This is a genomic window from Neoroseomonas terrae, assembly GCF_018129025.1.
Taxonomy (GTDB): Bacteria; Pseudomonadota; Alphaproteobacteria; order Acetobacterales; family Acetobacteraceae; genus Neoroseomonas; species Neoroseomonas terrae.
The window spans coordinates 1-51692 of sequence record NZ_JAAEDI010000038.1; the positions used below are offsets into that span (position 1 = coordinate 1).

Here is a 51692-nt window from a genome sequence, read left to right on the forward strand (position 1 = left end):
TTCCTCAGCGGGGCGACTAACCTAAGGCCTCAACCCCAGTCCGTCAACCCCGCCCCACCAGCGGCGTGAGCGGGCTTTTACGGGGGATGCTGGGGCATGCAAAGGGGTTTCTTGCAGTTTTGTGCAATGCGCTAGACGCATAGCTTTCCCTCTTGATCTCTGGAAGGACTCGAAGATCACGCATTAACGTCTTGTCGTCACTGCTCGTTCGTGGCCCTAACAGCCAAGACTCGTCATCCAGGAGGTCTTCCCGACGATGCGGCTCCGCCCAGCCATCGCCATCCTGACGCTCATTGCTCTCTATCCCGCGGCCAAACTCACTCCGCTCTTATCCTCTGAAACCTCCGCGACCCACGCAGATGCTCCCGGCGACATCGGAACCGCGGCGCGCCCTATGGCGGAGTTCGCCATCCACAGCGCCGCGGCCGCACAGACGGAAGCGGCCGCCGAAGAGGTCGTACCGGTGGTTCAGACCGCCGCTCTCACCGACCCGCCCTCGGCGGAGGACGGTCCGGCGCCGACGGCCGAAGCGCTCCTTCCAATGGTAACGGCGGAGATCGACCCCGGCCCCCAGCAGCGCGTGCTCGTCGTCAGCCGTGGGGATACGCTGGCAGGCCTGTTGAGCGATGCCGGTATAGACGACGGCCAGGCTCAGATGGCCATCGCAAGCCTCAGCCGCCGGTTCCGCCCCAACACGCTACGTCCGGGCCACGAGATCGCCATTCGCGTCTCCTCTGACGAATCCCCTTCCCTGCTGGAGGTCGAGATAGAGCCCGAAGCCGGTCGCACGATCCGCGCGACCCGGCAGCCAGACGGGGGGTGGACGGACGAAGAGACGCTCGCGGACCGTGACCGCTTCCTCGTGCGTGCCGAAGGGGCCGTCGATGGCGGTCTGTTTCCCGCCATGACACGGGCCGGCGTCCCAGCGGGCATGGCGCTGTCACTGATCCGCATCCTCGGCCACCAGGTCGATTTCCAGCGCGACCTCCAGCCTGGCGATCGCTTCTCGATCCTCTTCGATCGCTTTCGTGAAAGCGATGGAGGAGACGTCCTCGGTCACGGTCAGATCCTCAAAGCGTCACTGACCCTGTCGGACCGGACGCTCGAGATCTGGCGGCACAGGAACCGCGACGGAGATGTCGATTGGTATGACGCGCAAGGTCGAAGCCTGCGTCGTTCTTTCCTCCGCACACCGCTTGACGGTGCAAGGATCTCATCCGGCTTTGGCCGTCGCAGCCATCCGGTGCTCGGCTACACCCGGATGCACCAGGGCATCGATTTCGCGGCGCCGACCGGCACGCCGGTGTATGCGGCGGGGGACGGCACTATAGTCTCAGCAAAGCGCGAAGGCGGCTATGGTCTGCTCGTCCGCATCCGCCACGCCAATGGCGTCCAGACGCGCTATGCGCATCTATCGCGCTTCGCCCGCGGTATTGCGGCGGGCCGCACGGTTCGGCAGGGCAGCGTGATCGGCCACGTCGGATCGACCGGGATGTCCACTGGACCCCACCTCCATTACGAGGTCGTGGTCAACAATCGTGCTGTGAACCCCGCCCAGCATGTGCAGCCGCCGGTACGTCTCGCGGGCGCCGAACTGACGGCCTTCCGTACGCGGCAGCGCCAGCTGACCGGCCTCGCGGCCGGCTTCGCCACGGCGAACGAAGTGGCGCTGGCGCCGAACTGAACGAGAAGGGCCGGCGGGGTTCATTCCGCCGGCCATTCGTCACGCTGCGGCGGCGAGAGCCGGCCGCACTTCCAGCCCATCGGCGGAGGCCGTTACCGTAACACGGTCTCCGTCCTTGATGCTGCCTTCCAACAAAAGCCCCGCCAGCCGGTCCTGCAGGTTCCGCTGGATCACGCGCTTGAGCGGCCGAGCGCCGTAGACCGGATCATATCCGGCTTCGGCCAGCCACTCCCGCGCCTTGTCGTCGAGTTCCAGCATCACCTTCCGGTCTTCCAGCAGTTTGAGCAGCCGCTGAAGCTGGATTTCGACGATCGACGACATATCGCCGCGCGCCAAACGCCGGAACAGCACGATCTCGTCCAGCCGGTTCAGGAACTCGGGCCGGAAGCGCTCGCGTACCGCGCGCATCACCGCCGGGCGCACCGTGTCGACGTCGGCGTTCTCGGGGAGTTCCGCGATCGCCTGGCTGCCGAGGTTGCTCGTCAGAACGATGATCGCGTTGCGGAAGTCGACGGTGCGCCCCTGGCCGTCCGTCAGCCGACCGTCGTCGAGCACCTGCAGCAAGACGTTGAAGACGTCGTCATGGGCCTTTTCGACCTCGTCGAACAGGATCACCTGGTACGGGCGGCGGCGCACGGCCTCGGTCAGCGTGCCACCTTCCTCATAGCCGACATAGCCCGGCGGCGCGCCGATCAGCCGCGAGACGGCATGCTTCTCCATGAACTCGGACATGTCGATCCGGGTCATGGCGCGCTCGTCGTCGAACAGGAACTGCGCAAGCGACTTCACCAGCTCGGTCTTGCCGACGCCGGTCGGGCCGAGGAACAGGAACGAACCAATCGGGCGGTTCGGATCCTGCAGCCCGGCACGCGCGCGCCGCACGGCTTTGGAGACAGCTTCAAGGGCCTCCTCCTGACCGACGACACGCTTGCGCAGCTCATCTTCCATTCGCAGCAGCTTCGCGCGTTCGCCTTCCAGCATCTTCTCAACCGGCACGCCGGTCCAGCGCGATACCACAGCCGCGATGCCTTCCTCGGTGACCGCCTCATTCACCAGCCGGGCATCGCCATCGCCGGCATCCGCGATTTTCTTCTCAAGGCCGGGAATGACGCCGTACTTGATCTCACCGGCCCTGGCGTAATCGCCGCCACGCTCAGCCAGTTCCAGTTCGGTCCGCGCCTTGTCGAGCGCCTCCTTCGCCTTCTGGGTCTCGATGACCTTGCCCTTCTCGGACTCCCAGCGCTGCGTCATCTCACGCGAGCGTTCCTCGAGATCGGCAAGCTCCTTCTCAAGCTTCGTCAGGCGGTCACGGGAAGCGACGTCGGTCTCCTTCTTCAGCGCCTCGCGCTCGATCTTCAGCCGCATCAGGTCGCGGTCGATCGCGTCCAGTTCCTCCGGCTTCGAATCCACCTGCATGCGCAGGCGGGATGACGCCTCGTCCACCAGGTCAATCGCCTTGTCTGGCAGGAAGCGGTCCGCGATGTAGCGGTTCGACAGCGTCGCGGCCGCCACCAGCGCACCGTCCGTGATCCGGACGCCGTGATGCAGCTCGTACTTCTCCTTGATGCCGCGCAGGATCGAGATCGTGTCCTCGACGCTCGGCTCGCCAACGAAAACCGGCTGGAAGCGCCGGGCGAGTGCCGCATCCTTCTCGACATGCTTCCGGTACTCGTCGAGCGTCGTGGCGCCGATACAGTGCAGCTCGCCACGCGCCAGCGCCGGCTTCAGCAGGTTGGACGCATCCATCGCGCCATCCGCCTTGCCTGCGCCAACCAGCGTGTGCATCTCGTCAATGAACAGGATGATCTCGCCTTCGGCCTGCTGCGTCTCCTGTAGGACGCCCTTCAGCCGTTCCTCGAACTCACCGCGATACTTGGCACCCGCGACCATCGCGCCGAGGTCGAGCGCCATCACCTTCTTCGTCTTCAGCGCTTCGGGCACGTCGCCCTTGATGATGCGGAGCGCCAAGCCCTCGACGATAGCCGTCTTGCCGACGCCGGGCTCGCCTATCAGCACCGGATTGTTCTTGGTCCGTCGGGCAAGCACCTGGATCGAGCGGCGGATCTCCTCGTCGCGGCCGATCACCGGGTCCAGCTTGCCTTCACGCGCGGCCGCCGTGATGTCGCGCGCGTACTTCTTCAGCGCGTCGAAGCTCTCCTCGGCATTCTGGCTGTTAACGGTGCGGCCCTTGCGCAGGTCTGCGACCGCCTCTTCCAGCCGCTGCGGATTTGCGCCGGCGTCGCGGAAGGCGCGACCGGTGTCGCCGTCGCTCGCCGCCAGCGCCACGACGAGGCGGTCCTGCGCGGCGAATTGGTCGCCGGCTCGCGTCGCCTGCTGCTGCGCCGCGTCCAACACGCGCACGATGTCCGGGGTAAACTGCGGATTGCCGGCGCCGCCGCCGGAAACCTTCGGCAGCTTCGCGAGGTTCGCCTCCAGCGTCTGCTTCACGCGGGCCGGATCGCCGCCCGACGCGCGGATCAGCCCGCTGGCGGCTCCTTCGGCATCATCCAGCAGCGCCTTGGCGAGGTGCGCCGGCGTGACCTGCTGGTGGTACTCGCGGATCGCGATGGTCTGGGCCGCCTGCAGGAAGCCCTTGGCCCGGTCGGTAAACTTCTCGATGTCCATCCTTGTCCCTCTCCTGAGCGGACGAGCGCACCCGCCCCCAAACGGGCAGTGGGCGCGCCCCTGTCGCACGTCATGTGGTAAGCCTCCTTGATCTGCTTCAAGGGGCCGCCATGCGCATCGAGACCATCTACCGATACCCGGTGAAGGGCCTGACGGCCGAGGCGCTCGAAGACGTCGCCCTGATCCCCGGCCAGACCCTGCCGGAGGATCGCCGCTTCGCCCTGGCTCAGGGAGACGCGCCTTTCGACCCGGCCGCACCCGCTTGGCTGACAAAGCGCCATTTCGGCTGCCTCATGGTGAACGCGCGCTTGGCGCTGGTCCATTCGGCGTTCGATGCCCGTAGCGGCGACCTGCTGCTCCGCATCCCCGGCGCCGCGCCGCTCCATGCCAGCACACGCACCGCGGATGGCCGCACCGCGATCGCCGCTGCCCTGACGGCCTATCTCGGCGACGAAGCGCGCGGCACGCCACGCTTCGTCGAAGCGCCGGGGCACTCCTTCTCCGATGTGCCGGGGAAGCTCGTCTCCATCATCGGGCTTTCCAGCCTCCGGGCGCTGGAGCAGGCCGCCGGCATGACGCTGGACCCTCTGCGCTTCCGTGCCAACGTCTACGTCTCGGGCGGCAGGCCATGGGCAGAGTTCGGCTGGATCGGGCAGGAAATCCAACTCGGCCAAACGAAGCTGCGGGTGGTGAAGCGGATCGTCCGTTGCCCAGCGACGGAAGTGAATCCGGCAAGCGGCCTGCGCGACGCGAAACCGCCCCGCTGGCTGCGCGAGCACTTCGGCCACATGGACCTCGGCGTGTACGCCGAGGTGATCGAAGGCGGCCGTATCGCCGTGGGCGATGCGCTAGAGGCCCTGGCGCCGGCCGATTGACGTTCTGCCGCGGGCGACTCTGGATGGCGTCGCCCGTCGTGAATGGCCTCATACCGACAGCCGCTGAGGGCGACTGCCGGCATTCAGCTTTCCCAGCCCTGAAGCGGTGAGCGCAGGCTGTGGGTTCGCCTGGCTCGTCGGAGCCCGCGATGTGCCGCTGGTCTCAGGCCGGCTCGCGCGCCTCGCCGGCGGTCTCGTCGGCTTCAGGCATTTCGGCTGGGGCCGGGGCGCTCATCTCGACGGCCTCGCCCTGCGGCTCCGCCTCGCTTCCCTCGCCCTGGCCCTGGAACCGGCGCTGCTGCGACTGCTGGTGCTGTGCCGCTGCCTGGTTCATGGCGTTGAGAATGCGGAAATAATGCTCCGCATGCTGAAAGTACGATTCCGCCATCACCCGGTCGCCGCCGCTGGTCGCGTCGCGACCGAGCTGCAGGTACTTCTCGAACAGCTGCTGCGCCGTGCCTCGGAGCCGCATGTCGGGCCCGCTCGAGTCGAAGACATGGTTGCGGTTCAGTGGCTGGCGGTCACTGTTGCCGCCGCCCCCGCCCCCGCCGCCATGCCGGAAGTGCCCGCCACCTCCACCGTGGCGGTTGCCGCCGCGGCCGCGCATGCGCTTGATGTTCATCGTGTCGTGTTTCGCTGTCCTGCATCCGATCCGCCCCTGCGCATCGCTGCCCGGACTGGGCAGCCAAGCGAACCGGCGTTCGGCATCGTTGCATCCAGGCGGTCCCGACCAAGACGCGTGCTGAATGTGCCCACTGTCTGGTCCGGTTCGGATGCGGCATTCGCCGGATCCAGACCGCCACCACGAGAATAGCGGCGGGGCGCCGCATCGCCAAACTGTTTTCTGGGGGCCTCCCGCCCCGATTAATCCGCGCGGAGCACCAGGGCCCGGTCGATTCCGCCGAGATCCTGGCGCGCTGAAACCGGCTTCAGCCCCGCCGCCCGCGCCAGAGCCTCGACGGACGGGCGCTGTCCCTGCCCGATCTCCAGGACCGCCCGTCCGCCGGGCGTCAGGAGCATGGGTAAGACCCGGGTCAGCCTGCGATAGGCATCGAGGCCGTCGGAGCCGCCGTCCAAGGCCAACGCAGGCTCGAAGCGCGCGACCTCCGGCATCAGCAACGGCACCGCCGCCGTCTCTATATAGGGTGGGTTTGACAGCACGAGGTCGAAGCGACCGGCAATCGCCTCCGCCCAGTCCCCACATAGGAAGGCGGCACGCCCGGCCAACCCGTTGGTCGCGGCATTCCGCGCGGCCAACGCCGCCGCGGCCGGGTTGAGGTCGATCCCCACGCCCGTCGCCTCGGGGCATTCCGCCAGCACCGCCAGCAGCAGCGCGCCGGTGCCGGTGCCGAGATCGAGCACCCGTCCTATCCGCCCGGATGCATCGAAAGCCGACAGCGCCGCCTCAACAACCGCTTCCGAGTCGCCTCGCGGAACAAGAGTGACCGGGGAGGTTTCGAGCGTCAGCGTCCAGAACCCGGCGCGACCGAGCAGATGCGCCATCGGCTCCCGTGCCGCACGGCGCCGTAGCAGGCTGGCGAAGGCTGTGACGGCGGGCTGCGGAACGAGCACCCGGGGGTCGCGCAGCAGATCCTCCTCCCGACAGGCCATCGCGTGCGCCAGCAGCATCCGTGCCTCCTGCCGCGGCCCCTCGACGCCGGCGGCACGTAACACCTGGCCCGCCTGGCAAAGGAAGGCGCCAACCGACCCACCAGGATCGGCGCAGGCGGTCATGCCGCGTCGGCGGCCAGTCGCGCCGCCTGGTCCTCAGCGGTCAGCGCATCGACGATCTCGTCGAACTCGCCCAGCATCACGCGGTCGATCTTGTGCAGGGTCAGCCCGATGCGATGATCCGTCACCCGCCCCTGCGGAAAATTGTAGGTGCGGATGCGTTCGGAACGGTCACCCGTGCCCACCTGGGACCGACGATCCGCCGCCCGCGCGGAGTCCTTGGCACTCCGTTGCGCCTCGTAGAGCCTGGCCCTCAGCACCTTCATCGCCTTGGCGCGATTCTTGTGCTGGGATTTCTCCTCCTGCATCGCCACCACGATACCGGTCGGCAGGTGGGTGATACGAACGGCCGAGTCCGTCTTGTTCACGTGCTGCCCGCCGGCGCCAGAGGCACGGTAGGTGTCGATGCGCAGATCGGCATCGTTGACTTGGACGTCGACCTCCTCGGCCTCCGGCAACACGGCGACAGTCACCGTCGAAGTGTGGATGCGCCCCTGCGTCTCGGTTGCCGGCACGCGCTGGACGCGGTGTACGCCGCTTTCGTACTTCAGCCGGGCGAAGACGCTGCGGCCGTTGATCTCGGCTGTCGCGCCCTTGATCCCGCCGAGGTCGCTCTCGTCGTACTCCAGCAGCTCGAACCGCCAGCCGCGGGATTCGGCATAGCGTTGATAGGTGCGGAACAGCTCGGCGGCGAATAGCCCCGCCTCGTCGCCGCCGGCCGCCGGACGGACTTCAAGGATCGCGCTGCGCTCATCCGCGACGTCGCGCGGCAGCAGCAGGATGCGGATCTCTCGTTCCAGGGCCGGGACACGCTCCTTCTGCTCCAGCCATTCGGTCTCGGCGAGATCCTTCATCTCCGGGTCGGCCATCATTGCCTGAGCGTCATCTCGAGCACGCTCGGCGGCCCGCAACTCGCTGACCTTCTCGACCAGCGGCTCCAGTTCCGACAGTTCCTTCGACAAAGCCCCGATATCGGCACCCGGCGCAGTCGAGAGGACGTGCCGCAGTTCCTCCGCGCGGGTAAGCAGCCGGTCGAGGCGCGCGGGAAGGCTCATGCCAACCGACCCGGCACCTCCGCGAGCGGCACCGATTCCTGAGTACCGGCATCAAGGTCACGCAGCTGCGCAACGCCGGCCGCGATCTCGTCATCGCCCAGGATCAGCGCGGCGCGGGCGCCGATGCGGTTGGCGCGCTCCATACGGCGCTTGAGATTGCCACGATAGGCGACTTCGGCGACGACGCCGGCCTGGCGCAATGCCTGGAGCAGGTCCAGCGCGGCCCCCTCGGCCCCGTCCCCCACCGGGATGACCGCGACCGGTCTCGGAGCGGCCGGCGTCCGGCCGCCATCCTCGAGCAGCAGCGAGAGACGCTCCATGCCCGCGGCCCAGCCGACGCAGGGCGTCGCGGGACCGCCCATCTCCTCGACCAGGCCGTTGTAGCGCCCGCCGCCCATCACGGTGCCCTGCGCGCCCAGCCGGTCGGTGACGAACTCGAAGGCCGTGTGGCTGTAGTAGTCGAGCCCGCGCACGATCCGCGGATTGCGGCGGAACGGCACGCCGAAGCGGGCCAGGTGCTTCTCGACGCTGCCATAGAAGGCGGCGGCATCAGGCGTCAGATATGGATCGATGGTCGGCGCGCCAGCCACGATCGCGCGGTCGCCGTCATCCTTGGAATCGAGGATGCGCTGCGGGTTCTTCTCCAGTCGCAGGCGGCTGTCCTGACTCAGCGCATCGCGGTGCGACGTGAAATACGCCACCAGCGCCGCGCGATAGGCCTCACGCGACGCGGCATCGCCAAGCGTGTTCACTTCCAGCACCGTGCCGTCGGAGATGCCGAGTTCCTGCAGCACATGCCAGCCGCAGGCGATCACCTCGGCATCGGCAAGTGGTTCGGCCGCGCCCATCACCTCGATGTCGATCTGGTGGAACTGCCGGTAACGGCCCTTCTGCGGCCGCTCGTAGCGGAACATCGGGCCCGTATAGAAAATCTTTCGCGGCAGGTTCGTCTGGGTCAGCCCGTTGCTGACCAGCGCCCGGCATAGCCCCGCCGTCGCCTCCGGCCGCAACGTCACGGAGTCACCGCCACGGTCCTCGAAGGTGTACATTTCCTTCGACACGACATCCGACGTGTCACCGAGGCCGCGGCTGAACACCCGGGTATCCTCGAAGATCGGCGTCGACCATTCCTCGAAGCCGTAGAGCGCCGACACGCGGCGCGCCGTCTCGGCGACATGGTGCATCCGCCGGAAATCGTCGCCGATGAGGTCGCGTGTCCCGCGGACGGGCTGGAAGGCTGTCATGCCGGTGATTCCGTAGTCAGTAGGTCGGTTAGCGACGGCGCGGCGCCTGGGCGGCGGCAGGCGTCCGGAGCAGTTCGTCCCGTGCGGTATTGGCCACGCGCCCGGCCGTCGCAAGGGCCCGGCGATAGGTTTCGCGGTCCCCGTCGTCGAAACAGGGAACGAACTCCGCCAGCTCAACGATGCCGCGCAGCCGCCCGGTCCACTGGTCGAGCCAGGCCAGCACGACGATCCCCTCGGCCCTCGCATCGGACGTGATGCCGGCCGACAGGGTGCTCGCATGCTGTCGGATGACCATGGTCGCCTCCATGGCACGGCTGCCCAGGTCCAAGCATGAGACCGAACCGCCCCCGCCACCCTCGCCCGGATCATCCGGCTGGGTACCGGTCTGCGCCTGCGCCGCCGTCGCCGCGACGAGTCCCGCAAGGAATAGGAGCGGCAGGAGCCTCATTCGGCGGCCTGGGGCCGCGCCTCGGCCGCGGCACGCTTCTCAGCCGCCAGCGCCTCGGCCTTTGCGGTCACCAGGGCGACTATATGGTCCACCATCTCCTCGGTGCGCGTCGTATGGTCGGTCTTGCCGGCGGCGTAGACCATATGGGTACCGGCCCCGCCCCCGGTGAGGCCGATGTCGGTCATCAGCGCCTCGCCGGGCCCGTTCACCACGCAGCCGATGATGGAGAGGCTGATGGGCTGGTCGATATGCGCCAGCCGCTCCTCCAGCTTCTCGACAGTTCGGATCACATCGAAGCCCTGCCGCGCGCAGGAGGGGCAGGAGATGATCTTCACCCCGCGATGGCGCAGATGCAAAGATTTCAGCATCTCCCAACCGACCGAGACCTCCTCCTCCGGCTCGGCCGAGAGCGAGACGCGCAGCGTGTCCCCTATGCCGGCCCAAAGCAGGGAACCGAGGCCAATCGCGCTTTTCACCGTGCCGGCGCGACGCCCGCCCGCTTCAGTGATGCCGATATGCAACGGGTGATCGCAGGCTTCCGCAAGTTGCTGATACGCCGCGACGGCGAGGAAGACATCGGATGCCTTCACGCTGATCTTGAACTCGTCGAAGCCTTCCTGGAGCAGGTGATCGGCGTGCCAAAGGGCGCTCTCGACCAGCGCCTCGGGGTTCGGCTCGCCGTACTTCTCCAGCAGGTGCTTCTCCAGGCTGCCGGCATTCACCCCGATGCGGATCGAACAGCCATGGTCGCGGGCGGCCTTCACGACCTCCTTGACCCGCTCCTTCGATCCGATGTTGCCCGGGTTGATCCGCAGGCAGGCCGCACCGGCCTGCGCGGCCTCGATCGCACGGCGATAGTGGAAATGGATGTCGGCGACGATCGGGACGTTCACCTCGCGCACGATCTCATGCAGGGCGGCGGTGGATTCCGGCGTCGGGCAGGACACACGAACGATGTCGACGCCGGCGACCTCGCAGCGGCGGATCTGCTCGATCGTCGCCTGCGCGTCCTCGGTCGGCGTGTTCGTCATGGTCTGCACGGTGATCGGCGCGTCGCCGCCCACCCGCACCTTGCCGACGCCGATCTGCCGCGAGGTACGACGCATGATCTGCTGGTAGGGGCGATAGGACATGAGGGTTCCTGATCCCGTGGCTCGGCAGCGGCCTCAATATGACGATCCGCGGCGCGCTTCGGAAGGCTTGCCGCCGAAACGTCTCAGGGCCGTGGCGCGGTGGCGGGCTGGGTAGCCGGCGCAGCGGGCTCCGCCGCCACGCGCAGCCGATCGACCTCGAGCGGAATGCCGCGGCGCACCCCAACCACTCCGGTCAGCGTGGTGGTCGCAAGCTCGCCATCCACGACAAACTCCAGGTTCTCGGCCTTGCCGGTGGTCAGGACGATGCCTTCGCGGTTTGGCACCGACCAGGTCTCTCCGCCGCGCAGCACGCGATCCAGCAATACTCGGTTCTCGCGGGTATCACGCACCTGGATCCAGGATTCGCCCCGCGCCCGCAATACGATGCGCGGTTCGTTCGGGTCCCGAGGCGGTGCGGCGGCCTGGGCGGGTGCCGCCGGCGCGGGCGCCGGCGTCGGCGCGACGGTCAGGGGCGATGGTGACACCTGCGGTGGCGTGCCCTGCAGCCGCGCGCCTTCCTGCGCCGTCTGCTCCAGGCGGGGGGGCAATGGCGGCACAGAATCGACCACTCGGTTGCCAGACCCGGTCCAATTGTACCAAGCCACATAGGCGCCGATGGCAATCACGACGCCAACCGCCACCAGCGCACCGGCCGGTACGCCGCGCGACGGAACCGGCTCGGGGAACACGAGTTCCCCGGACTTCGCGGCGCTGCCGCCAGTGACATCGCGGAACCGGCGCACCGCCTCATCCGGGTCAAGGCCGAGCGCCGCCGCATAGGACCGCACGAAACCAACCGCGTAGGCAGAACCGGGCAGGTCCCGCACCCGACCTTCCTCGAGCGCGTGGATATAGCGCCGGTTGATGCGCAGGTGGTCCGCCATGTCCTCGACGGTCGCGCCAAGCGTCAGCCGAGCCTCGCGCAGGTCTTCCCCTACGCGGGCGGCTTCGGCGGCAGCGATATCGGGGCGTGGAGAGCGCTTCATGGGCGGCATGAGATCGACCGGCGGCTTCTAGCCCGCGCGGCCGGCCCCGGAAAGGCCAATCCCGCCGCGCCCCTGCTCAGGCAGCATCAGGTCGCCGTGCGGCGATTGCGGCCGTGGCTTGGTCGATCAACTCCCGGATGATCTCCGCGGCAGGCTGTTCCTTCGTCACCATGCCGACCGACTGCCCCGCCATCAGCGACCCGTTCTCGACATCGCCGTCGATGACCGCGCGGCGCAGCGCGCCCGCCCAGTAATGCTCGATATCGAGCTGTGCGACATCCTTCTCGACCTCGCCAGCGCGGAAGCGGCGAACTGTCTCGGCCTGGAATTCCAGGAAGCGCTTCGTGCCGGTATTCTGCAAGGCGCGGACGGGAATGACCGGGAAGGCATCGTCCAGCTGGACGGTTGGCATCGCATCGCGCGCGTTGCCGCGAATGAAGGCCTGCTTGAAGGCGGGATGCGCGATGCACTCGGTGGCACAGACGAAGCGCGTGCCGAGCTGCGCGCCGGCCGCACCCATCTCCAAATAGGACAGGATCGCCTCGCCCCGCCCGATGCCGCCGGCGACGAACACCGGCACGTCGGTGATGTGCGGCAGGATCTCCTGCGCCAGGACGTTGAGCGAGACCGGGCCGATATGGCCGCCGGCCTCGGAGCCCTCGATCACCAGCGCATCGGCGCCGCTGCGGACCAGCCGTTTCGCCAGCACCAGCGCCGGCGCGAAGCAGACCACCTTCGCCCCGCCATCCTTCGCCTTCTTGATCGCCGCACCGGGCGGGATGCCGCCAGCGAAGACGATGTGGCCGACCTTCGCCTCCAGGCAGGCATCGACCAGCTGGTCGAGCCGCGGATGCATGGTGATCAGGTTCACGCCGAACGGCTTATCGGTCAGCGCCTGGGTGCCGGCGATCTCCTCCGCCAGCCGCGGCGGTTCCATCGCCCCGCAGGCGATCACACCGAAGGCCCCGGCATTGGACAGGGCGGCGACGAGATGCCGCTCGCTGACCCAGGACATCGCCCCGCCCATCAGCGCGTAGCGGGTGCCGAAAAAGGCGGCGCCCCGCGCCATCAGTCGGTCAAAGGTCGCGGCCGCTTCGCTCACGCGGGTGCGTCCAGCCCGTACGCGGTGTGCAGCGCGCGCACGGCGAGTTCCGTGTAGTCCGCGGCGACCAGCACGCTGACCTTGATCTCGGAGGTGGAGATCACCTGGATATTGATCCCCTTCTCGGCCAGCGCCTTGAACATGGTGTTGGCAACGCCCGCATGGCTGCGCATGCCGATGCCGACCACGCTGATCTTCGCGACGTCCGGATCGGCGATCAGCGCCTCGAAGCCGAGATCGCCCTGCGCCTTGCCCAGCACGTCCTGCGCACGGGCCAGGTCGGCCTTGCCGACCGTGAAGGTCATGTCCGTCGTGCCGTCGGCGCCGATGTTCTGGACGATCATGTCCACATTCACATTGGCCTTCGCCATCAGGCCGAACACGTTCGCCGCCACGCCCGGCCGGTCCGGCACGCGACGCAGCGTCACCTTGGCATCGTCGCGCGAATACGCGATGCCGGAAACCACGGGCTGTTCCACGATCTCGTCCTCATCCACCACGAGCGAGCCGGGCTTGTCCTCGAAGGACGAAACCACCTGCACGCGCACGCCTAATTTCATCGCCAGTTCGACCGAGCGCGTCTGCAGCACCTTGGCACCCACGGAGGCCAGTTCCAGCATTTCCTCGAAGGAGATGCGCTCCAGCTTGCGGGCGCGCGGCACGATGCGCGGGTCGGTCGTGTAGATACCATCGACATCCGTATAGATGTCGCAGCGATCCGCCTTCACCGCCGCCGCGATGGCCACGGCCGAGAGATCCGACCCGCCGCGCCCCAGCGTCGTGATGCGGTGGCGGGTGTTCTCGATACCCTGGAAGCCCGCGATGACCGGCACCTGCCCCGCTTCCATGCGCTCGATCAGCGCGGCGCCGTCGATCTTCTCGACCCGCGCCTTGCCATGCGCCTGGTCGGTGACGATCGGCACCTGCCAGCCCTGCCAGGACCGCGCATCGACGCCGATCGTCTGCAGCGCGATGGCCGTCAGGCCGGTCGTGACCTGCTCGCCGGTCGCGACGACCGTGTCGTATTCGCGCGCGTCATGCAGCGGCGACAGGTCCTGGCACCATTTGACGAGCTGGTTCGTCACCCCGGACATGGCGGAGACGACGACGGCAACCTGGTTGCCGGCATCGACCTCCCGCTTCACGCGGTTGGCGACATTGCGGATTCGGTCGAGATCGGCGACGGAGGTGCCGCCGAACTTCATGACGATACGAGCCATCGGCGGCGGTCTGGTCCCTGGGGCCGGGCGGGGAATCCCGGCGCCGACGGTTGCGCCGGGCGGCGGGGCGCGACAGATACCCATCGGGCGGGTCACGCGCAACCCGCCGTGAACGGGTCCCCGGGGCCCTGGAAGGACTACGATGCCGCAGGCCGGTACCATGCTCGGGGCAGAGATCGCCAAGTTCGACGCCCTGGCCGGCCGGTGGTGGGACCCGGACGGCCCGATGAAGCCCCTACACCGGATGAACCCGCTGCGCACCGGCTGGATCGCGGAACGCCTCGCCCGGCAGCATGGCCGGGACCCGGAAGCGCCCGCTTTGACCGGACTATCCGTGCTTGATGTCGGCTGCGGCGCCGGCCTGGCGTCGGAGGCGCTGGCCCGCCGCGGCGCCGCGGTGACGGGGCTCGACGCCGCCGGGGAAGCGCTGAACGCCGCCCGCGCCCATGCCACGGCGGCTGGCCTCGTCATCGACTATCGCGAGGGCCTGCCCGAGGACCTACCGCCCGATACCGAATTCGACGCGGTCATCGCCCTGGAGGTGATCGAGCACGTCGCCGACCACGCCGCCTTCCTGGGGGCACTGGCGCGGGCGACGAAACCCGGCGGCCTCGTCTTCCTCTCGACGCTGAATCGCACGCCCAGATCCTTCCTGATGGCGAAGCTCGGCGCAGAGTACCTGCTGAGGATGCTGCCCGTTGGCACCCATGACTGGAAGATGTTCGTCACCCCATCGGAACTGGGTGCGGGGCTCCGCGGCGCGGGCCTCGCCGTGGCCGATATCGCCGGCATGGCCATGAACCGGCTGACCGGCCGCTGGCATGCCAGCCGCGACGTCGGGGTGAACTACATCATCATGGCGCGGAAGCCGTAGCGGCGGGTCAGCCGTCCGCCGGCGGTACCCAGGGGATGCGGCCAACCTCGATCCCCTCGTCCCGCAAGGCCTCCGCCTCGCTGTCGGACGCCTCGCCGAAGATGCCGCGGCGTTCCGAATCGCCCCGGTGCATGCGGCGGGCCTCCTCGGCGAAGTCCGTGCCGACGTAGTCGCAGTTTTTCTCCACCTCGGCGCGTAGCCGCTGGAGCACGGCGCGCACCTGGGCCGGCATCGGCCCGGCGGCGGCGGGCGCCTGTGGCGCGATCGGTTGCGGCTCGGTGGCCGCCGGGGGGGCGGCGGGGACGGCGTTACGGGCAGGGCGGCCCTTCTTCGGAATCGCCGGGGCCATCAGCGCGCGCTCCACGCGCGTGCCGCCGCAAACCGGGCAGTCGACCAGCCCGGCCTTGACCAGCGTCTCGAAGGCAGCGCTGTCCTTGTACCAGCCGTCGAACTCGTGCTCCTCGGCCGTGCTGGTGCAGCGCAACTGGTAGTGGATCATCGCTCCGTCATCCCCGGGCGGTCAGGTCCTGCCGCCGCTCTGCGCCCCTCATGTGGCACTCCGATGACGAGAGTGCCAGACGCCATGCGGCCCGAACAGGCCGCCGCGCGCCCTCATCCCGCCAGCAGGGCGTCGAGCTTGCCGGCACGGTCGAGCGCCATAAGGTCGTCCGACCCGCCGATCGCCTGGCCGTCGATGAAGATCTGCGGCACCGTCGTCCGGCCGCCCGAGCGCTGGGTCGCTTCCGTCCGTGCTGCCGAACCGTTCGGAGCGTGGATTTCATCATAAGTCGCGCCCTTGCGATCCAGCAGCGCCTTGGCGCGCGCGCAATAGCCGCAGAAGTCCTGGGTGTAGATCTCGATCTTGGCCATGATCCAAGAATGGCGCGGGCACGGCCAAGATCAAGCCGCACCTTGGCGCGGGTCCGGGACACGCGCCACGGCGAGCACATCGACCGCCGCCGCCCCGCCGGCCAGCAGCGCTGCGGCGCAGGCGTTCACCGTCGCGCCGGAGGTCATCACATCGTCCACCAGCAGTATCTGGCGCCCGGGCAATGCCAAAGCGCCACGGCGGGAAAGGGCGAAGGCCTCGGCCACGGTCAAAGCCCGTTCCATTGCCCGTCTGTCGCCCAAGGGCGGCGTGGCGCGGCGCCGGCACAAAAGATCCAGCACGACGCGGCGGCCGGTGATCGCTCCGAGCGCCCGCGCCAGTAGCGCCGCCTGGTCGTAGCGCCGGCCGATCAGGCGGCGCCAGTGGGCAGGCACCGGGACAATGATCTCCGCCCGGTCGAGCAATGCGACCCCGGCACGCGCCATCTGCCGGGCGAGAGGCCGGGCGAGGTCCGTCCGGTCCCCGTGCTTGAAAGGCAGGATCAGGCGCTTGGCCCCTTCGTCATACCGAAAGGCCGCGCGGGCGGTGCGGAAGACCCGGGTGCCGCTCTCGCAGGTCGTGCAGAGCAGTGTGCCGGCCTGCGCCTGGCCGGTATGCGCGAAAGGCACGCCACAGCGTTCGCAAAAGGGCAAGGTGACAGGCAGCAGGGTGGCGAAGCAGGTGGCACAGAGGGTCCCCTGCCCGGTCACGTCCGCATCGCAGGCGAGGCATCGCGGCGGCAGCAGCGCGTCGAGCAACACCTCCGACGCTCGGCGAGCACCGGAAGCGAGGCGTTGCAGACCAAGCGTCACCTCAGCGCCAAGCGCCGAACGGGGCGTCGCCGTCCTTCTTCACCTCGTGCACCAGGTCGATCTCCCAGGAGAGGTAGGCGTGCATCGCCTCCTCGACGCCCTCGTTCCGGTCATAGGGGCGCAGGTAGAAATCGACGCAGTCGGCATCCGCCGGGTCGCGGCGGTCAGCCGCGAGCGGAAAGCCGGCCGCCGCCCAGGCCCTGGTACCCCCGGCAAGAATCTTCACCGGAGCCTTCGCAAAGCCCTTGAGCTCGGCGGCGGCGAGCCGAGCCTGCGCCTCCTCCGGCGCTGCGACGACGATCTGCCGGTCGCCGGCCAGCCGGTCGGCTAGCTGCGATAGCCGGGTCCGGATACCCCAGATGGCGCCTGGCACATGCCCGTCCCGGAAATCAATGGATCGGGCAAGATCGACGACCTGGACCGAGCCCTCCGCGGCCAGCACGGCCAGTTCGGGTGGCGTCACGCGAGGCACCCGGACCGCGTCGGCCTCCGGGCAGGTCGGCGCCCAGATGCCCTCCTCGATGCGGCCTTCCAGCCCATCGGTGAGCACGCAGACTTCCCACCCGCCGAGCTGGCGCAGCCATCCGCCCGTCATCCTCGCTCGCACGCCGGCGTCGTCCACCAGCACGATGCGGGCGCCGCGCACGGCTACCCACTGGTCGGTTGCCTGCACGAGCTGCCCGCCCGGCGCGGAGCGGCTATCGATCAGATGCCCTGCGGCGAACTCCGATGGATCACGGACATCCAGCAGGTAGGTGGTCCGGTCCGCTTCGCCGCGCATGCGGTCGAAGTCGGCGCGGGTGATGAACCTCACCCCGTGCCGGCGCGCGAAGGCGTCCGCGCGGGCGAAGGCCGTCTCTACACCGGTCGGGGTCCGCTCTGGATACCGGTCGGCACGGCCCCGGTCGCAGGTGAAGCCCGCCAGCTCCCAGCCCATCGTGCCGTTGCGCAGCGCCACCACCCTGTTCGGCACGCCCGCGCTGCGCAGCGATTCCGCCCCCAGGATCGACCGCGTCCGGCCAGCGCAATTCACGACGATCGTGGTGTCAGGCCGGGTCACGAGCTCCCCGATCCGATAGACCAGCTCCCCGCCCGGCACGTTCACCGCGGTGGGGATCGTCATGCGCCGGAATTCGTCGATCGGCCGGCTGTCGAGCACCACCATGTCGGTGCCCCCATCCATCATGGCCTTCAGCTCGCCGGGATCAACCGACGGGGTCTCATAGTGATGCTCTATCCACTCGCCGAAGGCCTTGGACGGAACGTTGACGCCGGAGAAGGCGGTGTAGCCCGCCGCGATCCACGCCGGCGTACCGCCCGCGAGGACAGAAACGTCGGTGCCGCCAATGTCCTCCAGATAGGCCGCCAGCCGCGCCGCGTACCCTTCCCCGCCATCCACGCAGACGATGCGCGTGCCGATCCGCGGCAGCAGCGCCCGGGCTCGGAACTCCATCTTCGATAGCGGGCATGGCACCGCCCAGAACAGGTGGGACCGGCCGAATTCCCCTTCTTCCCGCGCGTCGAGGATGGCGAGTTCCTGACCATCCGCGATCCAGCCCTTCAGAGCGGCGGCCTCGATCTGCTTCGGCATGCGTCACCATTCCCCCTTGGTCCTTGCCCCGAACGCTAGGGCGGATCGGTCGCCGAGCAAACCTCCCCGCCTTGCGGGGACCTGTGGGCGGGGGCATGTCTGCGCCATGGCCGACCCGATCGAGATCTTCGACCGCCGTCTCGTGCGACGCCGGCGCGACCGCGCGGCCGGCAGCCAGCAGCGCGTCGAACCCATCCTGTCCGAAGCGGCTGACCGGCTGCTCGATCGGCTCGACGACACCACGCGCCGCTTCGACCGGGCGCTGGAGATCGGCGGTCGTGGCCAGATTGCTCCCCGGTTGGCAGCGCGCGGCGTCGGGCAGGTGGTCTCGGCGGATCTGTCGGCGGCGCTGGCGCGGGAAGCCGGCGGTATGCCGATCGCGCTGGACGAGGAGTGGTTGCCTTTCGCCGACGGCAGCTTCGACCTGGTCGTCGCCTTTCTCTCGCTGCATTGGGTCAACGACCTGCCGGGCGCTCTGGTACAGATCCGCCGGGCCATGTCGCCCGACGGGCTGTTCCTCGCGATGCTGCCGGGATTGCCTACCCTGCAGGAGCTCCGCGCCGCGACGGCGGAGGCCGAGGCCGAGCTGCGCGATGGCCTTTCCCCCCGCGTCTCCCCCTTCCCCGAACTGCGAGACGGCGCCGGTCTGCTGCAGCGGGCAGGCTTCGCCATGCCGGTGGCGGATGCCGAGGAGCTCCCGCTCCTGTACCGCAACCCGATGTCCCTGTTCGCCGACCTGCGCGCCGCCGGCGAGACGAACGCAGTGCTGGCCCGTGACCGGCGCATGCCGCCGCGCGGGTTGTTCCCGCTCATCGCCGCGCGGCTCCAGCAGGGACAAGAGGCCGTTCCCGCCACCCTGCGGCTGATCGTGCTTACCGGCTGGTCTCCGGGAGAAGGCCAACCCCAGGCGGCGCGGCCGGGCAGCGCCTCCGGCCGGCTGGCCGACGCGCTCGGAACTATCGAGCGCGGCACCGGGGAGAAGGCCCGCCACTGATCCCGCACGCTTGCAACCGAGGGGGGCCGGGCGCATGTTCCGAGCTCAACTCCTGCAAGGTTTTTGGACAGCTCGATGGAGCAGCACAGCGCCGAGCCGCGCCGCATCACGATCCACACCCCCGAGGATTTCGCGGGCATGCGCAAGGCCGGCCGGCTGGCCGCCGAAACGCTCGACATGATCGCGGGCCATATCCGCCCCGGCGCCACGACGGGCGAGATCGATCAACTGTGCCACGACTTCATGATCGCCCATGGCGCGGTGCCGGCGACGCTCGGCTATCGCGGCTACACCAAGTCGTCCTGCACCTCGGTCAACCACGTCGTCTGCCACGGCATCCCGGGGGAGCGCGTGCTGGCCGACGGCGACATCGTCAACATCGACGTCACCGTGATCCTCGATGGCTGGTACGGCGATTCCAGTCGCATGTACGTCGCCGGCACGCCATCGACCAAGGCGCGGCTGCTGATGGACGTGACCTATGAATCGATGATGCGGGGCATCGCCGCCATCAAGCCCGGCGCCACGCTCGGCGACATTGGCCACGCCATCCAGATTTATGTCGAGAAGCAGCGCTTCTCCGTGGTCCGTGATTTCTGCGGCCACGGCATCGGCCGTCACTTCCACGAGCCGCCGAACGTCCTGCACTTCGGCCGCCCCGGTGAAGGGCCGAAGCTGCGGCCGGGCATGTTCTTCACCGTGGAACCGATGGTGAATGCCGGCCGGCCCGAGGTGAAGATCCTCGATGACGGCTGGACCGCAGTGACGCGTGACCGCTCACTGTCTGCGCAGTATGAACACATGGTCGGCGTGACTGAGGCGGGGGTCGAGATCTTCACCCTCTCGCCGGCCGGCCTGCACAAGCCGCATCTCGGCACCTGATCGCCGGCGTCGGCGCAGGTCGCCGGCGCGGCGCTCATTTTGTTGATATTTGCCGAAAAATCTCTACCATGGGTTGCGCAACGCCGGCACTTCGGCGTGCATCCGTGGGCGACGCATGTCTCGAGCCAAGCACTTTGCCGAGGCCCCACCGGGCCTGCTGTTCGGAACAGCTTTCTCCGAGGCCGAGCCCCCGGGCCATGCCGGACACCGCGCCCGGATGCGGGCGAAGCTCCTGAATGCCGGTCCCGACGCACTGCTCGACCACGAGCTGCTTGAAATGGTCCTGTTCCTGGCGCTGCCACGCCGCGATACCAAGCCGATCGCCCGCGCGCTGCTCACCCGCTTCGGCTCCTTCGCCAACGCCGTGTCTGCGCCGCTCACGGCTCTTCGGGAGATCGAGGGGCTCGGCGATGCCGGCGCCGCCGCGCTACGTGTCGTCCAGGGCGCCGCGCTGCGCCTGGCGCGTGCGGAGGTCATGGATCGCCCTGTCCTGAACAACTGGGATCGGCTGCTCGCCTACCTCGCCGCGGCGCTGTCGCGCGAGAAGGTGGAGCAGTTCCGAGTCCTGTTCCTCGACACCCGCAACCGCCTGATCGCGGACGAGGCGCAGGCCCGCGGCACGGTGAACCACACGCCGGTCTACCCGCGGGAAGTCGTCCGCCGCGCTCTTGAACTCCAGGCAACGGCGCTGATCCTGGTGCACAACCACCCTTCCGGCGACCCCGCTCCCTCGCGCGCGGATCTCGACATGACGCAGGAGGTGAAGGCCGCCGCCAGCGCGCTCGGCATCGTGCTGCACGACCATCTCATCGTGGGGAATGGCCGCCATTTCTCCTTCCGACGCGAAGGGCTCCTCTGAACGCTTTCGCTGGACGTGCGCCGCGTCACGCGGCAACCGTTGACCGCCAGCCCTGCAACCCGGCACGTTCCAGCCATGCGCCCCATCCTACCCATCGTCGTAATTGCCGCTGTCTGCGCCACGCTGCCGGCCTCGGCCCAGAAGCCGGGATCCCTCGGTAGCGGCGGCGGCGGGGGTCTCGGCAACCTGCCTCCGCCCGCCCAGCAGGCACCACAATTCGCACCGCAGCCGCAGCGTCCACAGATGGCCCTGCCGCGCGACAAGCCGCCGCCGCTCGGTGGCAGCCAGCAGGCATTCCCACAGCCCCGGCAGCCGCAGGGCCGTCAGCCCGGCTTCGGTGCGCCGGGACCGATGGCGGCCCTTCCAACCGCCAAGCCGCCGCCGCTTGGCGCGGCGGCAGCGCGGCCGCCCGGCAGCCAGCATGCCGGTCCGGGCCCTGGCGCCAACCCGCGCCCAGGTCCGGGCGGCCGGCAGCCGCCGCGGGACGTTTCCTCCGGCACCGGCTTCGTCGTGGCGCCGCGCCAAGTCATGACCAACCAGCACGTCGCCGACGGCTGCACCTCCATGATCGCGCGGTCCGCCACGGGCCGGGAGATCGCGGCGACGGTCATCGCCGTCGATGCCCAACGCGACCTCGCGCTGCTGCGGACCGAGGCAGATGCTGGCCCGGTCCTGCCCTTCCGGCGCACCGCCGAGGTCCGGCGCGGAGAGAACGTCGTCACATACGGCTTCCCGCTTGCCGGCCTACTGTCCTCGGGCCCGACGCTGACGACGGGCGATGTCTCGGCCCTGGCCGGGCTCGGCGACAATCCGCGCCAGATCCAGATCAGCGCGCCGGTGCAGCAGGGCAACTCCGGCGGGCCACTGCTCGACCTGCGCGGCCAGGTGGTGGGCGTTATCGTCTCGAAGCTTAATGCACAGCGCATCGCACAGGCGACGGGCGATATCCCTCAGAACGTGAACTTCGCGGTGAAGCACACGGAGGCCGTGGACTTCATGCGCGAGCACGGCGTTCAGCCGCAGCTCGAGGATCCGACGGGTACGCTACGGACGGCAGCGGAGATCGGTGATTTGGCGCACGCCTCGACCGTATTTCTCCGCTGTCTTCGGTGATCGGGGCCACGAAGGGGCGCGGGACCTAGAGTCCCGCGCGCGCTTGCAAGCCGGCTAACTCCTCGAGGAAGCGCGCCGCTGCCACATCCGGCGCCCAGGGCCGCCAAGCGTGATCGCCATAGCGCACCGCGAGCGGATCCCTTTCCATCGGCGCGACACGGATGCCGAGCGTCTCCCGCACCTCAATCCTGGTCCAGCCAACGACATGAACTGCCTCGGCGGCTGCCACGGCGATGTCGACCGCCTTGTGCGCGCGCTTCTCCACTGCCTCCCAGGCCGGCAGGCGATAGCGCGCGGCGATCACGGCCAGCAGCCGCGCCTGAAGTTCAGCGAAACCCGGGCCGAGAAAGGGCTTGAGCGGCGAGATGCAGTCGAAGTTGATCAGCCCCTCATCCGCATCGTGCAGCAATTCGCGCAACTCCTGCGCCGGGCTCAGGCGATGGCGCGTCCTCGTGCGACGCAGGGCGAGCACCGTCAGTGAGTGTTGCGCAACCGACAGCGGCTCGGGCCAGATCGAATGTCCACCCCAGCGAAACGTACGCGCTAGGCCGGTGGCAAGATCCCTATCGGTCCAGTCGAGCGGCGTGGGGGACAGGAGGTCGAGCCGCCGTCCGGATGGCAGTCGTACCCACGCACGATCGGCCGTCACGCCGAACTCCCGGGCAGAGAAGATGGATCAATCCCTACCGCCGGCGGGCTCGCGCGCCGTGCGCCGCCAAAGGAATCGACGCCCCACGACCTGCTCGCTGCCCGCACCATGGCGCCGGATGTCATGACGCGAGTGACATCCCGCAGCCCCTCGCCGCGGTCAATACGTCGCGAACACGCGCTCCAGATCCGTGACCCCCGCCGCCAGCGCCAGGGAGAGAAGCACCCGCGCCTTCTGTGGCGTCAGATTATCCGCCGTGACGAAGCCGGACTTCCGCCCACGCGTCGTCTTGCCGGCTCGGCCGGAACCGGCACGCGACGACAGCACCACCGCGATACCCTTGGCGACAGCCGCCTCCATCGCCTTGGCCATGGCCGGCGTCACATAGCCCGGAGCGAAACCGGCCGTGACGATGCCCCGCGCACCGGCAGAAACAAAGGCGTCGATCGCCGCCCCGTCCGCGCCGGCGTAAGCATAGGCGATGTCGACCCGCGGCAGCGCATCGAGGCTCCGCACATCGAATTCCGTATCCGGCGCCATTCGGCGAAGTGGCTTGCGGTACCAGCAGATCTCGTCCGCATCGGCCTGGCCGAGCACCCCGAAATCGGGCGTGCGAAAAGTTTGCATTCGTAGGGTGGAGGTCTTGGTCACCTCGCGCGCCGCCTGGATCTCATCGTTGAGCAGCACGAGCGCGCCCAGCCCGCGCGCCCGCGGATCGGACGCGACGCGCACGGCATTGAGCAGGTTCATCGGCCCGTCGCCGGCAAGCGCGGAAGCCGGACGCTGCGCGCCCACCAGCACGACCGGCACCGGCACCCTGAGAGTCAATGACAGGAAGTAAGCCGTCTCCTCCAGCGACGCCGTGCCATGCGTCACCGCAATCCCGGCAAGGTCGGGATGCTCCGCCACGAGCCGGTCACATATCAGCAGCAGTTCCTTCCATTCGGCCCAGCCGATTGCCGTGGAGGGAATCGCCTTGAACGGCACCGGGATGATCTCGGCGACCAGCGCCAACTCCGGCACGCGGGCGATCACGCCGTTGACATCGAGCATCCGCCCCGCGGCGGAGTAGTCGATCAGATCAAGCGGCCCACGCCCGACGGAGGAGATCGTTCCGCCGGTTCCGATGACGGCGACCTTCGGTTTCGCCGTCATGTGGCCTGTTGCCTCGCGGCGCCGACGCGCAGCGGCTCGATCACTTGGTTCGCCGTCATGGTACCCCCAAAACCGTGCGGAAGGAGACAACCGAGGCATTGTGTCCCCGACTGCCGTTCGGCCCACGGCCATCTGAGGCCGAGACGCTCCGGAACTCGCGCGTTACTGGCGTCGCCCGCGGCACTCTCACAGCAGACCTTCGGCATTCGTGCCGACGCCGCGTGCTCTGCAACGCTACGGTACGGTCCGACGATCGCTGCATGAAGACGCAAGAGCGGCGCTCGGACACCATCTTCATCCCCGCCCCCCACTTCGCAACGTCGGTTGAAGCGTAACCGGGGCTACCTTCCGCCGTCGCGGCGTTGGGGCGCGCGGGCCACGGGCGGAACGCGGCCCACGACGCCGGCCCGCATCTCGATGACGACGAACTACCTGTCATTTCGAGATCGCCGACGCTGTCGGTACAGCGTACCTGACCCGACCCGAACAACGACATGGACAGTCTCCTCGACTCTGTCGGATGGGCTGGTGAGTTTACTCGCGCCGCTCGACCACTGCTGTTGTCAGTCGGGAAACGCACGCAAGACGCCCGTCCGCACGATGAATCTCGGTCTGCCAGACCTGCGTAGTGCGGCCGATATGCAGCGCCCGGCAGGTCGCGCTCACCACCTGGCCGCTTGGCACCGGTGCGATGTGATTGGCGTTGATTTCGAGCCCCACCGCACGACGGTCGTCGGGCAACGTCAAAGTGCTCGCAATGCTGCCGATCGTTTCGGCCAGCACAACCGACGCGCCACCATGAAGAATGCCGAAGGGCTGGACATGCCGGTTGTCGACCGGCATCTCGGCGCGGATGAAGTCAGCGCCGACCTCAATGATACGAATGCCGAACAAGCCGGGCAGGCTGCTCTGAAACCGCGCTTCCATCTCCGCGGGATCGGCCCTGCGACGCCAGATACTCATCGCTTTTCACACTTTCGACAGGAGTTCGATGGGAGTCTGGCGCGGAACGCACAGGGCCGCCAGTGTCGGGCGTTCACCGTTGACGCGCCGGCCTTAGACAGCCTTAAGGTATGAGATATCATGTAGCGAACGGAACTTTGTCGCGTCGTGAGCATTCCGGTTTGAACGGATGCGGCGGAGTTGTCGGGCAGGATGCCCGGCCCTCGATTAGCGGATCGGGCGCCGACGAAGATCGTCGGTAGGGAATGGTGGTGCCGTGCACGTAGTGCTCGACGTGTCCCGGTTTCTCGCCTGTGGCCGCCGAAGGGCGCCATCGGGGATCGACCGGGTGGAGGTCGCCTATGCGGCCAGATGGCTGGCGGCGGCGCCGGCCTCAGTAACGTTCTGCGCGCGCGGTCCCTGGGGCGGCTACGCGGCCGTGCCGCGCTCCCTGGTCGCCGATCTTGCGGCGGCCCTGAAACTGGCCTGGGCCGGCGGCCCGCAGGCCGAAGCCGCACGCCAATCAGCGCTGCGGCTCGGCCGCCTCGCCCTCATGCGCCTCGCCGTGTCACGCGGTCGTGCGAAGCTCATGGAGGTCATGACGCGCGAACGGCGTAGCCTGTTCCTTCTCGTCTCGCATCGCCTGATGGAGAAGCCGGAACCGATTGCGGAACTCCGCAGTGCGGGTGCTGCCTTCATCCCACTGGTGCACGACCTGATCCCGGCGACGCACCCCGAATATGCGCGCCCCGGTGTCGCCATGCAGCATCTGCGGCGGCTGGAAACGGTCGCCTCGCTCGCTGCCGGTATCATCGTGAACTCGGGCGCGACGGCGGCAGTGCTGCAGCCGCATCTCGTGCGCCAAGCCGATCCGCCGGACGTCGTCGTGGCCCGGCTCGGCATCGAAATGCCGGCACCGGACGGCAGTGCCGAAGCAGCACCGGAGGAACCCTATTTCGTCTCGATCGGCACGATCGAGCCGCGCAAGAACCACCTGCTGCTCCTGCACCTGTGGCGCGACTTCGCGGCCAAGTGGGGCCCGGCGGCGCCGCGCCTCGTCCTTGTCGGCCGCCGTGGCTGGGAGAACGAGAATGTTCTCGATCTGCTCGAACGCTGCACCCTGCTGCGCGGGCTCGTCTCCGAGGCCGGCTCGCTGTCGGACCCGGCCGTGTCGGCGCTGCTGGCCGGCAGCCGCGCACTCCTTTTCCCCTCCTTCGCGGAAGGCTATGGCCTGCCGCTCGCCGAGGCACTCGCCGCCGGCGCTCCGGCCATCTGTTCCGACCTGCCGGCGCTGCGCGAGGTCGGCGGCGACGTGCCCGAATACCTCGACGCGCTGGACGGCGCCGGGTGGCGGCGCATGGTGCTCGACTACGCAGCCCCGGACAGTCGCGCGAGGGCGGCCCAGTTGGCACGGTTGCGCGGCTGGTCCGCGCCGGTCTGGGCCGAGCATTTCGACGCCGTGGACGGCCTGCTGACGCGCGTCGCGGCGCGCCACGCGGCCATGCCGGCCGCATCGCGCCGGGCGGGTGCCGCGACGTCGCCGCCCGAGCGCCTGGCCGCCGCGCCGGCCGCCCTGCGATGATCGACGCCAACGGGCGGGGCGGATGACCATCCGCACTCGCCACCAGCGCTCCAGGAAGCCTCGCCTGACAGCCGGTATCGCCATCGTCGGCGCTGCCTGCCGCCTGCCGGGCGCGCCTGATCTCGACGCCTTCTGGTCGTTGCTTGCGGAGGGACGCGACGCAGTCACCACCGTGCCACCCGATCGCTTCGATCAGCAGCGCTGGGGCCATCCGCGCCGTTCCGAGGCAGGGCGTTCCTACACCTTTGCGGCCGGCACCGTTGGCGACGCGACGGGCTTTGATGCCCCTTCCTTCGGCCTGTCCCCGCGCGAAGCGGCGGAGATGGATCCGCAGCAGCGCCTGCTCCTGGAGGTCACGGCCGAAGCCTTCGAGAATGCGGGGTGGCCGGCCGAGCGCCTCGCCGGGCGCAACATCGCTGTCTTTGCTGGTGGTTCTTCGACCGACTACGCCGAGTTGAGACTCGAAGACCCGTCGGCCGGCGACCGCTTCTTCATGACAGGCAACGCGCTGTCGATCCTGGCCAACCGGATCGGCAACGTCTTCGATCTGCGCGGCGCGGCGCAGACCGTCGACACGGCCTGCTCGTCCTCACTCGTCGCGCTTCACCTGGCGGCGCGGGCGCTGGCCGACGACCCGTCGCTGGAAGCGGCGGTGGTGGGCGGCGTCAACATGCTGCTCTCGCCGTATTCCTTCATCGGCTTCTCGCGCGCAGGGATGCTGTCGCCGACCGGGCGCTGCCGCGCCTTCGACGCCGCCGCGGATGGCTATGTGCGTGGCGAGGGCGCCGGCGTCGTCGTGCTGAAGCGCCTGGCCGACGCGGTGACCGACGGCGATCCGATTCAGGCGGTGTTGCTTGGCAGCGGTGCGAACGCCGCGGGGCGGACGATCGGCCTGTCGCTGCCCAACCGCACCGCTCAGGCCGCGCTGATGGAACGCGTCCTGGTCGACGCGGATGTCGCGCCGGAACGCTTCCTCGCCTTCGAGGCGCACGGCACCGGCACCCGAGTGGGGGACCCGGCCGAGAGTTGGGCGATCGGTACCACCATCGCTCGGTATCGTTCGACGCCGCTGCCGGTCGGTTCGGTCAAGACCAACATAGGTCACCTCGAAGCCGGCTCCGGCATGGCGGGCCTGCTGAAGGCCGTGCTGATGCTGAAGAAGGGCGCCGTCCCTCCCTCACTGCACTTCAATGAGCCTAGTCCCGACATCGATTTCGACGGACTCAACATCACGGTCCCCATCTCGCTCACCGCGGCGGTGCCACGCGAGGACGCGGTCGTCGGCGTGAATTCCTTCGGTTTCGGAGGGACGAATGCGACTGTGCTGCTCGGCCGTGCGCCAGCACGGAAGCCAGTTCCGGCGAGCCGGGCGCGCGGCAACCCGCCACTGGTGCTCTCGGCCAAGTCAGAAGCAGCGTTGGCATTGTTGGCCGCGCGCTGGCGTAGTGCGCTGACCGGTGCTGATGCAGGCCGCGTGGCGGCGCTGGCCCGCGGCGCCGCGCGGCACCGCGACCTCGCCGGGCACCGGCTGATCCTGCGCGGGCAGGATGGGGAAGCGATCGGCGATGCCATCACCGCCTGGGCCAATGGCGATCATCGTGGCGCGGTATCCGGCCAGGCGGTGCGCGGCAGCACCGCCTTCGTCTTCTCCGGCAATGGCGCGCAGCACGAAGCCATGGCGCGCGAAGCGTTGCGCCACAACGCAGCGTTTCGCACCGCCCTCAAGTCAGCCGACGCAGCCCTGTCGCCGCACCTCGGCTGGTCGCCGCTGGCGTTGCTGAAGCGCGGCGTGCCCACGGCGACGCTGTCGGGCACGGATATCGCGCAGCCCCTGCTGTTCGCGGTGCAGGTCGGCATCGTCGGCGCACTGGCGGCGCAAGGCATCCGACCGGCCCTGGTGCTCGGCCATTCGGTCGGTGAAGTCGCCGCTGCCTGGTGCGTCGGGATTCTGACGCTCGATCAGGCCGCACGGCTGATCGTCGCGCGCAGCCGACATCAGCACGCAACCCGCGGCACGGGCCGCATGGCGGCGATCGGCGCAGGAGCGGACGCCGCCGCGCCGCTGCTCGACGCCTGCGGACCCGGCCTCGAGATCGCGGCGATCAACGGCCCCACGGCGATCACCGTCGCCGGCCCGGCGGCGGCGATCGCGCGGCTGTGCGAGGCTGCGGAACCGGCACGCATCTCCGCGGTGCCGCTCGACCTCGACTACGCCTTCCATGCAGCGGCGATGGATCCCGTGCGGGATGGTCTGCTCGCCGATCTTGCCACGCTCGCACCGCAGGACGGCGCGATCCCGATGGTCTCCTCGGTGACGGGCACCGCGCTCGGCGGCCGCGAGGCTGGGGCCGACTACTGGTGGCGTAACCTGCGGGAGCCGGTGCAATTCCGTGATGCGGTTCGCGGTGCGGCAGCGATGGGAGCCAGACTCTTCATCGAGATCGGCCCGGCCGCTGTCCTTCAGTCCTATCTGCGCGAAAGTCTGCGCGCGGATACCGATGGCAGCGCGGTGCTTTCGAGCCTGACGCGCCGCGACCCGCCGGGCGACCCCTTCCCCGCCATCGCCGACCGCGCGGTCGCGCGCGGCGTGGATCCTCGCGGCGGCCCGGCCTTTGTCGGCCCAGCCGAGCGTGCCGGCCTGCCCAGAACCCCATTCGCCCGCACGCCGACCTGGTTCCCCCGGACGACGGAGACGGCGGCGCTGGTCTTGCCGCGCCGCGACCATCCGCTGCTCGGGGTCCGCCGCGATGACGATCCGGGGACCTGGACCAACTGGCTCGACACGGAGTTGCATCCCTGGCTCGCTGATCACCGCCTGTTGGGCGAAGCGGTGCTGCCGGCCGCCGGGATGGCGGAGATTGCGCTCGCCGCCGCCGCGGCCCGATTTCCCGAGGCGGAAGTGCTGGAGGCTTCGGACCTCGCAATCCAGCGCCCGCTCGCGCTTGAGCCGGATCGCAGCCGCGAGGTCCGCACGACGGTCGATGAGGAGGGCAGCCTGGTCCTCGCGAGCCGCCGGCGCCTGGCGGACGAACCCTGGAGCCTCTCCGCCCGCGCCCGCATCACCGCCCTGCCGCGCCTGCCGGCTGCGGGGACACCGACCCCGGCCGGTCAGCGTCGCGTCACTGGACCTGAGGTGACCGCCGTGGCCGCTCGCTGCGGCCTCGATTATGGTCCCGCCTTCCGCCCGGTGACAGAGGTCCTGGCCGATGACGCGGAGGCCTGCGCCCGCGTCATGCTGCACCTTCCCGACGCCGCGCCGCGTGACCACGGCTTCATTCTGCATCCTGTCCTGCTTGATGGCGCGCTGCAGGGGCTGATCGCCCTGCTCGCCGCGCCGGTGCGCGCCGAGGGCCAGTCGCTGGTACCGGTGCGCATCGGCCGGCTCACGGCACGACGGGGCGCGGCGCCGCCCGCCAGTGCCGACGTCGTGCTGAGGCGTCGTGGCGAGCGCTTCGTCGCCGCCGATCTCGTCCTTCATGATGCCACCGGCACGACAGTCGCAATCGCGCAGGATGTTTGGCTGCAACGCATCCGCCTGCCCGGCAGGACAGCACCGGCCGAGCATGCCTTCCGGCTCGACCCCGTGCCCGCCGCGCCGTTTCCACCCGCCCCGGCACCCATCGAGGTCGAAGCCGCGCTGGAGGCTGCGCGCGACACGGATGCCGCGGCGGACATGACAGAAGCAGCGCTGCTGCTGGAGGGGTTCGTGGCGTCCGCCGCCGCGAAGGCCCTACCAGGGGCGCCGCCGCTCGCCACGCCCTATCGCCGAGCGCTATGGCAATCGCTGACGGAGGCAGGGCTTGCCGAGCAGACCGCGGCCGGCTGGCGCCTGAGCGAAGACCAGGTCCTGCCTGCTGCCCCGGAAATCTGGCGCGCAGTGCTGGCCGAACAGCCTCGTCTGGCGCTCGACATGGCATGGCTCGCGCGTGCTGCCGAAACACTTCCCGCAGCCCTGGCGGGCAGCGCCGTCCCGGCGGCGGCACCGCCGCCTGAAGCGGGTGCCTTCGCAGCGATCTCCGCGGTGATGGAGGCGGCCATCGCGCGCTTGGCGGCGGACTGGCCGGCGGAACGAGCCCTGCGGGTTCTCGACCTCGGTGCCGGCGGGCCCCTCACCCGACGCGCCATCGCAGCATTGTCGGCCAGCGGCCGGCGCGTCGAGTATCGCGCCGCCGGCGAAGCCCGGGCCGGCGCCGCGCCGCCTGCAGCCGACGGCATCGCCTTCGCCTGGTCCGGCTGGGATCCGTTGGCGAGCGCGGGCGCTCCGGAGCCTGCCGACCTTGTTATCGGCCTCGCCACCGCGGCGCGGGGTCGTGCTGGGACGCGGCTCTGCGCCGCCCTGCGTCTGGCCTGTGCGCCGGGCGGACTGCTGCTGCTGGCCGAGCCGGCGCCGGGCCGCGTCTGGGATTTCGCGTGCGGCCAGCGCCCTGATTGGTGGGAAGGTGGAGATGGCACGCTACCCGATGCGAACACCTGGCTCGCCGCGCTGTCCCAGGCCGGCTTCGAGACCCCCGACGCGCTACGCCTGACGGCTGCGCCGTGGCCGGCGCTGCTGATCGCAGCGCGAGCCCCCTCCGTTATCGTGGCGACACCTGCGACGGGCCGGCGCATCCTGATATGTACGGAGGCGTCCAGTTCCGCCTTGTCCATGGCGCTGCGGGCAGTGCTGCGAACCGAGGGCCATCAGGTCTCGCAACACGTGCTCGATGCCTGTCCGTCACCGCATGACATGCGCGGCGCCTTGGTCGTCGCCCTGGCTCACGCCGGTTCGGATGCCGCGGCAACGCTCGGAGCGGCGACCCGGCTCGCCGAGGCCGCGCAGGGTAGCGCGGCGGGTTTCGTGCTGGTGGGCGCTGGCGATGCGGCGCGGTCGGCGGCCATTGCCGGCCTTGGCCGCGTGCTCGCGAACGAGATGCCGGAGTTGAAGCCGCGCCGGATCAGCCTCGACCTCAACCTGCCCGTCGATGTGGCGGCACGACGACTGGCCGCGGAACTCGCCGGCGACGCGCCGGAGGTGATGCTGACGGCCGGCGGCCGCCACACCCCTGTCCTTTCGGCCGGGCTGCCGGAACAGTCGATCCACGGCGCAGGCCGGCTCGCCATCGGGCAGCCGGGCCAGATCGGCACCCTTGGCTGGTTGCCGGAAGCCGACATGCCCAGTCCCGGCCCGGGCGAGGTCCGCCTCTCGGTCCGGGCCGCCGGGCTGAATTTCCGTGACCTGATGTGGGCGCAGGGCTTGCTCCCCGAGGATGCACTGATCGACGGTTTCGCCGGCCCGACGCTCGGCATGGAATGCGCGGGCGTCGTGGAGGCCGTCGGTCCCGATGTCGCATTGAAGCCCGGGCAGGCGGTGTTCGGCTTCGCGCCGGCCGCATTCTCGTCGCGCGCGCTGACGCGCGCAGAGGCCCTGGTTCCCTTGCCCACCGGACTCGCGCCAGAAGCGGCGGCGACGGTGCCCGTCGCCTTCATCACCGCGTCTTATGCGCTTGAGACGCTGGCCCGCATCCGCCCCGGCGAACGCGTGCTGATCCATGGCGGCGCCGGCGGCGTCGGCCTCGCGGCGATACAGATTGCTCAAGCCGCCGGCGCGCTGGCTGCGGCCACTGCCGGCAGCGAGGAAAAGCGCGCCTTCCTGCGCATGGCCGGTGCAGACCTCGTGCTCGACAGCCGCGATCCGGGCTTTGCGGACCTGCTGCGCGCAGCTTGGCCCGCCGGCGTGGATGTCGTGCTGAATTCCCTGGCTGGCGAAGCGATGGAGCGCAGCCTCGGCCTGGTTGCACCTTTCGGGCGCTTCATCGAGCTCGGCAAGCGCGACTTCGTCGAGAACCGCCGGGCGCCGCTGCGTCCTCTTCGGCGCAACGTCTCCTACTACGCCGTAGATGCCGATGCACTGCCGCGGGCGAAGCCGGACCTCGCCGCCGCGCTGCTGGCCGACATCGCCGCCCGACTAGCCGACGGCACCCTGCTGCCGCTGCCGCATACCGTCTTCGCGGCGGAGGAGGCGGAGACAGCCTTCCGAACCCTTCAGGCATCGACCCACATCGGCAAGCTGGTAATCCGCCCACCCGGTAGCGGCGGACAGGTCACGACGGAAGCCTGGCAGCCGGATGCCGATGGGACCTATCTGGTGGTCGGCGGCGTGCAGGGATTCGGCCTCGAATGCGCGAAGTGGCTGGCAGCCGGCGGGGCGGCGCATCTCGTGCTGATCTCGCGGCGCGGCGGCACGACGCCGGGGGCTGAAGCGGCGCTACGGACGCTTGCGGCCCTCGGCGCCAGGACGCGGATCGAGCCCTGCGATGCGAGCGACCCGGATGCTCTCGCAGCGCTGCTCTCACGTCTGCGTCGCGAGGGACCGCCGATCCGTGGCGTGGTGCACGCGGCTGCGACGTTTGCCGACGGTGCGGCAGCGAGCATGGATGCGTCGCGCTTCGCCGCCGTGCTGACTCCCAAGCTGCTCGCCGCCGAACATCTCGACCGACTGACGGCGGAGGACCCACTACATCTGTTCCTGCTGTTCTCCTCGGCGACGACAGCCTTCGGCAATCCCGGTCAGGCCAATTACGTCGCGGCGAATGCGGCGCTGGAGGCGATCGCGCGACGCCGCGTCGCAACTGGTCACCCGGCGCTCGCCGTCGGCTGGGGCCCCATCGCGGATGCTGGTGTGCTAGCCAGCGACACCGCCACGGCCGAGACGCTCGAACGCCGCACCGGCGTTGCGCCGATGCCGGCGCAGGAAGCGCTGGCGGCCCTGCCTGCCCTGCTCGCCGCCGGCGTTCCTGTCGCGCATCTCGCGCGCGTCACCTGGGCAACGCTGTCGGCGGGCCTGCCAATCCTCTCCGAGCCAGCCTATGCCGGCGTGCGTACTGCGCGCGAAGCCGGCGCCGATGGCGCGGACCTCCGCGCCGCGCTGCGCGCCCTGCCCGCGGAGGAGGCCCGGGCGCGTCTGATCGCGCTGGCGCAGGAAGAAATCGCCCGCATCCTCCGCCTGCCGGTCGAGGCCGTGGGCGCTGACGCACCGGTCGCCGGGCTCGGCCTCGACAGCCTCGGCGGGCTTGAACTGCGGATGGCGCTGGAACGGCGGCTCGGGGTGCAGGTCCCGCTCGCCGCCGTGACGGAGGATCTGACCATCGCGATCCTCGCCGGCCGCATCGCCGGCGTGGTGCTGGAAGACAGGACGGAGCACACCGTGCAGTCGCTGATGGATGCCTATGAGCCAGCCGCCGTGGCCGCGACGGAGGGCGCGAAGTGACCCAAGGCTTCGGCCTGTCGGCTACGGCACGCCTCGCGCTGCTGCAGCGCCTCTCGCGTCGCAGGGAGGAGAAGGCGCCCGGCGCCGCACGCGCCTTTCGCGAATTGCCCGGCCAGCGTGACATGGAACTGATCCGAGAGGCCGCCGGGGCGCTGGGCCTCGAGAACCCGTTCTTCCGGCCCCATGAGGGCATCGCCGGCGCGACCACGAGGATCGGCAACCGCGAGCTCATCAACTATGGCTCCTACAATTATCTCGGCCTGAACGGCGACGCGCGGGTGATGCGCGCCGCGCAGGCGGCGATCGACCGACACGGCGTCTCGGCTTCAGCGTCCCGGATGGTGTCCGGCGAGCGTCCGGGGCACGCGGCGCTTGAACAGGCGCTGGCGGCGCATTACGGCGTTGAGGCCGCGCTGGCCTTCGTGTCCGGCCATGCGACGAACGTCACCGTACTCGGCCATCTCATGGGGCCGCGCGACCTCATCCTCCATGATGCTGCAATCCACAATTCCTGCACCGAGGGGGCGCGGCTGTCGGGCGCGCGGCGTATCGCCTTCGCGCACAATGACTGGCAGGCGGCGGAGAAGGAGCTCGCCACCGCCCGCCGCGCCGCGCGCCGCGCGCTGATTGTCATCGAGGGTCACTACTCGATGGATGGCGACATCCCCGACCTGCCCCGCTTCGTCGAGATGGCCCGGCGGCACGATGCCTGGCTGATGGTCGACGAGGCGCATGGCATGGGCGTGGTGGGCCGCACCGGTCACGGCATCCACGAACACTGGGGCGTCGATGCGCGCGAGGTCGACATCTGGATGGGCACGCTGTCCAAGACGCTGTCGGGATGCGGCGGCTACATCGCGGGCAATGCCGATCTGATCGCCTGGCTCAAGCATTCCGCACCGGGCTTCGTCTATTCGGTCGGCATGGCGCCGGCACTCGCCGCCGCCGCGCTCGAAGCGCTGGCCATCCTCCAGGCGGAGCCGGAACGCGTCGCTCGGGTGCAGCGCAATGCGGCGCTGTTCCTGCGTCTCGCGAAAGAAGCCGGGCTCGACACCGGCACCTCGGCAGGCCTCGCCATCGTGCCGGTGATCGTTGGCTCCTCGGTCGGCGCGGCGCGGCTATCGCAGGCGCTGTTCGAGCAGGGAATCAACGTCCAGCCGATCCTCTATCCGGCGGTCCCCGACAGCTCGGCGCGGCTGCGCTTCTTCCTGTCCTCAGAGCATAGCGAAGCGCAGATCCGTTCCACCATCGACGCCGTCCAGGCCGCTATGGCCGGCGCACGCCCGGCTGAGATCCCGGGCTGAACGCCGCCCCGTCCCGGCTGCGCATCGCCCTGCTGACACTCGAAAGCACGGCGAGCGCGGAGGCCGCCGCGCGGGTGCTGCGCGAGACGCCGCACGAGGTTGTCTTGCTCGGCCTGTCGGATGCTTGGCGCGACCGGCGCGCCAGCACGCGGCGCCACCTCGCCCGATCAGGGCCGCGCATCCTGCCATGGTTGTTCGCCGAATTCGCCGCGCCGCGGCTGCTACGCGGCAACGGCGCCGTCGGCCCGCTCGGCGCCGCCGCGTTGGAGCGCAGGGTGCCGCCGACGACCACCGCCTCGGTCAACAGCGCGGCAACTCAGGGCATGCTGGAGGCGCTGCGGCCGGATCTGATCGTCACATGCCATTTCGACCAGATCCTGGCGCCCGCAACGATCGCGACCGCCCGGCTCGGCGGCATCAACCTGCATCCGTCGCTGCTGCCGTTGCATCGCGGCCCCATGCCTTGCTTCTGGGCGGCGGCGGACGGGGGCAACGCGCATCTCGGGGTTACGGTCCATCGCCTTGTCCCTCGCATCGATGCGGGAGCGATCCTTGCGCAGCGCGCCGTGCAGCCCTTGGTGGGTGCCACGGTATCCGCCACGGCGCGGCAGCTTCACCTTGTCGGCGCGGAACTGCTCCTCCAGGTGATCGAGGACATTGCCGACGGGCGCGACCTTGGCCGCGACGTGCCGCTGCTGCCTTATCGGCCCTTCCCTACCCGGGTCGACTTGGCAGCGGCTGCGAAGCGCGGCGTGCGGCTGACGGGCTGGGCCGACCTGCGGGCCGCGCGCGCGCTGGGCGGCACCTTGCTGTAGACGTCAACTGCTGCCGAGAACCGTTCCCACCACAAGCCGGTGCAGCGACGCCGGATCCAGCGGACGCTTCCCCCCCTTCCCGAGCCTGTCGCTGCGCCAGACCAGATAATCCGTGTCCGTCCCGCCGCGGGCCGCGGGCAATGCGGGGCGATGGTCGCCGAACGCAGCCAGCACGACCGGCCTGCTGCTTTGGCGGGCCCCCGCGGCGAGCGTGCCGACCATGGCGTCCGTGGCTGCCATCCGCGCCGCCCAGCTCGCCGCGGGGTCCGGCCCTGGCCATGGCCCGTGCCCGGCGACGGTGATGGCGTAGAGCAGGGCCGGGCCACTCGCCGCAGCGAGTTCATCGGTCAACCGCGCAGCCACCGCAGCATCCGTGACGAGGCCGCTGTTCCGGGGAGCATCCGCGAAGGCCGAACCGGCCTCGAAGCGTTGGAAGCCGAGCGCCGGCAGAACGCGATCGCGGCCGAAGAAGCGCTCGTCGAACGGATGCAGACATGTTGTGGTGTAACCGGCGCCTCGCAACGCCCACGCGATGGATGAAACCGGCGCACGCGCGAAGCGGAAATAGGGGTTCAGGCGGTCCAGCCCGAGCACGCCATCAGCGAGGCCGGTCAGCACCGCGAATTCCGTCCGCATGGTGTTCGCCCCGAAGCCGGGCACGGCCAACGGCCCGTGCGCGACTGCGCCGGCGGCGAGGGCATCCCACTGCGTCAGCGCAGCAGGAACTCCAAGGCGACGAGGATCGCAGAAGGATTCGAGCTGTAACAGCAGCAGATGCGGCAGCTCCGCGGCGCGCGACGCAATGGCCGGCCGCGGGGGATGCGCCGCGCGCCGGCCGGGCCGTTCGACGGCCGCGATCCGGGCATGCAGGGCGAAGGTCGCCATCGGGCCGAAACGCGCGGTGTCCTGCGACGGGTCGCGCGCCGGCTCCACACCGCGCAGCAGGACAAGCGGCCGCAGCAGCAGTGCCACGAGTCCTGCGGAGGCCGTCGCCAGAGCCAGGCGACCGCCCGCCCCGATCACGATCGGCGGCTCCAGCGCCAGCACCAGGGCGAAGGCGATCGCGCCCGATCCGATCCCGCCAACGATCACGGTCATCGGCACGAACGGCAGGTAGAAGCGCGGATGCGCCGCTACCTGCCATAGCAGCCCGCCATCGGTGAATGTCAGCGGCTCCCCCAGCGTGGCGCGCTTCGCCCGATCGGCAATGGCGAGGAACAGGCATAGCCCCGCCGCAAAACCGCCGGCCATGATGGGTCGCGCCGTCGCCGCGAGTAGAACCAGAAACAGTGCCGCGACGGGCGCGAGGTCCAGCAAGGCCCATGGCGACAGTCGCGACCCCGCGCCTCGCCGCAGCCAGGCCCAGAAAGGCAGCGGCACGGCAGCCCCGGCGAGAAGGTGCAGTGCGTCGCTCACGCGCGAACGGCGATACCGCAGCGCCGTCGGCGCACCCGTCCCGACCCGCACGATGCCCACGTAATCACGGCGCAACTCCGCGCATTCATACCTATTCAGCCGCGATGCGTGCGTCGACAGTGGCGGCGGCCTCGAGCCGAACCATGGCGTTGCCCACAGCCTCGGCGATGCCAACCTGACTGAAGAACCCCCCCCGGATCAGGCAATGGGCAGCCAGGACCCGGCGCAACGCGTCGACGAGGGCGGCGTCCGGCGCCACTGCTTCGGTCCAGAAGCGGTCCAGACCATACTGGTAGGTCAGGCCGGGCATGTCATAGAGCGCCGCGCCGAGAGCAATGACCGGCTTGCCGTCGCGCAGGGATTGCAGGCCAGCCGTGCTGTTGACGGTGACGACGCCGGCGGCCGGTGCCAGCACCGGGCCGAAGGGCAGTTCGGGCAGCCATGCCACACGGCCGGCGACCCCGCATGCCGCTGCCTGCGCCAAGGTAACGCGTCCCCAATCGGTCAGCCCGTTGTCCAAGGGATGTCCCTTCACAGCGAGCAGCGCGTCCCTCGGCGCATGCGCTGCGAAGGACGATACGACCGTCGCGATCGCCTCGCCGAGCCCGGCAAACGGCGAATGGCGCCGCAGCTGGTAGTCCCCTTCGAGCTGAAGAGGCATCACGAATACGGGTCCCGCCCAGGACTGCACCCGCGCGAGGCGCCGCCGCGCGGCCCCCTGGCGCCAGGGCCGCTGCGCCCCGCGCAGCAGCCAGCCGGCATACTCATGGAAGGGATTCCAGGGCCGGTGCGTGCGCCAATGCGGGAACCGGCCCCGGAACACGAGGTTGTGGATATTGTACCGGACATCGTCGCTGGCGCGGCGCAGGAACGATCCGCCGGACAGCGTCTCCGGCTCCGCGGGTGGCAGGCCGCGTGCCAGGGCGAGGATGCGCGCCGGGCTGCGCGGCAGCGAGGAGTGGGCATTCACCCCGCCCTGCTCCAGCGTGATGTAGCCCGGCCGCAGATAGGCCTCCTCGAAGATCCAGCTCCGCAGCCCGAGCCGCTTCGCGATGCCGATCGCGTCGACATGACGTGGCCGGCAGTCGCTGAACATGACGATGTCGGTTGTGCCGTGACGCGCAACCATCGCCTCGAATGCCGCCGGCCATTCCGCGCCGGTGCCAGTGAAGTCGATGGCGCCGGGCCGCTTCCAAAACAGCCGGTCACCGGGGTTGAAGTTCACGCGGTGCACCGCGTGGCCGCGCGAGGCCAGCGCATCACCCAGCCGCACGAACAGGTGAGTCGCCAGGCCCTGAAGGAACAGGAAGGAACGCCGCTCCGTCATCGTCTTCGCCCGCGCTCGATGCGCGCCATCAGACCGCCTTGCCACCGGCGCAGCCAACCCAAAAGGCCGCCGCGCCAGGGTACGGGGTCTGCAAGGCGGTCTAGCAAGGCTTCCGGCGTCGTCGGCAATTGCGTCACCGGATCCTGATAGCGGGGATAGGCCACGAGTGCACCGGCAACAAGTTCGTCAACTGATAGGCGACGCACACGCCGGGCGATCGGCACGCGATCGGTGGTCAGCCCCCAGCCGGCATAGAAGGGCTGACCCCAACACGTCACGGACAGGCCGCGCAGCAGCGCCTCGAACCCGGTCAACGAGGTCAGCGTATGCACCTCGTCGACCTGTGTGAGCAGCGGGGCGATCTGTACATGCTCCAGCACGACATCCGCGAGCCCCACGGCGTCGGCAGGCGAAACCCGGCCGCGGCGATATCCCGCCTCCACATCCGGGTGCGGCTTGTAAGCGATAAAGGCCTCGGGGTGGGCTGCCCGCACCGCGCGCAGCAGGTCAAAATTGGTCCGCACAGAGCCCGCCCCGCCGCGCAGGACGGACAGATCGTCCTCGACCTGGCCCGGCACGAGGATGCGGCGGCGGCCAGCCATAGCGGGCAGCACAGGTGCGGCGCCGCCAAGGTTGTACTTCGTCACGCCACGCGCCACGAGAGCCGCGCGTAACGCCGCAGCCCGCACAAGAAGTGCCGGCGGGAAGTCGGCCGTCGCCAGCAGGATCTCCAGGTCGCTCGGCCCAGACGGGTCATAGTACGGCCGTCGGCTGTCGAGTGTGATCGACGCGCCGGGCAGGAAGCCTGCACCCAGCCCGGCCGAGCGGATGAAACCGTCCTCGACCCAAAGCACCGGTACGCCCGCAGCGCGTGCCTGGACCTCGAGTCCGGGCGGCACGCGGCTCGACCAAGCGGCGATGGCACCGCCCCGGCGGTTTGCTTCGGCCACGGCGGCACGCGCGGTCCGCGCGAAGGCTGGCGCGCCTGCCGCCGTCTCGAAGACCGAGGCGATGCTTCGCCGTTTCCAGAAGGACATTCCGACGCACACGGCGACGCGGGCCTTCGCGGCATCCTGCGCGCGCCATTCCCCGAGCAGCGCGATGGCCTCCTCGAGCGGAATGGGACGCGCACGAACCGGGTCCGCACAGCGGGCGGAGGCGGCGATGGATGCCAGGGCGGCGACGCCATCGGGACCCCGCCCTCCCGGGTATCGCACCTCGACGCCCGCCATCGCGGCGAGCAGCGCGGTCGGGCCGGGCAAGGCATGCAGGCGCGCGGCGACATCGATCAATGTCCAGGGATCGAGGCGTCGCGGCAGTGTCGCCGCCAGAACCGGCTTGGCCGTCGCCGGCGCCTCCGGTGCGCGGCAGGCGATCACCGGGCGTCCCGAGGCGGCGGCTCGCGCGGTATCCCACATGTCGCGGGCGGCGCCGACGGCAGCCGGGTCGCAAGGGTCGAGGACGAGAACGGCCTCCCCGGCCGCTGCACCGACGGCAGCAGGACCAGGGTCCGGCAGGCCCGGGGGTCCGCCGATCCGTGCATGTCTCAACAGGCGGCGAAGTCCCGCCGCCCGGTGGCGCTCCCGTCCGGGCGAGGTGAGGAGGGCATCGAGCGGCTGCTCCACCTCCGCGCCGAGCAGGATGACCGGGGGTCGTCCGCCTGGGCCTAGCGGAGCGAAAGGCTCCGGCGTCACGCGAAACACAGCCCCATCCCACCGTGCCGGGACGGGCACGCCCTGCGGCAGCAGCAGCCGGGCGCGATCATCCACGGCAGCTCCACCGCGATACGGCGCGCAAGGCCAGAATGCGGGCAGATGCGGCCAGCGCCGGAGGAGGCCGGCGGGTACTAGCAGGTACGCGCTACGTTCGGTCCGGGTCGGAACGGCAAAAAAACCATTAAGCTGCATTGCTGCATCATCTTGCACGCGACAAGCCTCACACGTGATCGCGGTGCACCATTCCGATCTGTAACTCGGCCCACAGCGTCTTGTTTTTGCGTAGTTCCGCGCGAAAGGCTAGCTTTCGGCGCCAGCGGACCTTGAGGTGACTAGCGAATGATTCCGGGCTCGAACAGCGGCGGATGCAGACCGGTTGCGGGCGTCCTCGGGCTGTTGCTGTTGGCGGCTTGCGCCGATGCGGGAACGGCTCCCACTCAGCCCGCCGATGCGGCAATAGCGTCGATTTCCGACCCCGTGGTTGCCTTTGCCGCCAGCGCCGGCGCAGGTGCCGAGGAGACGGTCACCCTACCCTCGACCGGCCAGACGGTGCGGCTGCGGCTGGTGCGCGCCTATGCGGCCGCAAGCGGCCGCGAATGCCGGGAGGTGCAGATGGGAACCGGTAGCGGCTCCTCCTCCCGTCTCCTGTGCAGCGCCGGCACCGGCTGGCGGGAGGCGCGGCCATTGCTCCGCGGTGGCGCCACGGGCATGCCGTGAGCGAGACCTCCGCGAGGCCGCTGCTGGTCGATTGTGCCCGGCAGCAGGTGCGCGTCATCGGCGCGCTGATCCTTCGCGAGTTGCATACGCGCTTCGGCCGGCGGCGCTTCGGCTACCTATGGCTATTCTTCGAGCCGCTTCTGCTCGGCGGCATGATTGCGGTCATCCACGGCTCGGGCTTGCGGGGCGGAAGCGGCATCCGTGGCACCTTCGAGTTCTTCTCGATCGGCTACGTCTTGTTCTTCGCCTTTCGCGGCATGATCAACCGCGCCTCCTCGACCATCTCGTCGAACCGCGGCCTGCTGTATCATCGGCAGGTCACGCTGCCCGATCTCTTCTTCGCCCGCCACATCATCGAAGGCGTGGCCTGTACTGGCGTGATGACAATCTTCACGATCATCGCAGTCGGGCTCGGCAGCGCGTTTCCAGACTCCCCCATGAAGATGCTCTGCGCCCTGGGGCTGATGGTTCTGCTGGCGCAGGGCGTCGCGCTGGTCGTCGGCGCGGTGACCAGCGAGTGGGAAGTCGTCGAACGCTTCGTCCACGCCATGTCCTACCTCATGCTGCCCTTCAGCGGCCTGTTCTTCATGGTGGAGTGGTTGCCCGGATGGATGCAGGACATCGTGGTATGGATTCCGACGGTCCACATCTTCGAGCTGCTCCGCGACGGCCAGTTCGGCGATCGCTACCGCGCCACATACGACCTCAGCTACGTGGCCGGCTGGATTCTCATCCCTCACCTGCTCGGCCTGACCGGCCTGAGGCTGGCGCGCCAGCGGATCGGGCTGGAATAGGCAGACATGGCGCTCGAACTCATCGACGTCCACAAATCCTACCCTATGAATGTCGGGCGTAAGCATGTGCTGCGCGGCGTCAACGCGGTGTTCCACAAGGGTGAGCGCGTCGGCGTCCTGGGCCGCAACGGTACCGGCAAGTCGACTCTCGTGCGCATCCTCGGCCGCATCGAAGCCCCGACCCGCGGCTCGATCCGGGCGAGCATGTCCGTCTCATGGCCCATCGGCATGGCAGCGGGGTTCCAGGGGGCTCTGTCCGGGGCGGACAACACGCGCTTCATCGCCCGGATTTACGATCGGCCCGTTCAAGCAACGGTCGACTACGTCGAGTCCTTCGCCGAACTCGGCGAGTACCTTCACATGCCGGTCAACACCTATTCCAGCGGCATGCGGTCGCGGCTCGGGCTCGCCATCTCGCTCGCCGTGGAATTCGACTGTCTCCTGGTCGATGAGGCACTCGCCGTCGGCGACACCAAGTTCGGCCGCGCCTTTGCGGCGCGCCTGCGCAATGCCGGCCTGATCATCGTGACCCACCAGCCTTCCCTCGTACGCCAGCTCTGCAACCGCGCGGCGGTGCTGGATCGCGGCACCCTCACATTCTACGAAGACCTCGATGAAGCTCTCGCCACCTACAACAGCCTTTGAGGCACCCGCCCCGGCGGTGGAGCCAACCTGGAGCGAGGCGGAGCCGATTCCCCCGCCGAGGCCGAAGTCGCGCCTCAAGCGCTTCTTCCGCCACCCCTTCACCTGGTTCGTGCTGCTGCCGACGCTGCTGGTCGCCGTCTACTACTACGGCTTCGCGACCCCGCAATATGTCAGCGAGGCACGCTTCGTCGTCCGCTCGCGGGCCGATGCTCCGCAGGTCTCGCTCGGCACCATGATCTCCGCGGCTGTCGGTGGCGGTGGTGGGTCGGCGGTGGGGGATGCCTACAGCGTCCGCGACTTCCTGACCTCCCATGACGCGGTGATGCGCACGCATGAGCAGTTGGATCTGACGCGCATCTGGGGCCGGGAGGACGCGGACGCGATCGCCCGCCTATGGAACGACGAGCCGGAGCGCCTGACCAAATACTACAACAGCATGGTATCGGTTGCCTTCGACAGCACCACGGGGGTCATCACCCTGCGCGTGCGCAGCTTCACGCCGGAGGATTCTAAGGCGGTTGCCGACACGCTGCTCGCCCAGGCCGAGCGGCTCATCAACAGCCTGTCCGGCCGCGCGCGCGAGGATGCGCTGAACGTTGCGCGCAGCGAGGTCGCGATCGCCGAGCGCCGCGTCCTCGACAGCCGGGAAGCACTGACCCGCTTCCGCGAACAGCAGCAGGAACTGGACAGTTCCGGCGCGGCGGCGGCGGCCATGGCGACGATGGGGCAGTTGGAGGCGCAACTCGTCGCCGCCCAGGCGGAGTTGCGGGAGCGCAGCGCCTTCATGCGCCCCGACAACGTCGCCCTACAGACCACCCGCAACCGGATCGAAGCGCTGGAGCACCAGATTACCGTCGAACGGCTGCGCCGCACGCAGGGCGACGGTGCGCTTTCACAGCAGCTTGCTGCTTTCGAGCGACTCATGCTCGAACGTGAATTCGCCGACCGCCAGCTCGCCTCCGCCACGGCCAGCCTCGAAACCGCACGGATGGAAACGCAGCGCCAGCAGATGTACCTCTCGCGCGTGGTCGAACCGAACCTTGCCGTCTATCCCCTCTATCCGCGGAAACTGCTCAGTGTCGCCAGTATCTTCCTTGGCCTGTCGGTGGCCTTCGGCATCGGTTGGCTTCTTGTCGCGGGCATGCGTGAACATGCGGTTTGACGGTTTGCGCGCGGCGGCGCTGTTCGTTCTTCTGGCAGCCCTCGGCAGCGGCGTACCCGCTGATAGGGCGGCTGCCCAGGGGCTCGGATCGCGCGGCTCGCTCGCTCAGGGCGTAGTCCCGGGCGTGCCCGGGCAGCTTCCCGGCTTCCCCAATGCGGGAGGCCAGTCGGGAATGCCGCAGGCCCCGGTGACAGCCCCCGCTGGCGCCGCGGCGGCCCAACCGCCACCTGTCTTCGACCAGCGCAGCTTGGCCGATATGCCTGGCCAGCAGCGCGGCACCGAGCGCGTGGGCAGCCCCACGCAGGCCGAGGGCGGTCCGTCTCTCGCTGCCCCCCTCGGCGACCAGGGCCGCATCGCGGGGCCCGCCACTGCGGTGTTCGGTGCGGCGTTGTTTACTGGCGGGCAGCAATCCTCCTCGGACGCGCCGAACCCGAACTACATCCTTGCCCCTGGCGACCGGGTTTCCGTCCGCGCCTGGGGGGCGGTGGACTCCGAACTGGTCGGGCAGATCGACCCCGCCGGGAATCTGTTCCTTCCCAATATCGGCCCCGTGCGCGTCGCCGGCGTCCGCGTCGGCGACCTTCAGCAGGTGGTCGAGCAGGAGATCCGCAAGGTCTACACCACTCAGGTGCAGGTCTACGCGACGGTACTCTCCACCCAGCGCATCGGCGTCTTCGTCACCGGCTTCGTGCGCTCCCCGGGCCGTTACGCAGGAACAGCATCGGACAGCCTGCTCGACTTTCTTGTGCGGGCGGGGGGCATCGACCCCGGCCGCGGATCGTTCCGGGAAATCGCGCTGAAGCGCGGCAGCCGTAACGTCGCGATGATCGATCTGTACGGCTTCCTGTTGCAGGGCAACCTGCCGCAGCTCCGCCTGCAGGAAGGCGACACCATCGTCGTTGGCCGCCAGCGCGCCATGGTCGGAGCCGACGGCGCTGTGCGCAACAACTACCTGTTCGAGAGCACGAGCCGTACGGCGCTGACAGGGCGGGATCTGATCGAGCTAGCGCGGCCGCTGCCGGCGGCGACCAATGCCGTGCTGCGCGGCGTGCGCAACGCACAGCCATTCTCACGCTACATGCCGATCGCTGAACTTGCCCGTCAGACGCTGCATGACCAGGACACGGTCACCTTCGTTGCCGACGTCGCCGCGCGCACCATCCGCGTCACTGTGGAAGGCAGCCGGCTCTACCCCTCGGTCCTGGTGGCCGACCGCGATACCACCTTCTGCCAGATGCTCGATCACATCGCCGTCGAACCGGGCTTGGCCAACACGGAAGGCGTGTTCCTGCTGCGGCCGTCCCTCGCGCTCCAGCAGAAGCGCGCCATCGACGAGGCCCTCGACCGGCTGGAACGGCAGCTCTTCCTCGCCCCCGCGGCGACGGGCAGCGTCGCGGAAGCGCGGTCCCAGGAAGCGGCGCTGATCAGCCAGTACATCTCTCGCGCGCGCAGGGTGCAGCCCGAAGGGCGCATCGTCGCCATGGGGCCGGACGGCACCTGTCTGCCCCTGCGGCTTGAGAACAGCGATATCATCGTCATCCCTGAGCTCACGAGCACGGTGCTGGTGCAGGGTGAGGTCGTCTTCCCGCAGGCCGTCGTGTACCGGCCGGGCATGACGATCGACCAACTGCTCGAAGCGGCAGGTGGTCTGACGCCGCGCGGCTCGATGAGCACGTTGATGATCCGCCGTCCATCCGGCCAGGTGATCCTCAATCCACAGCAGGCGCCACGGCCGGGTGATGAACTGGTCGCCCTGCCCTATCTCGATCCGAAGATCTGGCTATTCGGTCGCGATCTGATAACAGCCCTGTTCCAGGTTGCCCTCGCCGCACGCGTCTTCATCAACAACTAGCGCGCCATGCGGATCGCGGTCCTGTCGGACGTCCATGCCAATCTCGAGGCCTTCCGCGCCTGCCTCGACAATGCTCGGCTGCGCGGGGCGGAGCGGATCGTCCTGCTCGGCGACCTGGTCGGCTACGGCGCCGACCCGGTCGCCGTGCTCGAACTGGCGATGGAGGAAGTGTCGCGCGGCGCCGTCGCGATCCTGGGCAACCATGACGAGGCGGCGGCCTTCGACGGTCCGACGGGCATGAACGACATCGCGGCGCTCGCCATCGCCTGGACGCGACGGCGGCTCGGCCCGGCCCATCGCGCCTTCATCGCCGGCCTGCCCTTGACGCATGAGGAGGAAGGCCGGCTCTACGTTCATGCCGAGGCCTCCGCGCCGGCGCGCTGGCGATATGTCACGGATGCCGAGGCGGCGCGGCGCAGCATGGAGGCCGTGGCCGCCCACATCACCGTCTGCGGGCATGTCCACAAGCCGGCGCTCTACAGCCTGGGAGACACAGGCAAGCTTACCGGATTCCGCCCGGTCGCCGGCGCGCCCGTGCCGCTCGGCCGCGGGCGCCACTGGCTCGCCGTCGTCGGCGCGGTGGGGCAGCCGCGGGACGGCGACCCATCCGCCTGCTACCTCATGATCGAGACGACACCCCTGCAGGCGACCTGGCTTCGTGTGCCTTATGACGTTGCCGCGGCGGCAGAAAAGATCCGCGCCGCCGGCCTGCCGGCCGCGCTCGCCGAACGCCTGTTCGTCGGCCGATAGTCCTCCCCATGTCGCCGCAGCGCGCGATCGACGGCTTCACGGTGGCCGAAGTTCTGCATGAAGGCGGCATGGCCGTCCTCTACCGCGTCACGCGGTCGAAGGAGGATCCGCCCATGCTGATGAAGGTCCCGCGCCTGCGCGAGGGGGAGGACCCCGCGGCCATCGTTTCCTTCGAGATGGAGCAGATGATCATGCCGCGCCTGCGTGGGCCGCACGTGCCGCGCTTCATCGCGATGGGCGGCTTCGAGGCGCAACCCTATATCGTCATGGAGCGCATCGCCGGTGCGCCTCTCGCGAGCCGGCTGCGCGAGGCGCCGATGCCGGCGGAGGAACTGGCGCGCGTCGGTGCGGCCATCGCCGATGCGCTGGACGACCTGCACCATCAGCACGTCGTCCACCTGGACGTGAAGCCCGCCAACATCGTGTTCCGCGAGACGGGTGAGGCGGTGATGGTCGACTACGGCCTTGCCCATCACGAGCAACTGCCCGACCTGATGGCCGAGGAGTTCCGCCTGCCCTACGGCACCACGCCCTACATGGCGCCGGAACAGGCGCTCGGAATCCGCAACGACCCGCGCAGTGACCTCTTCGCGCTGGGGGCGCTGCTGTACCAATACGCAACCGCGGATCTGCCCTTTGGCGAGCCGCAACATCTCGGCGGCGTGAAACGGCGCCTGTGGCGGGACCCGGTGCCGCCACGCCGCAAGCGCCCCGCCGTGCCGCCCTGGCTGCAGGAGATCATTCTACGCTGCCTGGAGGTGAGGCCGCAGCAACGCTATCCCACCGCGGCACAACTGGCCTTCGATCTGCGGCACCCCGATCAGGTCGTGCTGACCGATCGAGCAACGAAGCTCCGGCGTGACAATCCGCTCACCGTGTTTCGGCGACGCCTGCAACCCGAAACGGCCGAGCCGCAGGCCTTCGCGACCGCGCGGCAGGTCCGCTCGGCCCCGATCATCGCGGTCGCCGTCGATTTCTCGCTGGGCGATGAGGTGCTGGAAGGCACACTACGGGAGCAGGTGCTGCGCCTGCTCGCCAACCGGCCGGGTGCGCGCGTCGCCTGCCTGAACGTGCTGAAGACGGCACTGCTCGCGGCTGAGAGCACCCTCGACGACCAGGGCCGCAACCGCCACGTGCAGCGGCTCGTAGAACTGCGGCACTGGGCCCGCCCGATCGGGCTCGACGAGCGGCGCATGACTTTCCACGTGCTTGAGGCTGCCGACGTTGCCGACGCGATCCTGGACTATGCGCGGGCCAACCGGATCGACCACCTGGTGCTCGGCGCGCGGACAGGATCGTTTGCGCGCCGACTGCTCGGCAGCGTTTCCGGCAAGGTCGCGGCCGAGGCGCCGTGTACGGTCACCGTGGTGCGGATCAGCCGCAGCAACTGAAGCCGCCGCCTGATAAGAGGTTAGCCGGTATCAGCCCGTCGCCAGCCCATGCTGTTCGCGCACCGGCAGGAAGCGGATCATCGGGAACTCCTCCTCCGCCCGCCGTCGGCGCCAGTCGCTGGTGAAGAAAGCGACCTGCTCGTCGTCGTGATCCTGCGCCATGTCCATCCGGTTCGCTGCGGCAAAGCGCTCGATCGCCTCCCGGTCTTCCGACGCCATCCAGCGCATGGTGGTCCAGGGCGCAGCCTCGAACGACGCGGGCACGGAATACTCCACGCGTAACCGCGACTGCAGGACGTCAAGCTGGAGCAGCCCGACCACACCGACGATCGGCTGCGAGCCATCCAGCGGCCGGAACAGCTGCACCACGCCTTCGTCAGCGAGTTCATCCAGCGCCTTGCGCAGCTTCTTTGCGAGCATCGGATCATCGAGGCGAACGCGGCGAAGATGCTCGGGCGCAAAGGACGGCACGCCCTGGAAGTTCAGCGGGTCGCCCTCGGTCAGCGTGTCGCCGATGCGGATGCCGCCATGGGTCGCGACACCGACCACATCGCCAGGCCACGCCTCCTCCGCTACCTGACGGTCCTTGGCGAAGAAGAACAGCGGCGCGTTGACCGGTACCTGCTTGCCGGTGCGGACCTGCTTCAGGCGCATGCCCTTCTCCAGCCGGCCCGAGCAAATGCGCAGGAAGGCGACGCGGTCGCGGTGCTGCGGGTCCATATTCGCCTGGATCTTGAAGACGAAGCCGGACAGCTTCGGCTCCTCCGGCCGCACGACGCGCACATCGGCCGGCCGCTGGCGCGGCGGCGGCGCGAAGCGTGCGAGGCCCTCCAGCAGATGCGCCACGCCGAAGTCGCGCAGCGCCGAGCCGAAATAGACCGGGGTCAGCGAGCCTTCGAGGAATTTGCCGAGATCGAACTCCGCGCAGGCGCCGGATGCGAGTTCCGCTTGCTCCCGCAGCGTCGCGGCGCGGTCGCCGGGCACGCGCGCCTCGATGGTCGGGTCGTCCAGCCCGGTCAGCGGGATCACCTCATCGGAATCCACCAAGCGCAGCGAGGGGTGGAGGATGTCGTATACTCCCCGCAGATCGGCCCCCTGCCCCACCGGCCAGGCGACCGGCGTCGCCTCCAGAGCCAGCGTCTTCTCGATCTCATCGAGCAGGTCGAAGGGGTCTCGTCCCTCGCGATCCATCTTGTTGACGAAGGTGATGATTGGGATGTCGCGCAGCCGGCAGACTTCGAACAGCTTGCGCGTCTGGCTCTCGATGCCCTTCGCGGCGTCGAGCACCATTACCGCGGCGTCCACGGCTGTCAGCGTGCGGTAGGTGTCTTCGGAAAAATCCTCGTGGCCCGGCGTGTCGAGCAGGTTGAAGACCGTGCCGTCCTTCTCGAAGGTCATGACGGAGGTCGCGACGGAGATGCCGCGCTCCTGCTCGATCTTCATCCAGTCGGATCGGGTGCGCCGCGCATTGCCCTTGGCGCGGACCTGACCGGCGAGCTGGATGGCGCCGCCCTTCAGCAGCAGCTTCTCCGTCAGCGTCGTCTTGCCGGCGTCGGGGTGGGCGATGATGGCGAAGGAACGGCGCCGCGCGGCCTCGGCGGCCACGCGGTTATCCGCGGAGGTCGGCATGTCCATGGTGGGCGGAACCTAGTAGCGCCGCGCCGCCGGGGGAAGAGCCGTCACGCGACCGCCGGCGGCAGCCGCCGCAACCGGCGCAGATCGGAGGCCAGAACGATCAGGCAGGAAAGGGCAAACCCCACCCCCGCCAGGCCGATGCCGGCAGCCGGCCCTTCCGCCGCCGCGAGGGTGCCGCCGGCCAGGGCGCCCAGCGGCCGGACCCCGTAGATTGCCACCTGCAGCACCGCCCCGACGCGCCCAAGCATCTCCGGCGGCGTCACGATCTGACGAATACTGACCTGGCAGATCAGCCACATCATTGGCCCAAAGCCGACCAGGAACAGCGCAGCGAAGGGCAGGACGACACCGCCCACCGGTGCGGCCAGCAGCAGCAACGGCGCCGCGACAGACAGGCCGGGCCCGGCGATCAGCACGGCGTTAGGCCCGAGTCCGTCCTGCACCCGCGCCGCAATGGAGGCGCCGGTCAGCATGCCGAGGCCGTAGCCGGCCTGTGCCACCCCCAGCTGCGCAGGGTCCAGCCCGAGCGGCCCCAGCGCAAAGGGCACGAGGACCGCGAGCAGGGCGAAGAAGGCGAAGTTCCAGGCCAGCGCGCAACCGAAGATGCCGCGTAGCAGGGCGTGCCCGAGGACGAAGCGCATCCCGTCCGCGAGCTGGTCACGGATTGGCGGTCGTGCCGCCGCCTTCGGCGCCACACCGGGCGGCAGACGCCGCGCCGCGCCGAACGCAAGCAACGCCGTCAGGAAAGCCACCCCATAGGCCGCGACGGGTGCCCCCTGCGCCGCGAGCAGCCCAGCCAGCGGCGGCGCGGCAAGACTCCCGGCGGCGCGCGCCAATTCGAGCCGCGCATTGGCCGCCGGCAGTGCCTCCCGCGGTGCCAGCCCAGGTACCAGGCTGCCGGCGGCCAGGACGAACATCACGGTGCCGCAGCTTCCAAGGAACGCCGCCAGGCCGAGCCCGACGGCCCAACCGCCCATCGCCGCGGCCATCGCTCCGGCGGCTCCCGCAGCCGCCGCGAGCGTCGCCACCGCAACGAGCCAGGCGCGCGATAGGCGATCCACCAGCAAACCTGCCGGCAGGGAGAACACCAGCCAGGCCGCCGCCTGCGCCGCCAGCAGCATGCCGACCTCCCCCGGCCCGGCGCCGAGGGCAAGCAGGGCGGTCAGCGGTAGGGCGGCCATCGCAAGCTGGTCCGCGCCATGCAGCCCGAGGGCAGCCACGGAAAGACGGTTCAGTGGGGATATCAGAATCATGCGAAGTGCTCCGATCAGGAGCCGCGGCGTGCCACAGGCCAACCATTCCGCGCCTTCCGTCCGTTGCCCCGGCATCACACGCCTTATTCACGTCGCCCAGACATGGTTTGCTAGGATGGTCATGAACGGATCGAGGATTCGCCCCCCGTGCCACTGAAGCCACTCAAGAAGGCTGTCCTGCCCGTCGCCGGCCTGGGCACCCGCTTCCTCCCCGCAACCAAGGCGCTCGCCAAGGAAATGCTGCCCGTCGTCGACCGGCCGCTGATCCAGTACGCTGTGGATGAGGCCCGCGCCGCTGGCATCGAGCAGTTCTGCTTCGTGACCGGTCGCGGCAAAACAGCGATCGTCGAGCATTTCGACGTCGCCTTCGAATTGGAACGCACGCTCGAAGCCCGCGACAAGAAGGCGGAGCTCGATGCGCTTCGCGCCCAGGCGATGACGCCGGGTTCCATCGTGACCGTCCGGCAGCAGGTACCGATGGGCCTGGGCCACGCAATTTGGTGCGCCCGCGCCTTCGTGGGCGACGACCCCTTCGCCATCCTGCTGCCTGACGACCTGATGATGTGCGACGTGTCCTGCACCGCGCAGCTCGCCGCCGCCTACCAGGAGACCGAGGGCAACGTCGTCGCGATCGAGGAAGTCCCGATGGAGCGGGTGAACCGCTACGGCGTGCTCGACGTGGCGGCGGACAAGGGGCGGCTGGTATCTGTGAAAGGGCTTGTGGAGAAGCCGCCGGTAGAGAAGGCGCCGTCCAACCTGACCATTATCGGCCGCTACGTTCTGATGCCCGAGGTGATGACGCACCTCGCCAAGCTCGAGAAGGGAGCGGGCGGCGAGGTGCAGTTGACCGATTCAATGGCCAGGCTGATCGGCACGCAGCCGTTCCACGGCCTGCGATACGACGGCAAGCGCTTCGACTGCGGCGACAAGGCCGGCTACCTCGAGGCCCAGGTGGCGTTCGCCCTGAAGCGACCGGACCTCGCCCCCGCGATGCAGGCGATCCTCAAGGCCTACGGCTAAGAGGCGCCCCGCACCCGGCGCGCCGTTTCAGCGGCGCGTCTGCGTGCGGCGAACAGGGGCCGGCAGGCTGCCGCCACCCCTGATGACAGATCCGCTACCGGACCGGCTGCCCTGTTCGATGCGTGCCGGGCTGCGGCTGGACGTCCGCTGCACCGGCGGCCGCAGCGCCGTCTGTCGGCGGGCCGGCTGGGCTGCGCGCGGCGTCGAGACCGCCCGCGTCGCCGCG

The 51692-nt window shown here is 69.4% G+C and carries 41 protein-coding genes; 19 read left to right on the forward strand and 22 right to left on the reverse strand.

The features are described 5' to 3' along the window. The first annotated feature begins 394 nt into the window (after positions 1-394). Positions 395-1684 carry a M23 family metallopeptidase gene (locus tag GXW78_RS25280; RefSeq protein WP_211871694.1) on the forward strand — a complete coding sequence of 430 codons (1290 nt, stop codon included), beginning with the start codon at positions 395-397 and terminating at the stop codon, positions 1682-1684. Positions 1685-1723: 39 nt separating this feature from the next. Here the strand turns inward: GXW78_RS25280 and clpB are convergent, their stop codons facing one another. Continuing rightward, complete coding sequence (gene clpB / locus GXW78_RS25285) at positions 1724-4309, reverse strand: ATP-dependent chaperone ClpB (protein WP_211871695.1); 2586 nt, start codon at positions 4307-4309, stop codon at positions 1724-1726. A 110-nt stretch (positions 4310-4419) separates the two neighbouring features. Here clpB and GXW78_RS25290 point away from each other — a divergent pair, with 110 nt between their 5' ends. After that, the gene (locus tag GXW78_RS25290) at positions 4420-5184 is read left to right on the forward strand and encodes an MOSC domain-containing protein (protein ID WP_211871696.1); all 765 of its coding nucleotides are present in this window, start codon (positions 4420-4422) and stop codon (positions 5182-5184) included. Between the two features lie 163 nt (positions 5185-5347). On the opposite strand, the gene GXW78_RS25295 is transcribed toward GXW78_RS25290, so the two are convergent. The 9 genes from GXW78_RS25295 to GXW78_RS25335 all read right to left on the reverse strand — a co-directional run bounded on the left by GXW78_RS25295 (position 5348) and on the right by GXW78_RS25335 (position 14103). Further along, entirely contained in the window at positions 5348-5806 is a 459-nt protein-coding gene (locus GXW78_RS25295; RefSeq protein ID WP_211871697.1) for a DUF4167 domain-containing protein, read from the reverse strand. A 242-nt stretch (positions 5807-6048) separates the two neighbouring features. Then, a complete protein-coding gene (gene prmC, locus GXW78_RS25300; RefSeq protein WP_211871698.1) occupies positions 6049-6918 on the reverse strand; it encodes a peptide chain release factor N(5)-glutamine methyltransferase in 870 nt (289 codons plus the stop codon). Beyond that, positions 6915-7970 carry a peptide chain release factor 1 gene (gene prfA, locus GXW78_RS25305; protein ID WP_211871699.1) on the reverse strand — a complete coding sequence of 352 codons (1056 nt, stop codon included), beginning with the start codon at positions 7968-7970 and terminating at the stop codon, positions 6915-6917. The genes prmC and prfA overlap by 4 nt, the downstream gene beginning before the upstream one ends. Continuing rightward, the gene (gene hisS, locus GXW78_RS25310; protein ID WP_211871700.1) at positions 7967-9214 is read right to left on the reverse strand and encodes a histidine--tRNA ligase; all 1248 of its coding nucleotides are present in this window, start codon (positions 9212-9214) and stop codon (positions 7967-7969) included. The genes prfA and hisS overlap by 4 nt, the downstream gene beginning before the upstream one ends. A 28-nt stretch (positions 9215-9242) precedes the next feature. Next, positions 9243-9662 carry a hypothetical protein gene (locus tag GXW78_RS25315; RefSeq protein WP_211871701.1) on the reverse strand — a complete coding sequence of 140 codons (420 nt, stop codon included), beginning with the start codon at positions 9660-9662 and terminating at the stop codon, positions 9243-9245. Next, complete coding sequence (gene ispG, locus GXW78_RS25320; RefSeq protein ID WP_211871702.1) at positions 9659-10795, reverse strand: flavodoxin-dependent (E)-4-hydroxy-3-methylbut-2-enyl-diphosphate synthase; 1137 nt, start codon at positions 10793-10795, stop codon at positions 9659-9661. Before ispG ends, GXW78_RS25315 begins: the two co-directional genes overlap by 4 nt. Before the next feature lie 83 nt (positions 10796-10878). Beyond that, complete coding sequence (locus GXW78_RS25325) at positions 10879-11781, reverse strand: helix-turn-helix domain-containing protein (RefSeq protein ID WP_211871703.1); 903 nt, start codon at positions 11779-11781, stop codon at positions 10879-10881. 76 nt (positions 11782-11857) lie between these two features. Beyond that, entirely contained in the window at positions 11858-12850 is a 993-nt protein-coding gene (locus tag GXW78_RS25330; RefSeq protein WP_211871732.1) for an NAD(P)H-dependent flavin oxidoreductase, read from the reverse strand. A gap of 29 nt (positions 12851-12879) precedes the next feature. Continuing rightward, positions 12880-14103: an aspartate kinase gene (locus tag GXW78_RS25335; protein ID WP_211871704.1), complete on the reverse strand. Its 1224-nt coding sequence runs from the start codon at positions 14101-14103 to the stop codon at positions 12880-12882. A 142-nt stretch (positions 14104-14245) separates the two neighbouring features. On the opposite strand from GXW78_RS25335, the gene ubiG reads away from it, so the two are divergent. Further along, positions 14246-14977, forward strand: a complete 732-nt coding sequence (ubiG, locus tag GXW78_RS25340) for a bifunctional 2-polyprenyl-6-hydroxyphenol methylase/3-demethylubiquinol 3-O-methyltransferase UbiG (protein ID WP_211871705.1) — start codon at positions 14246-14248, stop codon at positions 14975-14977. A gap of 7 nt (positions 14978-14984) precedes the next feature. On the opposite strand, the gene GXW78_RS25345 is transcribed toward ubiG, so the two are convergent. The 4 genes from GXW78_RS25345 to GXW78_RS25360 form a co-directional block, all read right to left on the reverse strand. Next, positions 14985-15476, reverse strand: a complete 492-nt coding sequence (locus GXW78_RS25345; protein WP_211871706.1) for a DUF1178 family protein — start codon at positions 15474-15476, stop codon at positions 14985-14987. A 113-nt stretch (positions 15477-15589) separates the two neighbouring features. Further along, positions 15590-15847 (reverse strand): glutaredoxin 3, encoded by a 258-nt coding sequence (grxC, locus tag GXW78_RS25350; protein WP_211871707.1) that lies wholly within the window; start codon positions 15845-15847, stop codon positions 15590-15592. A gap of 30 nt (positions 15848-15877) precedes the next feature. Then, entirely contained in the window at positions 15878-16657 is a 780-nt protein-coding gene (locus tag GXW78_RS25355) for a double zinc ribbon domain-containing protein (protein WP_338147847.1), read from the reverse strand. A 1-nt stretch (position 16658) separates the two neighbouring features. Further along, positions 16659-18248 carry a rhodanese-like domain-containing protein gene (locus GXW78_RS25360; RefSeq protein WP_211871708.1) on the reverse strand — a complete coding sequence of 530 codons (1590 nt, stop codon included), beginning with the start codon at positions 18246-18248 and terminating at the stop codon, positions 16659-16661. A gap of 106 nt (positions 18249-18354) precedes the next feature. Between GXW78_RS25360 and GXW78_RS25365 the strand changes: the two genes are divergently transcribed. The 4 genes from GXW78_RS25365 (at position 18355) to GXW78_RS25380 (ending at position 22096) form a co-directional block, all read left to right on the forward strand. Then, positions 18355-19242: a methyltransferase domain-containing protein gene (locus GXW78_RS25365; RefSeq protein ID WP_211871709.1), complete on the forward strand. Its 888-nt coding sequence runs from the start codon at positions 18355-18357 to the stop codon at positions 19240-19242. A 75-nt stretch (positions 19243-19317) separates the two neighbouring features. Further along, the gene (gene map, locus GXW78_RS25370; protein ID WP_211871710.1) at positions 19318-20124 is read left to right on the forward strand and encodes a type I methionyl aminopeptidase; all 807 of its coding nucleotides are present in this window, start codon (positions 19318-19320) and stop codon (positions 20122-20124) included. A 115-nt stretch (positions 20125-20239) separates the two neighbouring features. Then, positions 20240-20983, forward strand: a complete 744-nt coding sequence (gene radC / locus GXW78_RS25375) for a RadC family protein (protein ID WP_211871711.1) — start codon at positions 20240-20242, stop codon at positions 20981-20983. 75 nt (positions 20984-21058) lie between these two features. Then, positions 21059-22096 carry a S1C family serine protease gene (locus tag GXW78_RS25380; protein ID WP_211871712.1) on the forward strand — a complete coding sequence of 346 codons (1038 nt, stop codon included), beginning with the start codon at positions 21059-21061 and terminating at the stop codon, positions 22094-22096. A gap of 25 nt (positions 22097-22121) precedes the next feature. Here the strand turns inward: GXW78_RS25380 and GXW78_RS25385 are convergent, their stop codons facing one another. The 3 genes from GXW78_RS25385 to GXW78_RS25395 all read right to left on the reverse strand — a co-directional run bounded on the left by GXW78_RS25385 (position 22122) and on the right by GXW78_RS25395 (position 24863). Then, positions 22122-22745 carry an HD family hydrolase gene (locus GXW78_RS25385; RefSeq protein ID WP_211871713.1) on the reverse strand — a complete coding sequence of 208 codons (624 nt, stop codon included), beginning with the start codon at positions 22743-22745 and terminating at the stop codon, positions 22122-22124. A 159-nt stretch (positions 22746-22904) separates the two neighbouring features. Then, positions 22905-23900 carry an asparaginase gene (locus tag GXW78_RS25390; protein ID WP_211871714.1) on the reverse strand — a complete coding sequence of 332 codons (996 nt, stop codon included), beginning with the start codon at positions 23898-23900 and terminating at the stop codon, positions 22905-22907. A 534-nt stretch (positions 23901-24434) separates the two neighbouring features. After that, entirely contained in the window at positions 24435-24863 is a 429-nt protein-coding gene (locus GXW78_RS25395; RefSeq protein WP_211871715.1) for a hotdog fold thioesterase, read from the reverse strand. A gap of 256 nt (positions 24864-25119) precedes the next feature. Between GXW78_RS25395 and GXW78_RS28535 the strand changes: the two genes are divergently transcribed. From GXW78_RS28535 to GXW78_RS25415, 4 genes are all read left to right on the forward strand, one after another. Then, complete coding sequence (locus GXW78_RS28535; RefSeq protein ID WP_211871716.1) at positions 25120-26424, forward strand: glycosyltransferase; 1305 nt, start codon at positions 25120-25122, stop codon at positions 26422-26424. A 22-nt stretch (positions 26425-26446) separates the two neighbouring features. Next, a complete protein-coding gene (locus tag GXW78_RS25405) occupies positions 26447-33670 on the forward strand; it encodes a type I polyketide synthase (RefSeq protein ID WP_211871717.1) in 7224 nt (2407 codons plus the stop codon). Beyond that, a complete protein-coding gene (locus GXW78_RS25410) occupies positions 33667-34974 on the forward strand; it encodes an aminotransferase class I/II-fold pyridoxal phosphate-dependent enzyme (protein ID WP_211871718.1) in 1308 nt (435 codons plus the stop codon). The genes GXW78_RS25405 and GXW78_RS25410 overlap by 4 nt, the downstream gene beginning before the upstream one ends. Positions 34975-35048: 74 nt before the next feature. Continuing rightward, positions 35049-35789 (forward strand): formyltransferase family protein, encoded by a 741-nt coding sequence (locus tag GXW78_RS25415; protein WP_211871719.1) that lies wholly within the window; start codon positions 35049-35051, stop codon positions 35787-35789. Positions 35790-35792: 3 nt separating this feature from the next. Here the strand turns inward: GXW78_RS25415 and GXW78_RS28540 are convergent, their stop codons facing one another. The 3 genes from GXW78_RS28540 to GXW78_RS28545 all read right to left on the reverse strand — a co-directional run bounded on the left by GXW78_RS28540 (position 35793) and on the right by GXW78_RS28545 (position 40301). Beyond that, complete coding sequence (locus GXW78_RS28540; RefSeq protein WP_211871720.1) at positions 35793-37205, reverse strand: sulfatase-like hydrolase/transferase; 1413 nt, start codon at positions 37203-37205, stop codon at positions 35793-35795. A gap of 91 nt (positions 37206-37296) precedes the next feature. Next, the gene (locus GXW78_RS25425; RefSeq protein WP_211871721.1) at positions 37297-38532 is read right to left on the reverse strand and encodes a capsule biosynthesis protein; all 1236 of its coding nucleotides are present in this window, start codon (positions 38530-38532) and stop codon (positions 37297-37299) included. Continuing rightward, on the reverse strand, positions 38529-40301 hold the full coding sequence (locus tag GXW78_RS28545) for a capsular polysaccharide export protein, LipB/KpsS family (protein ID WP_211871722.1): 1773 nt from the start codon (positions 40299-40301) through the stop codon (positions 38529-38531). The genes GXW78_RS25425 and GXW78_RS28545 overlap by 4 nt, the downstream gene beginning before the upstream one ends. 423 nt (positions 40302-40724) lie before the next feature. Here GXW78_RS28545 and GXW78_RS28550 point away from each other — a divergent pair, with 423 nt between their 5' ends. The 7 genes from GXW78_RS28550 (at position 40725) to GXW78_RS25465 (ending at position 47558) form a co-directional block, all read left to right on the forward strand. Continuing rightward, positions 40725-40964 carry a DVU3141 family protein gene (locus GXW78_RS28550; RefSeq protein WP_338147848.1) on the forward strand — a complete coding sequence of 80 codons (240 nt, stop codon included), beginning with the start codon at positions 40725-40727 and terminating at the stop codon, positions 40962-40964. Continuing rightward, complete coding sequence (locus GXW78_RS25440) at positions 40961-41758, forward strand: ABC transporter permease (RefSeq protein WP_211871724.1); 798 nt, start codon at positions 40961-40963, stop codon at positions 41756-41758. The genes GXW78_RS28550 and GXW78_RS25440 overlap by 4 nt, the downstream gene beginning before the upstream one ends. A 6-nt stretch (positions 41759-41764) precedes the next feature. Then, complete coding sequence (locus tag GXW78_RS25445; RefSeq protein ID WP_211871725.1) at positions 41765-42403, forward strand: ABC transporter ATP-binding protein; 639 nt, start codon at positions 41765-41767, stop codon at positions 42401-42403. A gap of 16 nt (positions 42404-42419) precedes the next feature. Continuing rightward, positions 42420-43565: a capsule biosynthesis protein gene (locus GXW78_RS25450; protein WP_211871726.1), complete on the forward strand. Its 1146-nt coding sequence runs from the start codon at positions 42420-42422 to the stop codon at positions 43563-43565. 256 nt (positions 43566-43821) lie between these two features. Continuing rightward, positions 43822-45417 carry a polysaccharide biosynthesis/export family protein gene (locus tag GXW78_RS25455; protein WP_246522634.1) on the forward strand — a complete coding sequence of 532 codons (1596 nt, stop codon included), beginning with the start codon at positions 43822-43824 and terminating at the stop codon, positions 45415-45417. Positions 45418-45423: 6 nt separating this feature from the next. Further along, the gene (locus tag GXW78_RS25460) at positions 45424-46167 is read left to right on the forward strand and encodes a metallophosphoesterase family protein (RefSeq protein ID WP_211871728.1); all 744 of its coding nucleotides are present in this window, start codon (positions 45424-45426) and stop codon (positions 46165-46167) included. A gap of 8 nt (positions 46168-46175) precedes the next feature. Continuing rightward, positions 46176-47558, forward strand: a complete 1383-nt coding sequence (locus GXW78_RS25465; RefSeq protein WP_211871729.1) for a serine/threonine protein kinase — start codon at positions 46176-46178, stop codon at positions 47556-47558. Between the two features lie 30 nt (positions 47559-47588). Here GXW78_RS25465 and GXW78_RS25470 read toward each other — a convergent pair whose 3' ends face one another. Both GXW78_RS25470 and GXW78_RS25475 read right to left on the reverse strand, forming a co-directional pair. Continuing rightward, positions 47589-49187 (reverse strand): peptide chain release factor 3, encoded by a 1599-nt coding sequence (locus GXW78_RS25470; protein ID WP_211871734.1) that lies wholly within the window; start codon positions 49185-49187, stop codon positions 47589-47591. A 50-nt stretch (positions 49188-49237) separates the two neighbouring features. Then, positions 49238-50446, reverse strand: coding sequence for an MFS transporter (locus GXW78_RS25475; RefSeq protein WP_211871730.1), 1209 nt, complete (start codon positions 50444-50446; stop codon positions 49238-49240). Positions 50447-50593: 147 nt separating this feature from the next. On the opposite strand from GXW78_RS25475, the gene galU reads away from it, so the two are divergent. Continuing rightward, positions 50594-51466 (forward strand): UTP--glucose-1-phosphate uridylyltransferase GalU, encoded by an 873-nt coding sequence (gene galU / locus GXW78_RS25480; protein WP_211871731.1) that lies wholly within the window; start codon positions 50594-50596, stop codon positions 51464-51466. Positions 51467-51692 lie beyond the last annotated feature (226 nt).

What these genes read in the sequence shown, in the direction of transcription:
- prmC (WP_211871698.1), bottom strand. Translation starts at nt 6,918, where the DNA reads ATGACCGCCTGCGCCGATCCTGGTGGGTCGGTTGGCGCCTTCCTTTGC.
- GXW78_RS25445 (WP_211871725.1), top strand. Translation starts at nt 41,765, where the DNA reads ATGGCGCTCGAACTCATCGACGTCCACAAATCCTACCCTATGAATGTC.
- hisS (WP_211871700.1), bottom strand. Translation starts at nt 9,214, where the DNA reads ATGACAGCCTTCCAGCCCGTCCGCGGGACACGCGACCTCATCGGCGAC.
- GXW78_RS25455 (WP_246522634.1), top strand. Translation starts at nt 43,822, where the DNA reads ATGCCTGGCCAGCAGCGCGGCACCGAGCGCGTGGGCAGCCCCACGCAG.
- GXW78_RS25330 (WP_211871732.1), bottom strand. Translation starts at nt 12,850, where the DNA reads ATGGCGCGGGGCGCCGCCTTTTTCGGCACCCGCTACGCGCTGATGGGC.
- clpB (WP_211871695.1), bottom strand. Translation starts at nt 4,309, where the DNA reads ATGGACATCGAGAAGTTTACCGACCGGGCCAAGGGCTTCCTGCAGGCG.
- GXW78_RS25365 (WP_211871709.1), top strand. Translation starts at nt 18,355, where the DNA reads ATGGCCGACCCGATCGAGATCTTCGACCGCCGTCTCGTGCGACGCCGG.
- radC (WP_211871711.1), top strand. Translation starts at nt 20,240, where the DNA reads ATGTCTCGAGCCAAGCACTTTGCCGAGGCCCCACCGGGCCTGCTGTTC.
- GXW78_RS25470 (WP_211871734.1), bottom strand. Translation starts at nt 49,187, where the DNA reads ATGCCGACCTCCGCGGATAACCGCGTGGCCGCCGAGGCCGCGCGGCGC.
- GXW78_RS25315 (WP_211871701.1), bottom strand. Translation starts at nt 9,662, where the DNA reads ATGAGGCTCCTGCCGCTCCTATTCCTTGCGGGACTCGTCGCGGCGACG.
- map (WP_211871710.1), top strand. Translation starts at nt 19,318, where the DNA reads ATGGAGCAGCACAGCGCCGAGCCGCGCCGCATCACGATCCACACCCCC.
- GXW78_RS25360 (WP_211871708.1), bottom strand. Translation starts at nt 18,248, where the DNA reads ATGCCGAAGCAGATCGAGGCCGCCGCTCTGAAGGGCTGGATCGCGGAT.
- ubiG (WP_211871705.1), top strand. Translation starts at nt 14,246, where the DNA reads ATGCCGCAGGCCGGTACCATGCTCGGGGCAGAGATCGCCAAGTTCGAC.
- GXW78_RS25390 (WP_211871714.1), bottom strand. Translation starts at nt 23,900, where the DNA reads ATGACGGCGAAACCGAAGGTCGCCGTCATCGGAACCGGCGGAACGATC.
- prfA (WP_211871699.1), bottom strand. Translation starts at nt 7,970, where the DNA reads ATGAGCCTTCCCGCGCGCCTCGACCGGCTGCTTACCCGCGCGGAGGAA.
- GXW78_RS25460 (WP_211871728.1), top strand. Translation starts at nt 45,424, where the DNA reads ATGCGGATCGCGGTCCTGTCGGACGTCCATGCCAATCTCGAGGCCTTC.
- GXW78_RS25475 (WP_211871730.1), bottom strand. Translation starts at nt 50,446, where the DNA reads ATGATTCTGATATCCCCACTGAACCGTCTTTCCGTGGCTGCCCTCGGG.
- GXW78_RS25395 (WP_211871715.1), bottom strand. Translation starts at nt 24,863, where the DNA reads ATGAGTATCTGGCGTCGCAGGGCCGATCCCGCGGAGATGGAAGCGCGG.
- ispG (WP_211871702.1), bottom strand. Translation starts at nt 10,795, where the DNA reads ATGTCCTATCGCCCCTACCAGCAGATCATGCGTCGTACCTCGCGGCAG.
- GXW78_RS25295 (WP_211871697.1), bottom strand. Translation starts at nt 5,806, where the DNA reads ATGAACATCAAGCGCATGCGCGGCCGCGGCGGCAACCGCCACGGTGGA.
- GXW78_RS25335 (WP_211871704.1), bottom strand. Translation starts at nt 14,103, where the DNA reads ATGGCTCGTATCGTCATGAAGTTCGGCGGCACCTCCGTCGCCGATCTC.
- GXW78_RS25345 (WP_211871706.1), bottom strand. Translation starts at nt 15,476, where the DNA reads ATGATCCACTACCAGTTGCGCTGCACCAGCACGGCCGAGGAGCACGAG.
- GXW78_RS25280 (WP_211871694.1), top strand. Translation starts at nt 395, where the DNA reads ATGGCGGAGTTCGCCATCCACAGCGCCGCGGCCGCACAGACGGAAGCG.
- GXW78_RS25290 (WP_211871696.1), top strand. Translation starts at nt 4,420, where the DNA reads ATGCGCATCGAGACCATCTACCGATACCCGGTGAAGGGCCTGACGGCC.
- GXW78_RS25325 (WP_211871703.1), bottom strand. Translation starts at nt 11,781, where the DNA reads ATGAAGCGCTCTCCACGCCCCGATATCGCTGCCGCCGAAGCCGCCCGC.
- GXW78_RS25380 (WP_211871712.1), top strand. Translation starts at nt 21,059, where the DNA reads ATGCGCCCCATCCTACCCATCGTCGTAATTGCCGCTGTCTGCGCCACG.
- grxC (WP_211871707.1), bottom strand. Translation starts at nt 15,847, where the DNA reads ATGGCCAAGATCGAGATCTACACCCAGGACTTCTGCGGCTATTGCGCG.
- GXW78_RS25425 (WP_211871721.1), bottom strand. Translation starts at nt 38,532, where the DNA reads ATGACGGAGCGGCGTTCCTTCCTGTTCCTTCAGGGCCTGGCGACTCAC.
- GXW78_RS25405 (WP_211871717.1), top strand. Translation starts at nt 26,447, where the DNA reads ATGACCATCCGCACTCGCCACCAGCGCTCCAGGAAGCCTCGCCTGACA.
- GXW78_RS25465 (WP_211871729.1), top strand. Translation starts at nt 46,176, where the DNA reads ATGTCGCCGCAGCGCGCGATCGACGGCTTCACGGTGGCCGAAGTTCTG.